Below are 57,671 nucleotides of genomic sequence, written 5' to 3'. Positions count from 1 at the left end.
GAAACAGGCACGAAGAAAACGACCTATGATGGTTTTAAAGAACAAGATGACGGGATATTACTAGTTAATATGATAAATTGGTTGTCTGAGAAAGAAAGCTACACCAGCCTTGAACAAGTGAGTAATCTTCAACTTGATCAGGCGACGGTCTTACTTCCAATAGAAACCCCAGAAACATCAACAGAACCTCAAGCGGAACCTTGGTCTGCACCAGCAGCGGGTTATAAATGGTGGGATCGTTCTACTTTCAAGGCAGGTTCGTATGGTGGACAAACAGCTAGCGCAAATGCGACGTACAGCTTTGTACATCAAGCAGCACTTCCTAATGCACAGAATTTCCAAATTCGAGTCGTAGCTGATCATTTGCCTGCGAATTCGACAGTTACTGGATTCGGTGCAGGTATATATTTGACGGGTGGAACGCAAGTAGCTAAGGTTCAGAATGAGGATGGCACTTGGCCTACTTCGTATGGTTATAGTACGACATTTAGCTTGACCTCCAATAGCATGGGCAAAGCTTATAAAGATTTAACGGTCCAATTAAAACCTGGAACATCGGGATCTGCTAATCTTAGACTTAGACAAAATGGAAACAATCTAATCACATCAGCAGTTCAAATTGCGAATGTTCCGGCAGAGCCATTACCAGAAGAAGGGAATCCGGTTCCCGATCAAATTACGGTAGCGGAAGCCCGTAGCAAAGAAATAGGCACAGTGGTGTCAATTGAAGGTGTTATCACAACTGAACCAGGAGCATTTGGAGGCCAGGCATTCTATATTCAGGATGAAACAGCAGGCATCTATGTGTATCAAAGTATAAGCGGATTTCATCAAGGCGATATGGTGAGAATAACAGCACCTCTCACCGTATTTAACACGGAACTCGAACTTATTGATCCCATTTCAATTGAAAGGAAAGGGACAGCTACTCTTCCAATTCCCGCACTAGTGTCGAACGTGAATGACGCGAACCAAGGGCAACTTGTCGAACTTCAAGACGTGACCATTCGTAATATTACCACGGCAGCTCCAACAGGATCTTTTGAATTCGATGCAGTCAAAGGGTCTGTAAGTACCCATGTAAGAGTGGACACACGCACAGGTATGAACTTAGCGGATTTCCCCTATCAAGAGGGACAAGTTATTGATGTACAAGGTGTATCGGCAATATTCAAAGGTGTATACCAATTAAAGCCAAGAGGTATTGGTGATTTTGCAAGTTCTGCTGAACCGGTTATCCCTGTCACAACAGCTTCCACATCCCCATCACCGAATGTGAATGATTGGTATAATAATGATGTAACACTTACATTTGTAGCATCAGGGAATGTGGATGAAATCATTTCAACGAAATATAGCATGAATGATGAGGAAGAAGTCATTTACACAGCACCACGTATCATTCAAACCGAAGGTATTCATACCATTCAATATTATTCCTCATCATCTACTGGCATGACTGAGCCTGGACGATCCATCCAAGTGAATATAGACAAAACAGTTCCTTCAGTAAATGTGACTCAATCAGGTCAAGCTGTTTCAAATGTGAAGTTAGGTGAAGTGTTGAAATTTGATCTCCATAGTACGGATTCATTATCTGGCATATCAACGCAAAAGCTTCTATTAGATGGCAAAGAGATCAATAGCGGTGAATTAGTGAAATCGGAAGATCTCGGTGCTGGCGTGCATACAATACAATACATCGTTCTTGATTTAGCTGGCAATCAAGCGGAGGACAGCATTCATTTTACAGTAAATCAGTCATTAGCAACTGGTGTCCCTGGTAAGCCTTTTATATCCGATAATAGCGGACATCTTACAGGACTTAAGGGGGGAAGTTACACTGTAACTATGAATTTATGGTGGGGAAACAATGGAACTGAATTCAAATTATATGAGAATGGGGTTCTGATCAACACACAAATTCTAAGCGATGCTTCGCCAGGCGCACAAACTGTAAAGACGGATATCACAGGTAAAACCAACGGGATATACACATATACTGCTGAATTGATTAATGAGAACGGAACTTCCACAAGTAACCAACTGAACGTGACTGTATCCAATGCTTCTCCCGATAAAGCTGTATTGTCGCATGATAATTGGGATGGAGATGGAAATTACAAACTGACTATGAATTTGTGGTGGGGAACGAACGGTTCGGAGTATAGACTGTACGAGAATGATCTATTAGTGGATACGAAGAATCTTCTGGAGAATACACCTACTGCCCAGTATGCTATGACGGAATTATCCAGTAGAGCACCAGGTAAATATGAATACCGTAGCGAACTCATTAATGCTTCGGGAATAACTTCGAGTGAAGTTATCACTATTCATGTTATGAAATAAGATTAAACTAATAAGCCTCGGTGGTCATGATTCATGACTACTGGGGCTTTATTGGTGTCTAAACGTGCAGACTGGTTTAACTCTGTAACCATTTCTAGTTATAATAGAAAGGTATCGTAATGACGGAGATAAATGATCTATACATTAATCATCGATCCCGAATTGGGGAGAAACGGGCATAATCTATAGGAGGTCCGCATGTTATGAGACTATTTCGTCGGGGGTTGAAGATCTTAGCAGGGGCTGTGGTAGTAACCTTATTCATAACTTCCTCAAGTTTGGAACAGCTAATAAGCGCTCAGTCGCACACAGTTGAACAGAACAAGATCGTGAAGAAGAACGCTTTATCGAAAGGCTTCGTCTATTTAGATGAAATGATTCCTACTGCACGATATGACCTAAGGTATTATAGTAATAATAATTTTATAGGTGAGCGAATAGATGGCTACAAAGCACCCCATGCTATTATGTCGCTTAAAGGGGCAACAGCTTTAAAGAAAGTGAGCGATGAGCTTGGTAAGAAGGGTTATGAACTTCTCATTCTTGATACTTATCGACCACAGAAAGCGGTCAATCATTTCGTGAGATGGTCACAGGATTCCAAGGATATAAAGATGAAGAAACAATATTATCCGCTACTGGATAAGCGTAATTTATTTAAGCTTGGCTTCATCTCTACGAAATCAGGGCATACGAGAGGTAGCACTGTAGATTTAACGTTAGTGCACAAGTCAACGGGCAAAGTAGTGGATATGGGAAGTACCTATGATTTCTTCGGAGATATATCGATGCATGGTACGAAGCTTATAAACAAGCAGCAGACAGCTAACCGAAATTTACTTAAGAACACGATGATCAAATATGGCTTTAAGGCTTATAGTAAGGAATGGTGGCATTATACATTGATTAATGAGCCTTTTCCGAAACAATATTTCGATTTCGATGTGGAATGATACAGGAGAGTGAAATGATGAGAAAGCTATTAGTCGCAGATGATGATCCGAATATTCGCACGTTATTGAGACATGTTCTGACACGAGAAGGATATCAAGTGATAGAAGTAAGCGATGGTAGAGAAGCGATAGAGAAGATGAAGGAAACAACGGTAGATCTGGCGATCGTAGATGTCATGATGCCGTATGTGGATGGTCTAGAACTGTGTGAGTACATACGTGAAACCTATGATATCCCGATTATATTACTGACAGCGCTCCAACAGTTGAGTGACAAGGAACAAGGTTATTTAAAAGGTACAGATGATTATGTGACGAAACCGTTTGAACCAGAAGAGTTACTTTTTCGGATTACTGCGTTATTTCGTCGGTATTCAGTAGCTTCACAAGACATGATTCGTTTGAATCGACTGATGATTGACCGAAAAAATTATGAAATTACATTTGGAGAAGACACATTACTGTTACCAGTGAAAGAATTCGAGTTACTAGCACAATTAGCTCAATATCCGGGACGCTTATTCTCTCGTAGTGAATTGATTGAGCTTGTGTGGGGGACGGATTATGAAGGAGACGAACGGACCGTAGATGTTCATATTAAGCGACTACGCGAGAGATTTCTGGATTATCAGAATGACTTTATGATTCGAACAGTTCGAGGAATAGGTTATAAGTTGGAGGTTATCACCTCATGAAGTCATTGTATGTACGAATGTGTCTCATTTTTTGTTCGGTTATTATCGTGAGTAGTGTTCTCGGATTTCTGGCAACGAATATGTATTATCAAATTAAACTCAAGTCTTTAAATGATGCGAAGTTAACAGAAATGGCTCTTCAAATACAACAATTTAATGAATCTCATCCAGAGACGCTTGATGATTATCTAGAGAGCGTAGCTTCATTAGGATACAAAGTATATTTGAGAGATGATGAGGGGGAAGAGAAGCTGTATGGCAGATCCTTCAAAAAAATGGATTTAAAAGAGGAAGATTTGCAATGGGTTCTGAACGGTGAAGTTTATCATGGCGTTGCTGAATTTCCGAGTGAGCTGTTTGTTACCGGTTTTTTTGATAATGAATTACGTAATAGTATCGGTGTGCCTCTTGAAATAAATGATCAACATTATGCCTTGTTTCTTCGCCCAGATGCACAGATTCAATTTGGTGAATTTCGTATCTTCATTGGTGTTTTCATTGGGGTTACGCTGTTGTTATGCTTGGGGTTTGTCTTCATTACGTCACTTCATATTGTTAGACCTATATCGCGACTTACGATAGCCACCAAAAGTATTGTAAAAGGTCAGTTTGATATTAAACTGAATACGTGGCGTCGGGACGAAATCGGTCAATTAGCGACACACTTCATGACGATGAGTCAAGAATTAGAGCGGACGAATCGCTCGAGACAGGAATTTGTCGCCAATGTATCTCATGAAATTGAATCCCCGCTGACCTCAATACAGGGGTTTGCACATACGCTTAAGGAAACTTCGCTCTCTGATGAGCAACGTAATCATTATCTTTCCATCATAGAAGAGGAAAGCCAGCGTCTGTCCATGCTCAGTATACAATTACTTACTTTATCAACGTTAGATTATGACGATCATGCGCTACAAATGAAATCGATTAATCTTCGCTCACAACTTCGGCAAGTCATTCAAATGATGGAGTGGAAGCTGACGGATAAACAATTGGCACTTCGTTTAACCTTACCGGATATGATTATTCATGGTGATGCGAACATGCTATATCAAGTGTGGATGAATCTAATATCAAATGCTATTAAATATACAGCTGAAGGTGGAACGGTGACTATTTCTGTAAAAGTGGAAGGTGACTATTGCATCATCAGTGTATCTGATACAGGTGAAGGAATTGCTGCCGAGGAACTCCCAATGATATTTGATAGGTTCTATAAAGTGGATCGTGCACGGACTCGGGAAACGCATAGTACGGGTCTAGGGCTTTCGATTGTCCAGAAGATTATTCATTCACATAAAGGAACGATTGAGGTCTCAAGTAGAATAGGGCAAGGAACGACATTCACGGTCACTCTTCCTTACTTGTAATTTGTTATTCATTCTCCGTTCATATTCATCTTCTAAACTGAGTCTATACAGATTAGAAGGAGTGATACCATGTTTTTAGCACTAAGAGAGTTACGACATTCGAAAGCTAGATACGCACTGATTGTCGTTATTATGTTATTGGTCTCTTTTTTGGTCCTGTTCGTAACAGGCCTAGCAAAGGGATTGGCATATGCGAACATATCAGCGATTGAAAATATGCCGACGAATTACTATGTCGTTCAGGATGATGCTGAACATAAATTTAGACGTTCCCAGCTGGATGAATCACATTTGCAAGATGTTCGTTCCGTTGTAGGAAATGATAATGCAACGCCATTGAGTATTCAGATGAGTACGATTACGGCGATAGACCTTGATATGAAGGCTGATATAACATTCTTCGCAGTCGATATGGCAGGCCCAATAGCGCCTTCGATTGTTCAAGGAGAAGCGATTACCAATGATACGAAAGGTCAAGTCATTGTAGATCGGAAGCTCGGAGAGTCTGGAATAAAGATCGGAAGTGAAATTCGCGATCAACAGACAGGGATGACGTGGAGCGTAGCGGGATTTGTTGAAGATAACTCGTACAGCCACACTCCCGTCATCTATGTGAATCAGCAGGAATGGAATGAGATGAACTTAGGTGCTGGGTCAGCAGGTGACGCTGTGGATGTGGAAGCTCAACTATTCAACGTGATTGCCCTTCATGCAACAGCAGATCAAGCGAGTAGTTTACAAGATAAACTTGTAGACGCAGATGTCATTACGCAAAAAGAAGCGATTGCGAGCATTCCTGGTTATGCAGAGGAACAAGGATCGCTAATGATGATGATTGTTTTCTTATTCGCGATTGCTGCAGTCGTACTAGCTGTCTTCTTTTATGTGATTACGATTCAAAAGACGAGTCAGTTCGGAATCCTCAAGGCAATGGGAACGAAGACGACTTACCTAGCACGGAGTGTTCTTGGACAGGTGTTAATGTTATCTGTTGTAAGTCTTGGCATCAGTCTTATTCTGATAAGCGGAATGAAGATGGTTCTACCCGAATCTATGCCCTTCCGATTAAGTATGCCTACGATGGTTCTGACCAGTTGTTTATTTGTAGGAATGTCGTTGATAGGATCACTTATTTCAGTATTGAAGGTAGCTAAAGTTGATGCTTTAGAAGCGATTGGGAGGGTTGGAGCATGACGGAAAAATTAGTAATGACACAAGTAACGAAAACCTATGGTGACGGAGATTCAACGCTGTCCGTATTAAATAATTTAAATCTTCAAGTGAATGAAGGAGAATTCGTTGCTGTTCTAGGACCATCCGGTTCTGGCAAAAGTACATTTCTGTCAACAGCAGGAGCTCTTTTGAGTCCGACTAGTGGAGAAATAGTCATTGATGGGGAATCTCTTGCATCGAAAGATAAAGCGCAACTCACACAGTTCAGATTGGATAAAATAGGGTTTATGTTTCAAAATGCGCAGCTCATTCCTTACATGAAGGTGGAGGAACAGTTACTATACGTGGGTAAAATTGCGAAACTAGGCTCAAGTGAGGCAAAGAAGCGTTCATCCTATTTACTGAAACGGCTAGGCATATGGGAACGTAGAAGTCATTATCCTGAGAAGCTATCTGGTGGTGAGAAGCAACGTGTAGCGATTGCACGAGCATGGATGAACAATCCGGCCATTATCTTCGCAGATGAGCCTACGGCAAGCCTTGATTTCAATCGAGGTAAGGAAGTCGTCCAAATGTTGGCGGAAGAAGTAAAGAGAGATGGCAAAGCGGCTGTTATGGTTACGCATGATGAGCGAATGCTAGAATGGTGCGATCGTGTACTCTTTTTGCAAGATGGAATTCTTGTGGAGAAATAAAGTATGGTTTATAGTTAGGAGAAGAAAGCCTCAAATGTTGAGGCTTTTTTTGAAATATAAGAAAGTATAAGTTTCACATGAATCAATTTCATAATCGCCGATGCAACTAAAGTTATTGTTAAAGGGGATTGACCAAATCTAAGTGTACTTTTTGCACCTAATAGTGAATGGTGGAGGCGGAAGGTGATTAATGGTGATGCAGCTCATACCTGCTAGCGATACAATGTATCACTGGCATCAGAAACGTATACTTCTTCACTTGATGAACCCTTCCACAAAAGAGCGATGTAAGGCGTTTATCTGAAGTAGAACATAGGTAATAGTAAAGGGGTGTAAGGAAGGAGTGGTTAAGATGAAACTTCCCATAATTAACGAAGGATTATCCTCAAGATTACAACAATCTGAGATCGATTTCTTTACATCTAGAATTAAATCTATTGGCGAACGAGAGGGTAATCCGGAAGGCGTTGAAATCAAGAGATTTGGTCAGGCCACAGTATCCTATATTAGGACAATGCCGTGGGGATTATTTAATGCAGTTAAAGGAATAACAGCAGTGGATATCGACTACTTGGAAGAAATCATTGAATTCTATCGTGTCAGAGGGAGGAACTTTCAACTAGAAGTGGATCCACTTCACTGCAGTCCGCAGTTATTACATAAATGTGCGGAGCTTGGTTTATATCAAAGGGGATTTCATTCCGTTCTTTATGGGTTGCCCAGTAGTGATTTGCCCACTCTTCCTTCGGATATTAGGATCATTGAGGTTGTTAATGAACAGGAATTCGATCAGTATGCTGAGATACATTGTATTGGCTCAGGCATGTCTATTGCTGACAAACCTTATTTTGTGAATAATAATATAGGTTTGTTGAATAGACCGGGATGGAAAATGTATATGGCCTATTTGAATGACATACCAGCAGCCGTAGCGGTCATGCACCTGAATAATGAGACGGCTTCCTTGACTTTGGCAACAACGGTTCCTCAATATAGACAACAAGGATTACACACAGCGCTATTACATAAACGGATGTACGTAGCTAATCAAGGGAACTGTGACCTCGTTGTGGCACAAGCAAGCTTCGGGAGTACTAGTCAACATAATATGGAACGCGTCGGGTTGCAAATGGCATGGACAAGAGCAATCTGGGTACCTTACAATAATACTATTTACAAGGAGATGACTAATAAATATGATAACTATTCAACAGCGTATAGCGCAGATGGAGAAAGAAGAACAGGAACTCCAATTCACGACATTTACGAATGATACGGCATTACAATTAGGACTTATGATCGTGGAAGAAGCGAGGCAAACAGGGAAGCGTATAACCGTTGATATTACACGGGCGGGACAACGCTTGTTCTTGCACGCAATGGAAGGAACGGTTGCTGAGAATGAGGATTGGATAAGGAGGAAGAATAACGTGGTGAACCATTTCGGCTCCAGTTCATGGCATGTTGCTCTTCAACTACAGAACGAGGGTACCACGTTAGAGAAACGTGATGAGTTACCTTTTGCTGATTATGTCGGGGCTGGGGGAGGTTTTCCGCTATTAGTCATAGGAGAAGGTCAGGTGGGTACGATTACCGTCTCTGGATTACCAGACCAAGAAGATCATGATCTCTTGATCTCTGCATTACGTCGTCACTTGTCTCAGATTGGAGAGTAAAGAATTGAATGAAACCACGTTAGCATGTTACGCTAGGTAAGCATGGTGATCTTTTCCTATCGTTATGTTCAATGATCACAAACTAATAAGAAGCTGAGGTGACTTGTACAATGAAAGACGGATTAGTGGAAGCTCTAAATAAACAGATGAATTTTGAATTTTATTCGGCTCATGTCTATCTCGCTATGGCTGCATATTGTTCGGGTAAAAGTCTGGATGGTTTTGCAAATTTCTATACGGTTCAGGCCGAAGAAGAACGGTTTCATGGAATGAAAATATATAAATTTCTCAATGATCGCGGACAACGTGCGACATTGGAAGCATTACCAGAACCGAAGAATGAGTATGACTCCATGCTTGATGTTTTTGAACATGGCTATGCACACGAGAAACAGAACACGGGTCGGTTCTATGACTTGGCTGATTTAGCTACGGATGAACGTGAACATGCAACGATTTACTTTCTGAAGTGGTTCATTGACGAACAGGTTGAAGAAGAGGCTCTATTTGATAACATTATTCAGAAGCTTAAACGTATCGAAAGAGACAGTAACGCATTCTACATGCTAGACGCTGAGTTCGCAACGCGTTCATTCACGCCTCCTGCGGAATAACAGATGAGTTGAGACTATCGAAACAGTCCGTGTGAAAAAAGAAAGTCTCCTATCCCTAATGTAATTGAGGATAGGAGGCTATTTTTGTCGGAATCTTTAAATATATTGACTGGTTTATCCATTTTTTTAACATTATAGTAATTTAGAACAAGACTATACCAATATATTTATGCTAGAATATTCTAGTAGCTACAAGAAAAGGAGAGTCGAATATGTCGAAACCGCTATACGGTAAAAATACGGTACCGTCGAAAAATGCTGAAAAGATATCCGGCCCGGTATGGGCGTTGGTTTTTGTAATTATTTTATTTTTAGGCTGGACTCCATTTCAGGCGGGATTGTTTAATGGCCAATCGCTAGATTTCGAGAAGCCATTGTATATTGCAACTCTGCTTAGTGGTCTGATGTTGTTAGTTTGGATCGGACTAGATTTCAACAAGTTTAAATTGACTGAACAACGGGATCTGGTGACTGTGACGGCAGTGTTGCTTCCAATCACTTATATCCTGTCGGTGTTTGTCGCCGCATCGCATTATATGGCGATGAATATGATGTTCATCCAGAGCATGTATGCGACAATATTCATTGTAGCGTTATATCTGCTGAAGCAAAAACAACTAAATATGGTCATGCAGAATGCTATTCTTGCTATTGCCTATTTCATTGTATCCTTCGGATTGCTGAATTGGCTTGGAAGTTGGAATTTTGCAGGTTCGCTCGTAGGGTGGTTCTCTGAGACTGTGCGTGAAGGTAAATATATAGAAGCGGTGATGATCGACTCCAACGGACTGCGGCTAACTTCGATCTTCCAATATGCGAATACATATGCAGCCTTCCTGATGGCTTTTCTATTCGTAGCCCTGTTCGCGCTAGTTCGTTCTCAGAAATGGATTGGCCAGTTGATGCACGGGTTCATGTTAGTCCCGATCATTGTATCAATCTTGCTGACACTATCGCGCGGCGGTCTAGTCATGCTACCAGTTGTATTCATTTTATTGCTCTTATTCCTGAAGCCTGTGCAGCAGATACTATGGATCGTACAGCTCGGAATTGCTGGAGTCGTTTCGTTACTCATTTCAGCACCTGTGACCAATTTGGGCATTGAACTGAACACCACTTACACATCATCCGCCGCATTGAAGGGCTGGGGGTATTTACTTGGAGGCTCTTTGATTGTAGCCGGACTAAGCTGGGTCATCCAGCGTTTTGCGACACCATGGCTACACAAGAAGCTGGGTCAGCTTGCATCAGGCAAGCTAACTGGACTATGGATTCCACTTGGCTCGGTAGCTCTGGTCGGCGTGATAGCTTTCCTGTTTATCGGAACAAGCATGAGAAACATATTGCCTGCGAACATGGGAACACGTCTGGAGAACATTAACTTCCAACAGCATAGCGTGTTGGAGCGGATTACTTTTTATAAGGATGCATTAAAAGTAGTTAAGGATTATCCGATCCTTGGTGTTGGAGGAGGAGGGTGGGCCTCACTGTATGAGCAATATCAGAATAACCCATATACTAGCCGGCAGGTACATAATTTCTTCTTACAATACTTGATTGAGGTAGGGATTCTAGGATTTATCATATTTATGAGTTTTATCATTTATATTTTTTATAAATATATTCGTGGATATGTAAAAAGAGATAAGGATGATTTCGGTAATGGTTTCTTTTATCTGATTATAGCCTTGTCTATTCTGATTCATAGCCTACTGGACTTCAATATGAGCTATGCTTTCATGGGAATACTGGTCTTTATCGGATTGGCAGGGATGGCAGTGGTTATGGACAGTAAGCCACTGCGTTGGAACTGGAATAAGACGGGGCTACGCCTTGGATATTTCGCAGTGTTAGGAATCGGCACTGTATCTCTGTTGTTCATCTTGATCGGTTATATCACGTCGAATAATGCCGCTGTGAAAGCAAATAACCTAATTAATGTTAGTCAATCCTACGAAGAGTTGAAGGCACCAATGGTTAAAGCTTTGGATAAGCGCCCGAGCCATCCGGAGTCCGCGATATATCTGTCCTCGCTTGATCAGGAGGTGTTTAGGCAGACTCAAAACGAGCAGTTCCTTGAAGAGTCCTTTCATGTGCTGATGCGCGCCCTTAAGGACGAGCCTTACAACAAGCAGTTGCTGACGCAGTTAGCAGCTTACTATGATCTTAAAGGGCAAAGTGACCTTGCTCAGGCGGTCTATCGTGACAATGCCAACAAGTTCGTCTGGGATATTGATTGGTATGATGCACTGATTAGACACTCATTTGCGATGGGAGACCAGGCACATACCCTCAAGGATGATGTTCTGAAACAGGAGTATTTCAATACAGGGCTCGAGACATACGAACAGGTTGTGGTCGGTGTGGAGTATTTGAAGACACTCCCTCCGGAGCAGATGCAGGGACGTCCGTTCTCCATCACTCCGACCATCGCTCTGAATACGGGTAAAATACAGCTGATGTTAGGAGAACCTGTAGTGGCCGCTACTACATTGAAGCGTGGCTTCAATGAGAATTACGCAGATATCATAAACAGGGAGAATCTCTGGGAGATGGACTGGTACAGCGCTCTCATCAGTCGCTCTTATGATCTGGGGCAGGTGGCTCACACACAGAAAGACAGTGTTAACAAGCAAGCTAATTTCAACATTGGGCTTGAGGCCTACAGCCACGTACTGGCGGATTTGGAATATTTGAAGACTCTATCTTCTGAAGAACTGCAAGGAAGGTCGCTTACGGTTGCTCCGGCTGTAGCACTGAATACAGGCAAAATACAATTTATGTCTGAACAATTGGAAGCGGCTATAGCTACGCTACAGATTGGTTTGAGCGAAGATTATACCAATGCAACAAACCGTGAAATTGCTCGTTGGTATTTGGCTGCACTAAAGAAGAATAACAGTGTCCCAGATCAGGTCGTTTATGACCGTCTGATTGCGGCTGATCCTGCGGAAGCCGCACAGATTGATGAAATCGCGGATTTACAGCTTAAACTTTAAAAGGTTGTTGAATGTATCTAGATGGTCATTTGGGAATTTAGTATTGCTTTATCTTGTTACTTCGTTATACATTAACTAACAATTACATCGTAACGGGAGCTTGGTGTGCCAGGCTGAGAGGATAGTGATCAACTATCGACCGTCAAACCTGATCTGGGTAATGCCAGCGGAGGAAATGGAGTTCTATTTGTCTATTTAAGACTGCCTCTTTCTCTGAGGCGGTCTTTTTTCTGCTTGTTGAATAGAATTTGCTCCGCTTGATCAAATCACCTTACTTATAGGAGGAAATGAAATGACAAGCGAAATGAAGAAAGAATCTGTTAATCTATCAGCTTTTCCAGGAAGTAAAAAAGTGTATGTAATGGGGTCTCGTCCAGATATTCGTGTTGGATTGCATCCCAATCGATTATCGTGGATTAAAGAAGCTGCTGATTTAGCTAAAGGGCATAAGGGAGCACAGGACCGTGATAATGCACTATCTAAAGCTCGGTTCGAATTCCGCTGGCGTGATCAGTTCCATCTGTGGACCGAAGTTCTGTAGCATGCGAATTTCTCATGATATTCGAGATTCAACTAGACAGAAGGAACAAGAGGAACAGGCTACCATAAGAAATGGCCTATTGAATAAAGCGAACGAATTAAAAGAGGGTGGAAGCGTCATTTATAAATGAAACTATTCAAATATTTGATCTGACGAATGTTGTACGTATACGAAACGGGCTGAATGTTCTAGAATGGAATAACACTGCGGCGAATGCAGCCAGAGATCATAGCCAAGACATGGCGTTGCGTAACTATTTCAGCAGGCTATAATAAAGTGATATATGCGTACTCTGGTTGGCTAAATTCTTCGGGACATCGAAGCAATTTACTTTAGTCCTCTTTTGAAACGTTGGGTGTAGGTGTTGCACTTGGTATTAGTTCCAGTGATTATCATATATATTACACACAGAATTTCTTTACACCGCTATGATATTAAATCATGATCTATTATAAATAGGCACAGAAGGGGAATATCATCTTGACAGAAGAACGAGCTCAAAATGCAGTGGTTGTCGTAACAGGAATCCCTACCGATTTACTTGCGGTAGATGCTCAAAGCCATGAAGATTGTTATATTGTTGTATCAAACTTATCAGGAAAGACATATCACGTTGAAACAACTGAAAAAGTGCAAAGCTATACGGCAGAAGAAGCAAGTGATATGAAGGTTATTGGAGAACACGATGGGTTATGTGTATATGAAATGATACCTTGGTGGAATAAGCTTGTTTAATTAGAGATAGATTGTTCCGGTTGAATTTCATCCATTACTTCATGAACCAATGATAGCCTACAGGCTATCATTGGTTTATTTCTTGACCGTATAGAAAATATCATTGGTGAATGAAGAAGTGAGGGTGGATAGGAATCGGAGAATGATAATATGGATAATATGGAATCCCAAATCCCCCAACCGAAAACATATGGTCCGCTAGGTAATCTTCCGCTTTTAAACATTGAAGAGCCAATTCAGTCATTACTCAAACTTTCATATGAGTTCGGCCCCATTCCGTGGTTTCCCGCAGACACGTAGAATACTAATGCAAGAAGGAAAGATACTGGGAGAAGCGCATCTCTATTTCGGATGTAGAGAGTTCATTAGAAAAAGCTTATCTTGTTCTTAGATTACAGTGATGATAACCATGACCCAGCCAATCAAGAAGGCTACACCACCAAGTGGTGTAATCGCCCCTAACTTTTTTATTCCGCTGAGACTTAAGGCGTACAGACTACCCGAGAATAGGATAACTCCAGCGAAGAGGAACCATCCTGCCAGGACAATAAGAGAAGAGTTAGCAGAACTATCCGCAAGTAGACCAAGTACCAATAACCCCAGTGCGTGAGCTATATGGTATTGTATCCCTGTCTCGTAGACCTTCATTTGATCTGGAGATAACTTCTTCTTTAATGCATGTGCCCCAAAGGCCCCTAAGGCTACAGCCAAAAACATTAGTATACTGCCGAGTAATAGTAATACATTCATACAAACGACCTCTTTTCCAATTGATTCTGCTAATTGTTAGCATATCACTCTTTAATGATAAATGATAAATTGATTCTCTCTAATGCGAAAGATATAATAAGGTATGACAGTGTATTGCAGTTAAATGTTAGGAAATCATAATTGAGGTTATAAGGAGCGTAATTATTGTTATGCCGATCAAGATTATTACAGATAGCGGTTCTGACTTACCGGTAGAGTATATTAAGCGGTTTAATATTTCCATCGTCAATTTATCAGTACATTTCCAGAATGAGTGTATGCCTGGGGATATGGATGCAGAAACATTTTACACTAAAATGAAAGAATCTCGGGAATTGCCGACTACGGCTAGTCCCAGTCCACAAGATTTTCTTGAAAAGTTCAAAGAAGTGAAAGAGGGAACGGATATTTTGGTCATTTGCATGTCCTCTAATATCAGTAGTACTTACCAGGCTGCGATGATTGCTAAAGAAATGTATGTTGAAGAAGGGCATAGTAATAGCATTGAGGTGTTAGACTCTAAAACCTTCTCGGGTGGGTTATCGCTAGTTGTTGGCTTGGCAGCAAAATGGTCTGAATCTGCTACAAGTTTACACGATCTAAAAGAGAAAGTGGTTCATCAAATACAGGAGGTCAAGGCTTATTTTACTTTGGAGACCTTGGAGAACGTCATCAAAGGGGGACGACTAAATCGATTGTCCGGTGCGGTCGCATCCATGCTTAATATCAAGCTTTTACTCAAAATCAGCGAAGAGGGTACAGTGGAAGTAGTGGAAAAAACACGTGGTATTCAAAAAGCAATTACGAGTCTGTTATCGCGATTAGATGAGAAGCAACATGATTATGAGAATGCCGTTATAGCCATCGTGCACAGTAATTGTGAGAGTCGAGCACTTGAAATTAAAGAACGGATTCTTGAGAAATATCCTTTTAAAGAAGTATTATTCTCGAATATGGGTCCAATAATGGGTACATATGCAGGAGAAGGCGGGATAGGGTTAGCATTTTAGTAGATTAATTTGGAGGAGACCATTTGACGAAATTGAATAAATTCATTAAATTATGTATCGGAATAATCTTAGTGCTGCTTATTATTTATTTGGTTTCACTTGTTGATTTTGTCTTCCAACCGATACTATCATTATTTAGTATGATGATTATTGTACCTTTTTTAATGGCAGGCTTTTTTTATTATTTGCTTCGTCCATTGGTAGATCTAATGGAACGCAAGAAAATTGTTCGTCCGCTAGCCATCCTGATCATATATGTTGTTATTGCCATTTGCATTGTAGGATTTATAATCGGTGTATGGCCATCATTGGTTACTCAATTGACGAACTTAGTTGTTAACGCACCAAGCCTATTTAATTCTCTAGGTCATCAACTAGGAAAGCTTGAACAGAATGGTTTTCTAGCTGCCATTATTCCAGAGAATGCCGACCTTATGTCACAAGTAACAGACTATCTTAATAAAGGATTCACATTCTTAACCAATTACATTACAGGTTTGTTCTCGTTCTTCTCTAATTTCGCTATTATCCTCTTCACGTTTCCGATCTTTCTGTTCTATATGCTGAAAGAAGGTGAGAAATTCGGAAAGAAAATGGTTAGTTTCTTACCTATACGGTTTCGGGAAGATGGTCACGAAGTCATGGGTGAGATTGACCATGCGCTAAGTGGATTTATCGTAGGAAGAGTCACTGTCAATGTAGCTCTAGGTGTTCTAATGTACATCGGATTTCTCATTATTGGTCTACCTTATGCGCTTTTACTGACTGTCATCGCGGTGATCTTGAACTTCATTCCTTTTGTAGGAGCGATACTCTCTTCTGTACCTATCGTCATTATCGGACTAGTGCAATCGCCTGCTATAGCCATATGGTCGCTTATTATCATTTTGGTAGCGCAACAAGTTCAGGACAATATTATTGCACCTTATATTTTTGGCAAACAGCTTGATATTCATCCATTGACGACAATCATACTCATATTAGCAGGTGCTGATTTATTCGGAATGGTAGGTGTCATCGTTATTATTCCAATGTATGTCGTTATCAAAATTGTAGTTTCTAAAGTGTACTTGAGGTTTTTCAAGAAAGCTTGGGAAGAGGTGTAGTGATCATGGACGTTCTTACAGCCATTAACAAACGGAGAGAGATTACACGCTTTAAAGATACTCCTTTACCAGAGGAATTACTGGAAAAGCTTACAAAAGCTCTTTATTTGTCTCCAACTGGTAATAACCTACCTTCTAGAGAATTTGTTCTATTGACCAACAAAGATACACTTACACAATTGAGTACAGCGACACCTTATGTAAAATGGCTTGAACAGGCTACTGCAGCTGTTGTCATCATTGGGAATCCAGACGTAAGCAAATACTGGTTGCAAGATGCTTCGATTGCAGGAGGTTATCTTTGGTTAGCTTCGGTATCATCGGACTTGGGAGCTGCTTGGGGTGCTATTTATCATTCGGAGGATCATGAAGAATCTACTAAGCGGGAAGATTATGTTCGTCAAATCTTAGGAATCCCGGAACAACATCGTGTTGTAGCTATTATTGGCTTAGGCTATCCAGATATAGAACCTGCTCCGAAAGAAATGTATCCACTTGATTTAGTATTACATTTGGAAAAGTATTAGGATGAATATAGCATCAACAATGGACCTTCAGGAAACTCTGAAGGTCCATTGTTGTAATATGCATCAGAGATTTAAGTATTGACATGGAAGTATTTTCACATTAACATAGATACCAACGGTCGGTATCTAAATGGAGGGGGATTTTATGGCTAGAAATAAATATCCAGAGCGGACATTGGAGCACATATTATCAGTATCAGCAATATTGTTCAAAGAAAGGGGATTTGAGAAGACGAGTATCCAAGACATCATTAATGAACTTGGGATGTCCAAGGGTGCGATTTATCATCACTTCAAATCTAAGGAAGATATTCTGGATGCGGTGATGGAGAAGCAGTTTACATATGCAGCAGAAATACTTCATGATCTGATTCAAAATACGCAAGCACCAAACGCTAAAGAGAAGCTGATCATTATTCTGGAAAGTATTGTGGCAGATATCGATGTGCATTCGATCGACAGCGTCTTAAGTACACAAATTAAAAATCCTCAATTTGTCGTAACAGGCATTAAAAACGGAGTGATGAATGATGCTTCAATTATTGCTCGAATTTTGATGGATGGAAAACAAGATGGGTCCATTTCGACAGACTATCCAATAGAATGTGCGGAAGTGTTTATGCTTCTTGTGAATATATGGATCAACCCAATTCTGTTCGAGCGAAATTTTGACGAAACGATCACTCGTTTAAAGTTTCTTCAAAAAATGATGGGATTATTAGGTGCTGATATTGTAAGTGATCAACTGATTCAGAAAATTACAGACCGTCATTCTGATATTGGAGGATTTAAAATTAATAAGATGGAAATCGAATAGGGGTGAATATTAGTGTTTACGAATAGTGAAATGATATTTCGTAGTAGACAGAATATTGAAGAAGTTGTTTCTTCCATATCTCTAGATTGGTTAAATGGGGAAGTACGGATTCTACAAGGTGAGACGGACGATGTCCATATCATTCAATACACGAATACTAACTTTCCTGACAAGAAGCTTGCTCACATTGAGTTCAATTCCGGATTTCTAAGCATAATCGATGGTAGAAAGAAGAATACTCTGATCGGTTTTAATTTTAATAATACCGCCCTCGAAATTTACCTTCCGAAGAAAAAAATACACTCGCTCAGCATTAATAGTGTGGGCTGTCGTTTATTTATCCAGGATGTGGACACGACTTCATCGAAGTTAATGCTCACTTCCAGTCATGCGACAATATCATCCGGAAATTACGATGAATGTGAACTGAATGTAATAGGTTCACAAATTACGAGCGAAGATATAAAAATAAGGAGATTAAATCTGCACTCCACCGCATCGAAGGTAGAACTATCTGGTGAATTTTCAGAAGTATACGCTAAAACAACTGGAAAACGAACAGCTATACGCTCGGTAGTGGTTCCACGCGTAATACAGTCCATATCAACTGGTACTAATGTTTCGGTAACCATTCCTGATAATGAAGGATTTACTTTGAAGTTTAAAAAGGTGTCAGGTAGTTTTAAAAGTGATTTTCCGCTTACTTCCAAGGGTCATATCTACACCTATAAGAATGGAAGGAGTGCTTATAGCGTTGAAGTAAGAGGTGGACAATTTTATCTACGTAAAAATGAAGAGAGATGAGGAGTGCAAATGAATATCGCAGGTTGGATCGTAGGAACAAGCGTGTCTATTCTAGTATTACTGACAGGAATTTATGGTTTGCTAGTTAGTAAGAAAAAACATACCAGAAACAAATGGGCTTGGTGGTTCATCCTATTTGGAATTTGCGCTATCGTGAGCGCGTTTATTAACGCCAGCTTCAAATAGTAGCTTAAGATCAAATATAAAAGAGTTATACCCTTAGATATACATCAGGGTATAACTCTACGTGGGTCCGATCTTTCACCATGTATTATTATTCTTCATTCTGCGATTTGTTATGAGAGGAGCATTGTTCCTCAAACACATCTGCAGCTTCTTCAGCAGAAAATTCCGGTTCAAATTTACCTAGAAGAGGTAATTTGTTTAATTTCGTTGTTTGAACTTCTGATTTACTTGGTTTATTACTATTTGAATCGCTCATATGGACACCTCCTTTGGAAAGAAAACAACATTGTTCAGTTTGCCGAAAAGATGTTGTTATTATTCAATAGAAATTCATTCGTTTGAAAGTGTATTGTTATTCTTTATACGACTCTGCGATGGCATTTGCCGCAACAATGGCATTATACACAGCCTCTATATTACTGTTGTTGTTTGTCGACTTAAGTTGCTACATATCTCTTGTAGTGATTCATGTTTTCTTTTGGTGGAAATAGGTTACCCTAAATAGTGGAGCCTTACCAACTACAGGAGGTCGATAAACGAATGAAAAGAAATATGGTATTTGTCCATCTTAGTGTGCTTAGTATTCTATTAGTGGTCGCCACCATCGTGATCCCGGCAGCATTCGCCAACGAGAAAGAGACACAGGTAAAAGCGAACATCATGAATACGAAGGGAGAGGGGATAGGAACTGTTGTAATAACACAAAAGGCTGACGGCGTACAGCTACATATCGAAGCGAAGAATCTTGCACCAGGCGAACATGGCGTTCATTTTCATGAAATAGGAAAATGCGAAGCGCCTGACTTTAAATCAGCAGGGGCACATTTGAACCCTGAACTTAAGCAACATGGATTTAACAATCCAAAGGGTTATCATGCGGGTGATTTAAAAAATATTCAAGTGAAAGAAGACGGAACCGTATCAGCTGATTTGGAGAGCACATCCGTCACGCTAACAAAGGGAGTATCTAACTCATTGTTGAGGCCTGGTGGAACATCGCTTATTATTCATGAGAAGGCGGACGATTATGTAACGGATCCATCAGGTAATTCTGGGAATCGGATAGCTTGTGCTGTCATTCAAGAATAATGCTGTCCAATTGATTAGAAGTTCCCCAATAAGATAGTAAAAAGTAGACCTGCAGATGGGAGAATGTCTGTAGGTCTACTTTCAAAATGGGCTATTAATCTAAACTTTATCCCAAATAATATGTCCTTCTTCAAGATGGATCTCATGGAAACCTGCCATATTCCGTGCTTGAAATTGAATAGGTTCGTGGCTGCCAACGATAATAATATTCTGTATGTCTGTCACATCATCTGCTGGTAAGTTGAAAGCTCGTGAATAATTAAACACCTCTCTAAGCGTCGAATGGATAGCGTTCATATGGTTGTCATTGTCCGCCCTGCCCATTAGATTTAGGATGATAGACCCATGGGAGTGAAGTTTGTCTCCTGTTATTTGAAAAAACTCCTTAGAAACGAATTGACTAGGAGTACCTTTATCCGTAAAAGCATCCAAGATGATATAATCATAGACGTCCCTTTCTTCACACTCCAGAATATAGCGTCCATCCCCTACGATCACATTATCCTTACTGTATCCAAAGTATGTCTTACTTAGCTCTACTACTTTCTCATCTAGTTCTGCTACCTTAAAGTTCTTCCCAGAGAAATAGCTCGCAATCGTCCCAATGCCGTGACCAATGAGAAATACATCTTTGAATGATGGATCATTGAACTCCATAAGATGTATGATGGCCCTAGGGTATTCGAACATGATACGTTCTGGATGATTTAAATCCATCGCACCTTGAATGGCTTCATTTGAGAATTGTAGGACTCGAAAACTTCCTTTTTCACCATATAATTCGGTAGTATCATAAACTATTAATTCATGGTTGTCAGTATAACTTTGGTATAGCGTCTGCAATTGGTCGATCTCCTTTCTGTTCCAGTTTCCTCTGTTTTTCATTTCGTTATCTTGCTATTATAATATAAAATACGTACATACGTTCATGAATGTGGTTATAATGAAGACAGAGGAGGTGAAGGATCATGAAGGACAAATCTAATCCAATCATGTATTGGACTCTATTAACTCATAAGAATTGGAATATATATATTGCAGCAACAACGATGGGGTTATGTTATGTCGGATCGCAAGATAAACCTTTTGAAGAACTAGCTTCTTGGGCGAATAAGAAATTTCCAGGTAGCGACTTGATTCGCAATGATGAGGAGTTACGAGTATATGCAGCTGAACTCATCGAGTATTTCGAGGGCAAACTTCAACGCTTTACAGTCCCCTTTGATTTCCGTGGCACGCCATTTCAATTAGCTGTATGGAATGCACTTTGTGAAATTCCTTATGGACAGACCCAATCCTACTTAGATATTGCGAATATGATTCAAAAGCCATCCGCTGTACGTGCAGTAGGTACCGCAATCGGAGCGAATCCAGTACTTGTTACTATTCCTTGTCATCGAGTCGTTGGAAAAGATGGCTCACTAACCGGATATCGTGGCGGATTGGATATGAAAACCAAACTACTACAGCTTGAACGTAGTTGCGTTACGCTCGAAGGGAGAGCGAACTAGCATATACTTAACTTAATGGGGACAAGGAGTTATCCAATGGAAACAACGATTAGGGAACAATTATTAGAACTAGCTGAAGAGAAATATCGGAAATTCTCATCAGCACTTATTCCACATATCAGTAATGTGATGGGTGTGCGTATTCCGGAGCTTCGAAAGCTAGCTCAAAACATAGCTAAAGGAGATTGGCGTGCTTATCTGGAACATGCCGAAAATGAATATTTCGAGGAAATCATGCTTCAAGGTATGGTGATCGGCTATGTAGAAATAGATATAGATATAGAAGAAAAACTGTCTTATGTCGCAGCTTTTGTCCCTAAAATTGATAATTGGTCAGTATGTGATAGTTTCTGTGCAGGACTTAAGTTCACGAAAACGAACAAGGACAAAGTGTGGGAGTTTCTACAATCTTATCTATCATCTACTGAAGAGTACGAGATACGCTTTGGTGTAGTGATGCTTCTTGATTATTATATCGAAGAAGATTATATTATCCGTGTGTTGAAACGGTTGGATAATCCAAAGCATGAAGGTTATTATGTGAAAATGGCTGTGGCATGGGCGATTTCCATGTGTTATGTGAAGCTGCCTGAACCTACGATGGCATACTTGAGAAATAATACACTAGATAACTTCACATACAATAAAGCTCTGCAAAAGATTACAGAGTCACTTCGAGTAGATCAAGAAACTAAACAGATGATTCGTAGTATGAAACGTAAATAATGATATGGTATAACTCCTCCCATAGCTAGACAGGCGGAGTAGTTTCTATTAGTATGGAGATATCATTAGCAAGCTAAGTAATTGTTTGTGGAAGGAGTAAAAAGATGGTAGACGAAGAAATTCGCATATTATTAAGTAAGTTAGGTGCTAAGTCGAGAAAAAGTTATTCCGATTCACTCGGAAATCTACATATCCACGTTGGACAGGAACATGCCTTATATCAATTATGGCAGGAAGATGGTCTTGCTCAGTCCCAGTTGAGTGAGAGGATGGGGTGTGAGCCGCCGACATTAAGTAATATGTTGAAAAAGTTAGAAGAATACGGTCTAGTTACTAGAATGCAAGATACAAATGATGCTCGTATTAGCCGTGTATACTTAACCCAGCAAGGTAGGGAGCTTGAACAACCTCTACAGGAAATATGGCACAGACATCAAGAAAAATTGTTGAATGGCGTATACCCAGAGGAGAAATTATTGTTAAGACGTCTACTACAACAAATGATTGATAACTTGAATGAATGATTTCTGAACGACCTATAGATTAGCATGCTAATCTAATTTATCATTTATTTAGCAAAAAATAACGCAAAGCAGAATAAGGAGACCATTATGTCAATTCAGCAAGTGAATAAGTTTAGAACAGGCCCTATCTTAACCGTACTTTTAATAGGTGCCATTGCAGCAGTTTTAAATCAAACGGTACTTAATGTGGCATTGCCAACGTTATCGAAGGAATTTGGTGTAGAGACTTCGACATCACAGTGGTTAATTACGTTATATATGCTCGTAAGTGGTGTTTTCATTCCCGTTACAGCGTTTCTAATGGATCGTTTTTCGACGCGTCAGTTATTTTTTACTTCGATGATTACTTTTTCATTGGGAACGGTACTTTGTGGAGCAGCACCAACCTTCGTTATCCTTTTAATAGGACGTGTAGTACAAGCGATCGGGGCAGGTATCGTGATGCCTTTGTTGATTAATGTCGTTTTCCGACTATTTCCAAAGGATAAGCGCGGGGCTGCAATGGGAATTGTCGGTGTAGCCATTATGTTCGCGCCGGCAGTAGGTCCTACTTTGTCTGGATTATTGATTACTCAATTGTCGTGGCGATATGTATTTTTTGCCGTGTTACCATTTTCACTCATTGCTTTAATATCTTCTTTCTTTATTCTGAAAAATGTCTCTGAACCGAGACCGGCGAAACTTGATATTGTAAGTGTCATTACATCGACATTTGGGTTCGGTGGAATATTATATGGTTTTGGTGTAGCAGGTAAACTGGGATGGGGAAGCATACCTGTCATGAGTGCTTTATTGGTAGGCATGATCTCACTTACATTATTTGTATTTCGTCAACTCACGGGGGAAACACCTATGATTGATTTGAAAATATTCAAGTCTTTAGAGTACACATTATCAATTATAATAAGTTTCTTCGTAAATGGTGTTATTTACTCGACCATGATTCTATTACCAATCTATCTGCAAAGTAGTCGTGGGATGACGGCATTAGAATCTGGGTTATTTCTCCTGCCAGGTAGTATTGTTATGGCCATCATGTCACCCATTGCAGGGAAGTTATATGATCGTCATGGAATGAAGTGGATTGGAATTATGGGTGTGAGTTTACTTGTTATATCAACCGCATTATATACTAATCTAACGTATACGACTGGGATTGTATTGATGTGCGTCATCTATATGGTGCGTTCCTTTGGGGTAACTTTTCTAACGATGCCACTGATGACCGCTGGATTAAATTCATTACGACCTGAATTACAAGGCCATGGTACGGCTATGCAGAATACACTCCAATCGATTGCTGGTGCAATAGGAACTGCCGTTATGACAACAATTATGACAACTCAAACAAATCTGTTTATAACGAAAGAAATAGCGATAACCGATCAAGTTAATCCTACATCGGAACAGTTGAATGTAATTTCAGCCAATGGATTACTTTATGGTATTAATACTTCGTTCGTGACAGCAACTATCTTTGCAGTTATTGGACTTCTTAGTATGATCGTATTGGCGGTTGCGCTTGATAAGAGAAGGAAAAATGAGAAATTAGTAGAATCTCTGTAAGGAATAGTTTTGATATCCAATGCGTTTTGTATCCCCACTAGCTCGAGTAGCTTTGCTATTACTAGATATGTGGGGGGCAGGACAATATTATGTTTGTGCAAGTCGTAGAGACGGGTATACAATAGGAAGCGGATGAACGTACTTACAACCTTAGAAATGGAGTGTTCAAATGAGTAAAGGCAGTGTGTGGAACAAAGGGAAACATAATGGTGGGGCATCGAGAGTAGACAGAAGTAAAGTGTTGGCGAAACCGGTACAACCGGTGTCACTTGAAGATAGTGATGGATTTTCTAAAGAACCATTAAATAGTGTACGACGAATGGACCGCAAAAATTGGGTGGAAAGACCCGTTCGAGTAGACCCGAAAAAGTCGAATTAAACTTACTTGCTTGCAAAGGGATGATATGGTCATGCAGATCAAAATTGGAATTATTGGAACTCGAACGGTTGTCGAAAAAATAGCTAGTGTCATTCAATCCTTTCCGACATTCGTTCCGGTTATGTCAATCGTAAATGACGAGGAAGAAACTGTACTTATTGCTGAGCAACTTAGCGAGGACGTAGAACTCCTCCTCCTATCGGGTCCTCTATCACATCGGAAGGTGAAAGAGATAGTGCCCTTGTCGGTTCCTGTACATTATGTTCCACTAACAGGAGCGGGTTTATTTAAGGCGCTATTTCATTCTGTTCAATCGGGTAAACTAGATGGAGGTATATCCGTGGATACCCTTACTGAGACAATCGTTATGCGAACATTACATGATCTCGAGCTAGATGGGATAAAAGTGGTTGTTTATGATGGTCCGGCATATTCTTCACCTGATAATCTTGTCGCTTTTCATCAAAAACAAGCTGAATCAGGAAATTGCTCTATAGCCTTAACTGGGGTAGAACAAGTAGCACAACAATTGACGAATCTACAAGTCTCGAATGAATGGTTAGTACCTTCCGAACAAGATATTATTGTATCTCTGGAACGGGCGCTTCTATCTTCGGAATCACGACGAGGGAAGGAATCACAGATTGTTGTCGGCATGATTAATGTGGATGACTTCGGTAAACTGGTCATGAAACGAAATAGTGAGCATGAGGTACAGAAGTTGAAGCTTGACATCCATCGGACGGTGCTAGGATATGTGGAATCGTTAGATGGTTATTTGACGTCATTGGGTGGAGATGAGTATCTCTTTTTTACAACCCGTGGGATCTTCGAGCGGGAAACAGGGGGATATAAGACGATTCCTCTTGCCAAGGATGTGAATAAATCATTCGGAATATCGTTAAGTATGGGAATGGGATTCGGAATATCGGCGAATGTCGCAGGTATGAATGCCAGAGTAGCGCTGCGTAAGTCTAAGGAAGCTGGCGGTAATACTTGTTTTATCGTTAGGGAAGACCAAACACTAATTGGACCGTTAGAGATGGCTGACCCTGTTCAGACCGTTCTATCGCCTATGGATTCAGAGCTCGTTAAGAGAGCAGAGGATGCAGGAATGACGAGTGCTTACCTTAGCAAGCTTCTAAGCCAAATGGCTCGTTTCGGTAAAAATGAATATAAAGTTCATGATTTAGCCGCTCTTCTAGAAGTGACAGTGAGAAGTGCGCATCGGTTACTATTACTTTGGATAGATAATGGTTTAGTAGAGATCGCTGGTTTGGAGAAGATGCCTAAAGGCAGACCTAGACAAATCTTTCGGTTTTCTTTTTTGAATGATAAATCACTCTAAGTAAGGCGGAAAACTCCTCTTATAACTGATTATTTACAGACAACTTAAAGTCGTGTCTTTATATAGGAATATTCAGTATGCTATAGATATAAACATACAAGGAGGAGAACACAAGCATGAAAACAGTTGCGGATTTAGAGGCAAAATTAGCTGAACCATCAGAAGCGTTGATTAAAGATCTATCGAAGGTTGATGGTGATATTGTCTTACTAGGAGTAGGGGGCAAGATGGGACCTAGCTTAGCGAGATTGGCAGTGAATGCGATCCGTGAGGGTGGTCTATCCAAGCGTGTTATCGGTGTCTCACGTTTCTCGAATGAGGACGCAAGACACGAGTTGGAGGAAGCAGGTGTCGAGACGATATCTTGTGATCTTCTGAATGATGATGAATTGAAGGCGTTACCGAACGCGGAGAATGTGATTTATATGGCGGGTAATAAGTTTGGTACGACTGGCAAAGAGCACTTCACTTGGGCGATGAATACTTATTTACCAGGAAGAGTTGCCGAGAAGTACAAGGATTCCCGTATCGTTGTATTCTCTTCAGGAAACATCTATCCGTTCTCTCCTGTTAGTAGTGGAGGTTCAGATGAGACTGTGGCGCCAGAACCAATTGGTGAGTATGCGCAATCCTGTCTTGGTCGGGAACGAATCTTCGAATACCATTCGCATAAGAATGGAACTCCTATGGCGATGTATCGCTTGAATTATGCGAATGATATGCGTTATGGCGTACTTTTGGAACTGGCTAAAGCCATTAATGAAGGTCGTTCGATTGATCTATCAACAGGCTATGCTAACGTGATTTGGCAAGGGGATGCTAACTCAATGGCTCTACGGTGCTTAACGGAATGTACCAGCCCTCCAACGATTGTAAACATTACGGGACCTGAAACGATGTCTATTCGCTGGGCTGCAACAGAATTTGCGAAACGTCTTGGCAAAGAAGCGGTATTCGAAGGGACAGAGTCAGCAACGGCACTATTAAATAATGCATCACGTTCGCATCAGTTATTCGGCTATCCAACAGTGCCTTTACTTCAAATTATGGATTGGATGTCTGAGTGGGTACAGCTTGGTGGAGCGACTTGGAATAAACCGACTCATTTCCAAGAACGGAAGGGGAAATTCTAATGACAATGAAATCAACCTTATCATCTGAGTTAATGCAAGCGCTTCATAACGGTCTTGTTATTCCTGCACATCCATTAGCATTGGACGAGAACCGTAAGTTAGACGCACGTCATCAGCGAGCTTTAACTCGTTATTACATGGCTTCAGGCGCTGGAGGAATTGCTGTTGGTGTCCATTCAACACAATTCGAAATTCGCGAAGAGCAATATAACCTCTTCGAACCCGTTCTTAGAATGGCGGCGGAAGAAATCGCCAAGGCGAATCTTGATTATCCGTTTATTAAAGTAGCGGGGATATGCGGCAAGACGGAGCAAGCATTAGCAGAGACACGTATCGCGCTTGATCTCGGATATGATGCAGCCCTACTAAGTATGGGAGGACTCGTCGGATGGAGTGAACAAGAAATTCTCAAACGTACGGAAGAAGTTGCAGCATTGATGCCCGTCATCGGCTTTTATTTGCAACCATCTGTAGGAGGAAGAATCTTTACCTATGATTTCTGGCTGAAGTTCGCGGAAATCCCGAATGTTGTAGCTATTAAGATGGCTCCGTTCAATCGGTATCAGTCGATTGACGTCGCACGTGCGGTTTGTTACTCCAGTAGACGTGATGAAATTGCCCTATATACCGGCAATGACGATAACATCGTGAATGATCTGCTCACGACATTCCGCTTTAAAATAGAGGGAGTACCTGTGGAAAAGAGTATCGTTGGAGGTTTACTTGGTCACTGGGCGGTATGGACAAACAAGGCAGTAGAGTTACTCGAAGAAATTAAAGGAATTCGCAATAATGATGACATTTCACGTGAATGGTTGACACGAAACATCCAAGTGACAGATTCGAATGCGGCATTCTTTGACCCTGCACACCATTTCGAAGGCTGTATTCCCGGAATTCATGAAGTGCTTCGTAGACAAGGTCTATTGAAAGGCATTTGGTGCCTGAATCCTAACGAAACGTTATCTCCTGGGCAATCAGAAGAGATCGATCGTGTCTACGACCAATACCCACACCTTCATGATGATGAATTTGTTGCTGCACATCTTAAGGAATGGCTTTCTTAACTAGGTTAAATAGGAGGGTACAGTCGTGAGATTTAAAGATGTGTTCTCTATTATCGGTCCGAGCATGATCGGACCTTCCAGTTCCCATACAGCAGGTGCTGTTCGACTAGGAAGAACCGCACGGCAAATTGCAGGGAGCTTGCCTGAGAAAGCGGACATTCATTTCTACGGATCATTCGCCGATACGTATCGTGGTCATGGTACAGATCTGGCCATTGTGGCGGGGCTGTTAGATTACGATACGGATGATTATAGAATCAAAGATGCCATTACGCTAGCCGAGGAATCTCGAGTAGTCGTGAACTTCCACACGGGGGAAAAGCCCAAACCAGGGGTTCACCCTAATACAGCAATGTTAGTTCTACAGTGTGGGAACCAAGTGACACGAGTAACAGGCTGCTCCATTGGTGGGGGCAGTGTCGAAATTGTAAACGTCAACCATTTCGATGTGAAATTTACGGCGATATACCCTACATTATTAATATTTCACGACGATAAGCCCGGTATGATTGCAAAGATGACAGATATTCTCAAGCTTTCAAATACAAACATAGGATTTATGGAAGTGGATCGCAAATCGAGGAGCGGAGATGTGTTGACCGTGATTGAGAGTGATGAGACGATACAGCCTGAAGTAATTGCTGAAATAAGGAGCTTACTAAATGTTAACCAAGTTTGTGTTATCGATCTCACAAGTAAAGGAGCTGAAATATGAGATTCTCCAATCTAGCGCAACTGATTGAATGTTGTCGGGTAGAGTCATTGTCGATTGGACAACTAATGATTATCGAACAAGCTCAGGAATCGGGGAAAAGCGAATCGTTCGTAATAGCTCAAATGGCTGACTACTATCAGATCATGAAAGAAGCTGTACGCAAAGGATTAGAAGAGAATACGAAATCACGCAGCGGTCTTACTGGTGGGGATGCACAGCGTGTACAAACTTATATGCACAATAATGTTTCTGCCCTAGGTACAGAAGCGTGTACAGCTCTAGCCTATGCGTTAGCCGTATCCGAAGTTAACGCCTCAATGGGTCGAATTATCGCTACACCAACTGCAGGATCCTGTGGAATTATTCCAGGTGTATTCGTTAGTTCACAGGAAAGATTCGGTTGGGAAGACGATGTCTTAGTGAAAGGGTTATTCACTGCTGGAGCGATAGGTTATGTCATTGCCAACAATTCGTTCGTGTCTGGTGCAGAAGGTGGATGTCAGGCAGAGGTAGGATCAGCGATAGGAATGGCCGCTGGAGCCTTAACTGAACTTCGTGGCGGAACACCAGAGCAAGCCGTACATGCAGTTGGGCTTGCGCTTAAAAATTCGCTAGGCCTCATTTGCGATCCGGTAGCAGGGTTGGTGGAAATACCTTGTATCGTAAGGAATGGCTTCGGAGCTGTGACGGCATTAACGGCTTCGGATATGGCACTTGCAGGTATTCGAAGCGTTATTCCATCCGACGAGGTCATTGGCGTCATGTTGGAAGTAGGCACGAATATGCCTGCGAAGTACAGGGAAACTGCGAAAGGTGGCTTAGCTCAGACACCTACAGGTCGTAAAATTATGAAAGAACTCTATGGGAAGGGAGATGTAAAGCCATCATGAGTTTTCTTGAATCGGTATTGAGATGGCAGATGACTATTGAACTGCATCCAAATGTAAATGAATAAGGTGTGTGGTGGAATGAAGGAATTAAGGATTGGTATCGTAGGAACAGATACATCGCATGTCGTTGCCTTCACTCAATTATTGAATGATATGAACGATATGTATCATATCCCTGGGGGGAAAGTAGTTGCTGCATTCCCTGGAGGGTCTCCCGACTTCCCGTTAAGCATTTCACGTGTGGAAGGATTTATGGAGACGTTGAACAAAAAGTATAGTGTTCAGAGAATGGAAACACCAGAAGAAGTTGCGGCTAGTTGTGATGTTATAATGTTAGAATCTGCTGATGGTAGAATTCATCTTGAACAATTTCGACGTCTTGTTTCTTACGGTAAGCCGATATTTATTGACAAGCCACTTGCATTAACTTCAAAGGAAGCACGTGAGATTATGAATATCGCTGAGAAATTGCGAATTCCGGTCATGAGTTGCTCATCCTTACGATATGCGGAACAATTGACACGTGATTTAGATCGTAAGGATCAATCAAACATTACCGGAGTAGAAGTATATGGTCCGTTAAATGTGGAGCCTACACAATCTTATTATTTCTGGTATGGCATTCATTCCGTCGAAATGTTATATGCAATAATGGGACCGGGATGTAATCATGTAAGCGTCAACACTTATGAACAATACGATTTGATTACCGGTCACTGGAAAGACGGACGTGTGGGTACGGTTCGGTGCAATCGTGATGGAGATGGCAACTTTGGTGCGAGTATCTATAGGGAACAGGAAATATCCACTGTAGATATTCAAGCAGGAGGTAAGCCATTCTATGCCAGCTTATTAGAGCAGGTTATGATCTTTTTCCAAACGGGGGAATCTCCAATTGAATGTTCTGAGACAGTTGAAATTATTCGTTTTTTGGAAGCTGCGGAAGAAAGTAAGCGACAACGAAGGATTATCAATTTGGATGAACAAGGTCCGTTGATGATTACTGAAAATAGCCGAGGTGACAGCTAAATGTATAACATACACAAATTAAGAGATCATGATGTACTCGATTTCGCCTACGAAGAATTATGTGGAATTGCAGCATCTCAGAGTACGAATAACGATAGTGAGATAGAAGGGAAACCTGAACATTGGGTGATCGGTACATGGAGTGACTGCGAAGAACAATTATCCTTAGATAAATCTGTAAATATGTGGCCATGGACAACGTTAGGTTCCAGTACTTATGATCCCGATACTTATTCTATTATTCGAAATGGGCAGCAATGGATATTGACAGGGAAAAGCGAAAGATCCACTTTATATGCAGTCTACGAGTATTGTAAGAAACATTGGCAAATGGAATGGATTTATCCTGGAGAATCTTCCGTTTTCGTTCCAAGATCGTCGTCTCAGAGCGCGGAAGTTAACATTGATCAGCCTGCATTCGAACGTAGAGGATTTGTGTATGAGAATCTGAAAGATGAAGGCTACTTAATAGATGTAGTGGATTGGTTAGCTAAAAATAAGATCAACGAATTGTTTTTAACTTTTTCATTGTGGCAGCATTTGAGGCATGTACTACAACCAGAGTTACAAAAAAGAGGTATTAACTTAACTCTCGGAGGTCACAGCATGAAGTTCTTCACCGAAGGATTGCATGCAATTGGGATGAATCATGACGGTTCTGCACCCGCATTTACTGGATATAAGCAGCTTAACTATGAGGATGAGAGTTGGCAACAAGTGGTTATCTCAGATATATTAACGTATTGCCAAAGTATTCCTATGCTCACTAGAATTTCGTTATGGCCTGAGGATACGGCAGTTTCCGATGAGCAAATAAAGGGAGACCCTTTCATGGCTCTATATTTACGATTTACGGAACGTTTACAAGAGGCTTTCACTCAGGCTGGATCTGAAGTGAAAGTGGAACATATTGCTTATAATGCAGGTCTTTCTTGGGATATGCTTGAGTTGCAGGAAGGGATGGACACTTCTTCAGAAGTGGATACGCTATTCGCCTATTGGGGCAGAGATTATAGTCAAGGCTTCCCCGAGTGTAAACGTAAAGAAGAGCAGCGGGCATATCAGGCGTTAGAAAGCTGGGTAGAAGGAACGAAGAAGAGGAATAAGAACTTAGCTATTTTCGAATATTACAGTGATCATTATATGTTAAGCCATCTTTTTCCTAGTATGCCTGAGAGAATATATGATGATCTGACTCAATATCGATTCTTAGGGATCAAATCCATCGTGAATCTGGTCGTTCCTTATCCGCAAGCTGACGATACGTACTCGTGGAAATGGGCACAAGGATATAATAGCTATGTCTTCGCAAGGTCTGCTTGGGGAGATCCATTGACAACAATGATGGAGGACTATTGGTGTTATTGCCCTGAAGTAGAACGTGCCTACATCAGACAATGTATGGAAAAAGCAGGAGAGATACTTGCACGAATTTCTTATTTCAACAGTCCTCTTTTCCCTGCGAGAGTAGTTGATGTCCATGTAGCCAGGTTGGATGAAACGGAGTCCGTTATACCGATTCTTGAAGAGTTAAATATTTATTTACAATCGGTTGTTCCTGATATGAAATCCTTGAAATTTAAAGAGAAATTTTCCTTTGAGCAATACTTCACCCATCTTCTGATGGTTTCAGGAAAGTTGGCTGATGAATGGAAAGGGAAGTTGGATAGAATTCTTTAGTGTTTTCTATGAACTATTTATGAATTTCCTCCACTTTAGCAAATTCCACCCTAGTTAAAACCTTGGTACGATTGGTTCTTGAGAAAATTAAAGTGTTACCAGATGTGATACTAGATCTTAAATGAAAACGCTTTATTTACGAAAATGATAATCATCCTTACAATATGAATTGTCAGGAACACACCTGATAACAACAAAAGGGGAGGAAATAAAATGTCTAAAAAAATGCTTAGTATGACACTCGTATTAGCACTAATGATTTCCGTATTAGCTGCTTGCGGAGGGGGCAACAGTAAGAACGCTGGCACAAATAACACGCCAGCCAACACGACTCCGCCACCAGCAGCAGAAGAAACCATAGTAGCTCCAGATTACGGTGACACTGGAGGCTTGAGTCTTCCATTAGTAGATAAGCCAACAACGGTAACCTGGATGATCGCAAGTGAGAATCCAGTGAATGACAAATTGATTGCTAAAGAAATTGAAAAGCGTACAGGGATTACCGTTGATTTCCAAACTCATTCTTCCTCGAACTTCCAAGACAAGCTAAGAGTAACGGTTGCTTCGGGTAAACTTCCAGATATTTTCAGTGGTCTGAAAGCTTCTGAACTTAAGAAAATGGGTCAACAAAATGCAGTAGTTGCTATTAATGATTATGTGGATCAACTACCTAACTTCAAAAGATTGTATGTAGAAGAAAATGATTGGGTTATTAAATCTTACGGTAATGAGGAAGGAAAGATGTACACTTGGCCTATCTATAACATGAATCGTGATGTAAACCACGGTTTCATGTATAGAAAAGATATCTTCGATAAAAATGGTATCGAAGAGTGGACAGATACAGAAAGTTTCTATCAAGCACTTAAGAAGTTGAAAGAAGTTTACCCTGATTCGTATCCTTTTGCTTCTAAAAATACTGTAAACGTTTTCAAGGACTTGGCTTATGGATGGGGAATTGGTGGAACGAACTACCCCATTTATTATGATGAGAATACAAAGGATTGGAAATTTGCTTCTACACAACCAGAGAATAAAGAGATGTTAGATTTCATGAAGAAACTGTACAGCGAAGGATTAATCGATCCTGAGTTTATTACAGATACGTCAGATTCATGGACGGTTAAGATGACAACGGATAAGTCTTTCGTTACTTACGACTGGATTGGCCGCTTAGATTTATTCTATAACCAAATCAGCTCTGTAAATCCTGAATATAACTTACGTTACGGAAATCCTGTAGGTCCAACGGGTAACATTAGAACTTTGCCGAAGATTGATACGAACTTTGGGATCGCAGTAGCAAACAAAGATAATAAAGAAGCAGCATTGAAATTGCTTGATTACCTCACAAGCCCATCTGGTGCTGCCTTAATGACATTAGGTGTAGAGGGAGAAACATTTAATTTCGATGAGAAGGGTAAACCAGTGTATCCAGAATTGGCTGATCTTCCATTAGTTGATATTGGAGTATTAGAAGATAAATATGGTTTATGGCTTGAAGCCGCTTACCTTGCTCCGGACAGAAGAAGTGTTTATTTCAACTACACTGAGAAAGAACAAGAAGCTCAAGACAAGATGGTATCAGCTAATAAATTCGAACCGTTAGATCCAGTTCTGAATTTCACAGATGAGGAAACGTCTACGATTGCTGAAATGCAAACGACACTTCAAAAAGCCGCTGAAGAATTCAATACGAAATATGTACTAGATAAGTCTTATGGAGAGTCTCAGTGGGAAGCATGGAAGGTTAACGCTGATAAATTAGGTGCATCCGAACTCGCCATAATCTTCAATGATGCTCAAAAGCGCCTTGATGCAGCACAGTAAACAAAAGTCACAATAACATCGTTGTGACGGCACTCGGATGGTTGTAGTCCGGGTGCCATTCATAATAGATAGGAGGGAAAGACTGGTGCAAAGCCCCATTGTAGAAGTGACGCCAAAAAAAGAGAAAAAAGCAATTCAGGCATATTTCAGTGGAGTCATAAAACATATTGTTCGAGATAGACAACTATTATTACTATTTATACCTTGTATTATTTTCTATGCACTTTTTCGCTACGGTCCATTGTACGGTTTGATTATTGCCTTTAAAGATTACAATGTATTCGCAGGTATCATGGCAAGTGAATGGGTTGGACTGAAGCATTTTGTGAAATTTTTTGAAAGTCCTGATTTTTGGATGTTATTCAAGAACACACTATTCCTTGGATTCTTTTCTTTAATATTCAGTTTTCCATTCCCGATTATATTAGCTGTTTTACTTAATGAAGTTAGAATGCTCAGATTGAAGAAAGCAATACAAACGGCCAGTTATCTTCCGACTTTCTTATCTGTCGTCATTATCAGTAGTATGATCATTGATTTCCTCTCTCCCAATAATGGATTAATCAATCAAGCTATTACTTTCCTTGGATTTGAGAGTAAATACTTCCTTATTGATTCCAATTGGTTCAGACCCATTTATATAATATCCGAAATATGGACAAATACAGGTTATGAAGCAATCATATTCTTAGCAGCAATTGCAGGAATTAGCCCGACGTTATATGAAGCAGCGAGAGTAGATGGAGCAAGCCGGTTCCGAATGATGTGGCATATTACGCTTCCAGGACTTCTACCTACGATCCTTATCATGTTCATCTTGAAAACAGGATCCATGATGCGTATAGGATATGAAAAGGTATTACTACTTTATAACTCGATGACTTACGATGTAGCCGATGTATTCTCAACTTTCGTATATCGTAAAGGTTTACTTGAATCAAATTTCAGTTATGGGGCCGCAGTTGGATTGTTCGAAGCGTTGGTCGCTATGGTGATGTTATTATCGGCTAACCAAATTAGTAAAAAGTTAGGGGGTAAAGGACTATGGTAGGAGAACGTAAAATATCCCTTTTTGGAATATTTAACACCGTAATACTCATTTGTGTAGCCATAGCAACCCTATACCCTATTATTTACATTACTGCAGTATCTTTGAGTGATACAGCTAGTGTTATACAGGGGAAAGTGTTTTTATGGCCAAAGGGGATAAACTTCGATGCTTATAGAGACGTTCTAATAGATAAGAAAATTCCAAGAGCTTATTTTAACACGGTCTATTATACGGCTTTGGGAACTTGTATTAACTTGTTTTTCACTTCAATAGCTGCATATCCATTGTCCCGACCTAACTTCTTTGGTCGTAAGTTTTGGATGTTCGCAATTGTTATCACAATGTTCCTGCAACCGGGTATCATTCCGAACTTTCTAATTGTACAACAGCTTGGATTAATTGATTCTGTATGGGCGTTGGTACTCCCGAATGCAATATGGACATTTGAACTTATTATTCTAAAGAGTTTCTACGAGAATATGTCTGATCAAATTCGAGAAGCAGCAGTGATTGATGGTGCATCCGAATTTAGGATTCTATTCAATATTGTGTTACCGCTTTCTAAACCAGCATTGGCATCCATTGGACTATTCTACTTTATTGGACACTGGAACAGTTTCTTCATTCCGATGATCTATTTGAACGATCAAACGATGTATCCATTGCAGGTCGTATTGAGGGGGATGTTGATATTCAGTGACGGCAGTGGTTCTGGTCTTGTCGATGCGGCGGCGTTGGCTCCGCAAGCGAAGAAGAACGCTACCATTGTTCTAGCTATGATTCCCGTATTAATGATATATCCATTTGCTCAGAAGTATTTCGCTAAAGGGGTTATGTTAGGATCCGAGAAAGGTTGAGGATTTAAGTAGTTAGACGTAAAATATGTGGATACACATTATGAACAGTAGGAGATGACTACTTATGAAACGACTCATTACGAACTTGGGCGTATTGCAAATTTTTTTCTCGTTATTGTTTGTCATTTCTATTATGTTTGTATCCACTTATTTCGTCTATCGTAACTCTATTTCTGGCATTTATGAGAAGGTTAGTGAGAACAATACTTTAGTGGTGAAATCCGTTGTTCAATCGTTTGATAATAACTTTACTACTATTAATAATATTATTACTTCTATTGATAATATGCAGCCTTTTAACAACTTGGGATCATCGGCAGACGGTGGTTTGGATATGAGTAAGGTGTACACAATGGTAGATAATATTTCGGGGCTTGTTTCATCGATCGATTTCATTGAGGAAGTTATCGTATATTACGAGGGTTCGGACTTGGCTATCACGTCTAAGGGAACTATTAATTTTGATTTATTGTTTGAGAACAAGTATAAACATGAGATATACAACGCCAATTATTGGAGAACATATTCACTTACTAAGCATACTTTAAAAGTATTTCCTGCAGAAAACTATTTGATTCCATCAGGAGATTCCAAGAAACCAAGGAGCAAAAATCTATTGGTTTTAATAGGCGGAAATAAGTTCCAAATGTCTAAAAAAAACGTGATGGTCATTATCGATGTAGCAACATTAATGAGCCACGCGAACCAAAAATCAATGATACCCGGTGCATCTCTAATCGTATTAGACCAAAATAAGAATGTTATCCTTAGCACGGAACCGAATTGGGATCTTGTTGAAGTGTTGAATGATGTCTATTTCAATTCCAATCAAGAAACTTCCTTAACTCGTGGGAATTATGAGTACAATTTCCATAAGTCTGAATATAACGATTATATTTATATTGATAAGGTTCCATATCAATTTCAGAATTTAGATTCAGTTGCAGAAGCCAACTCTTTGATTATGCTATCCGCTATTATCTCTGCGATTATATTATCTTTTTTTCTAAGTATCTATTTAAATCGACCTGTAAAAAATATTCTTCGCTTGCTTGGTGGTGGAACGAGTAAGGGGAATGACTTTCGTAAAATTTATAGTGGTGTGGTGAAGATCCAATCGGAGAATGAGTCGTATAGAAATCAGCTTGCGTATGCGGAAGCAGAATTGCGTAGAGGGGTATTCTTGCAATCTTTAGATGAATATACACACTCTAAGGAGCATGATATTTTACTGCAAAAATATGATCTTGATTTCTTTCGAGATAAGCATTTTATTATGGTAATGATTCAAGTCAGCGAAAAGGAACGCGATCACGGATTTTCTTTACCTGTAGAAATAATCGCTGAGAACCTACAAAGCAGTATGAAGCGAGAGTCGCTTGATGGACATGTATTTTATGTTGCTAATGCGCAGTTTATTGCAGTGATCGGTGAAAATGATCCGAGACAGCGAGGTCAGTTAATAAGGCGTTTGAATGCTTTCGTTATGCGTGCTGAGAAGGAAGAGTTTATGGGTTATATGTTATGGACTTGCGTGAGCAAGATGTATACCTCAGAGATTAAGAATTTCAGACGTGCTAATCGAGATGTCATCAACGGATCGATTTACCGCAATGTGAACGACAAAGTTAAAGTGATGGATGCAGAAGAAATACGTTACGTGTGGAGTATCCATTTACCTTTCGAGGATATGGAGAAGATATCCAATTATGTGCTGGGTGGGAAAGAAACGGAATGTATTCAAATGATTAAAGAAATCATGAAGGAAAATATGGATCGGAATATTCATCATCATCAGTTCGTGCATATTGCCAAAACGATTTTTTTGTACTTACTAAAATATGTGGGTGGTTCTGGGAATACACTCCATGCGTTGTATGAACTTGAAAGCGATTTCTATCAAAAAGTTGATCATGCACAAAATCATCAGAATGTAGAGACTGCTTTAGTTGAAGTGGTGAGACACTTTGCGATACAAAGTAAACAAGAACAAATGAGTAAATTAAACCCTGTGTTTATTTCTCAATATATTGAAATTCATTACATGGAGAATATGTACTTAGATTACATAGCTGAAGTGATGGAAACTTCTCCGAAGTATTTCTCTAGTTATTTCAAAAAGACATTTGGCGTAAATTACGTTGAATATGTCAATAAAGTAAGATTGTCACACGCACGAGAATTACTGAAAGATACGAACCTCACGATCGCTGAAATAGGAGAGAAGATAGGGTATCTGAATGCCTCCACCTTCACGACCACTTTTAAGAAGTATTTGGGTGTATCCCCAAGTGTCTATAGAAATACAGAACGATAATTAGAATTGTTGGGAGGAATTAAGGATGCGATACATCGCAACACAATCAGGAGAAATCATGATAGCGGAAAAGGATAAACCGCAACTTCCATCTGGACATGTACTTATTCGCACGGAATATTCGGCAATCAGTCCCGGAACAGAAATGATTTATGTTAGACAGGCGTCTGAAAAAGCTGTCACCATTGGATACAGCGCGGTTGGAATTGTAGAAGAAGTTGGTGAGGGCGTTGATGACCTATTAATAGGTCAACGCGTGGCTTGTTATGGTGTTCCATATGTACATCATGCGGAATGGTTAGCTGTACCAACCAATTTGACTGCTATCGTTCCTGATCATGTCGCTCCAGAAGAAGCAGCATTCGCTGGCTTGGGTGCGATTGCAATTCATGCGCTACGGGTTGCGGATCTTAGATTTGGCGAATCTGCGATCATTGTAGGCTTAGGCATATTAGGTAATATAATAGCTCAGATTTCGAATGCCTCAGCGTATAGAACGTCGGGTATAGATCTGAATAGCGAGCGTACTTCTATGTTAAGAAAACAAGGATTGAATCATATGTATGATGAGACGTCACAGTTAGTAGAACGATTGGACGAAGTGACAGGCAGTGTTGGAGCTGATGCCGTTATCCTCTGTGCGAGTGGTCCAGGCGAACAGTTGATTAATCCAGCATTAGAATGGATTAGGCTGCGTGGGAAAGTTGTTATCGTGGGCGATATCACGATGGAGTATTCCAGAGGACTTATGTTTGGAAAAGAAGCTCAAATGCTTATCTCCCGTGCGGGTGGTCCAGGCAGGTATGATAAAGGGTACGAGCAAGAGAATCATGATTATCCAATTGGTTATGTACGCTGGACGGAAGGTAGAAATATTGGAGAATATATTCGTCTGTTAGCGGAAGGACGTATTTCTGTCAAACCACTGATTACAAATATATATCCACTAGAGCAAGCGGCAGAAGCCTATGCCAATTACGAGAACCCTACGACAACGATAGCAACACTCATTAAATACTAGGGAGTGATCAAAGTTGGAAATCGCTGTATTTACAGTACATTCGATGTCATACTCTCCTGCAACGAATGCGAAGATATTCTCAATGACGGAGCTTGAACAGTGTGAAATGAATCAATGGGATGCCATTGTTATAATAGGTTCTAATCTAATTGATGAAGAAACGGGTCTTTCTTCACATACACTAATAAAATTATGGGATTTTGTTAATTGCGGTGGTGTATTATATACAGAGCTTATTGAAGCTTTCGACTTTACTAGCTCGCGCCTACTGGGTTGGAAGCAAGATTTCGCTAAGACACGGCGTACGGTAGAGAAGCTACGCGTAAGCCTTGAAGGCGAACAACTCATCCAGGGGGCATTGTTGGAATGGTCTGGTGCTGTTGCTCACGGATTCTCAATAAATACGGAAGCGATTTTAGATTTCGGATTATTTCAAGATACACATATAAGTTTGGATGAACAAGCCATCGTGTACCCTGGATTACATTTCCATCGGATTGGTGCTGGCAGGGTAGCCTGCGCGGCTTTTTCCCTATTCTCTAATGAGAAGCCTGAGACGTTAAGACCTTACTTTCTTTGGGAAAATGTCATATTGACTTTAAGTCAAAAAACAGGCGTACCTTTTGTGATCTGGCCGAAGGTCGTTGAGACTTCTGGTTCCACAACGCCTCGGCAGGCTGTAATTAATAATATGGGTTGGTTCCTGAATTCCGGCATCCTTCCTGCTCTCGATGGTGGCGAAGGCGTGTATGAGAATATTCATTCGATCACAACGAAGATTTCTAAAGATCTAAGACCGGATTGCCATGCGCACACTGCATTGATGCTGTATCTATACGGGAAATGGCAACAAGATGACCATTATTTGGAGTCATCCGATATAATACTCCAGTATTTATTCGATCATGGCTATCAGGATATGGAATTGGAATCTCCTTCGTACGGTTTCTTTAAGTGGTATGACTATCCTGGAGAGTACCCAGATCAGATGTTCACGGATGATAATGCTTGGGTTTGTTTCGTTCTATTGTATTTGTATAGACAAACGAATAATGAATCCTATCTAGAACGTGCACTACCATTAGCGGATGCTCTGTTAGCAACCCAAAATGAACATGGTTTGCGACCGGAAGTACTGAAGCGTGAACAATTGATTGAATTAGGTCGTGAAGGGGTTACCAATCTTCTAGAGAATAAAAATCCGCATTTCCAGAGTATTACTCATGCGGCATTTATTCAGGCGTATCTCGTTACGCAGCGGCAGGAATTTTTGGATGTAGCCATGAAAGGTTCGTTATATTTACTGAAGCAGTGGGACGAACTCGAATTCATGTATAGTCGAACATCAGGACTTAGTCGATTCCTACTTCCATTAGGCTTCCTAAGCCGATATGACGATTCAGGTGAAATTGATAACGGTATTGAAGTGATCGTCGAATATTTACTTGCTTGCCAAAGTCCGCTTGGCGGTATCGAGGAGACGGATAACCCAGATCCTGAACGTTTCGGTAAAGAGGATGCAGGCGTATTCATCCATAATGGAGAGGGCATTGCCGATCAATTATATACGAATAATTTTCTACTTATGAATGTATGGGAGCTATGGAAATCTAATGGTGATTACGTTCACCGTGAACTTTATGAATCTCTGTCGGACTATATGTGTCGGATCCAAATGATCAGTGAAGAAAGTCGATATAACGGTGGTTGGATGAGGGCATACGATCTTCGTAACGGTGAATATTTCGGGAATAACGGAGACACGGGTTGGGGGCCGTATTGCATGGAAAGTGGATGGACGAATGCTATAACGACATCGGGATTGCTATTAGGTTTATTAAATGAATCTATATTTGATTAGGAAGGGGATCAATTCATGATCAGACATCTACATGCAGATATTGTCGTGATTGGAGGAAGTACAGGAGGCGTTGCAGCGGCCTTAGCTTCAGCCAAGGCGGGTAAACGCGTCATATTGACGGAAGAAACAGATTGGATTGGCGGACAATTAACAAGTCAGGCTGTTCCGCCTGATGAACATCCTTGGATAGAACAGTTTGGCTGTACAGCTAGCTATCGAGAGTTCCGTGATAGGGTGAGGGAATATTATAAGCAGCATTTCCCTGTACTCCCAGCTGCACGTTCAAAGGTCCATTTCAATCCTGGCAACTCGCTCGTTAGTAACATTGCTCATGAACCGAGAGCGGCACTTGCGGTTCTACGTGACATGATCGCTCCATACATTCATAACGGATACCTCACGTTACTCGAGAAGGTTATACCTGTGAGTGCAGAGACGGATGGAGATCAAATATGTTCAGTTACGGTTCGTAATATAGATACAGGAGAGTCCCTAGTTCTAACCGGAGATTATTTCCTCGATGCGACAGAAGAAGGCGATCTTCTACCGCTAGCGAAGGTGGAATATGTGACGGGCTCCGAATCTATTTCGCAGACAGGAGAACCGAATGCGTTGCAAGGATCTCCTGATCCTTCAGATATGCAAGCGATTACTTGGTGTTTCGCTATTGATCATATAGAAGGAGAGGACTTCACGATCCAGAAGCCTGATCAGTATGAATTCTGGAGGGATTATCAAGCGGATTTCTGGCCGGATAAGCAGCTCAGTTGGATGGGGCTCGTTCCTCACACGTTGGAACCTGTGCGCTATAGCTTTTTTCCAGACGGTAAATCCTTCTCTCTGTGGAAATATAGAAGATTGATTGATCATACGCAGTTCATTGAAGGTACTTTTGACAGTGACATCACGGTCGTGAATTGGCCGCAAAATGATTATTGGTTAGGCTCAATTATCGACGTATCTGCGGAGGAACGTGCTAAGCATCTTGAGAATGCCCGTCAGCTGAGTTTGTCTTTACTATATTGGATGCAGACGGAAGCACCTCGTCCAGACGGTCAAGTGGGATACCCGGGTATTCGATTGAGATCAGATGTGACCGGCACTTTGGATGGATTGGCGAAGAAACCGTATATCAGAGAATCACGCCGAATCAAGGCGGAGTTCACCGTGTTGGAGCAGCATATAAGCCCAAGTTGCCGCCCAGATGGAACACCAGAGCGTTATGAGGATTCGGTTGGTGTTGGCTGTTATCGAATTGATCTTCATCCGAGTACAGCGTTACGTACCTACGTTGACGTATCTAGCATGCCTTTTCAGATTCCTATGGGTAGCTTGATCCCGATTAGAATGAACAATTTACTAGCAGCTTGCAAAAATATTGGCACAACTCATATCACGAACGGCTGTTATCGTCTTCATCCTGTGGAATGGAATATTGGAGAAGCTGCTGGTTATTTGGCCGCCTATTGTGTGGATCAACAGCTTACTCCGAGGGATGTACGTAACGATCAGGAGAAGTTAAAGGAATTTCAAAATTATCTGGTAGCTGAAGGTATCGAATTAGAATGGCCACAGATTCATGCGGTATAAGAGGTCGTTCAAAAAAGTCATCTTTTGAACACACCATATAAGAAAGTAGGGAGAGTCGTCTGTGAATAGTCTAATCGAGAAGAAAGGTCTTGTTGTATCTTGCCAAGCATTATCTCATGAGCCGTTACATGGTTCTCATCATATGGTAGCCATGGCTAGAGCAGCCCAAGAAGGCGGGGCGGTAGGAATTAGGGCTAATAGTCCGGAAGATATCGCTGCTATTCGAAGTGAGATAAATCTTCCAATTATCGGTTTATGGAAAAAGGATTATGACGATTTTGATGTATACATTACGCCTACAGTAGAAGATGCTATCGCTGTATATCATGCCGGGGCCAGTATCGTTGCGATCGATGCAACAAATCGTGCTCGTCCAGATGGAGTGGATCTGCAACAGACGATTACTGCTCTCAAAAATCTAGGCATCCCGGTTATGGCAGATATATCAACCTATGAAGAAGGATTGATGGCTGCGGAATGGGGAGCGGACTACATCTCCACAACATTATCCGGCTACACCCCTTATAGTTTAACTAGGCTCCCGAATCTAGAGCTCGTAAGTCGACTTTCACAGGTCCTTACTGTACCGACAGTTGCAGAAGGTGGGATTAGCACACCAGAAGAAGCTGGAGAAGCATTACAATCTGGAGCGCATTTCGTTGTAGTTGGATCTGCCATCACGCGTCCGCAGTTCATTACAGCGCAATATGTATCAGCTCTACAGGATGCAAAGTGAGGTAATGTGCTAATGAACAATCAACAAGCGGGTGTGTTCATAGGGTTAGATATAGGCGGTACGGAAATAAAAGGGGGGCTTGTCTCCCCTGAGGGTATACTCCTTAGCGAGTCAAGAATAAGAACGCCGATTGAAGAGGGAAGTGTAGGCCTTTTGCGTGATGTAAAAGGCTTGGTTTCTTCCTTCATCAATCAGACTGATGTACCTGTGCTCGGGATAGGTGTCGGTTCCGCAGGAAGAATTGATCCTGTCTCCGGTAAGGTGATCTATGCGACTGATAATTTACCAGGCTGGACCGGAATCATGTTGGCTGATGAAATTGCAGAGTCTGCAAATATTCCCGTCTATGCAGAGAATGATGTGAATGTAGCGGCTATTGGTGAAGCATGGGTTGGCGCTGCGCAGCAATGTGATACATTTGCTTTAATTGCACTTGGCACAGGTGTTGGAGGAGCGATCGTTAATGAAGGGCGTATGTTACACGGTGTTCTTGGAGGGGCCGGAGAGATCGGACATACCATTCTAGTGCCTGGTGGGCTCCCATGTAATTGCGGACAACGTGGCTGCTTGGAGCAATATGTCTCGGGAACAGCTCTAGGTCGAATAGCGAAGGAAATCGATCCACATTGGAATAGCCATATGCTCATGAAAAGATACGAACAAGGGGATTCCCGTGCAATGGATGCAATTCATCTGTTTGTTACACACTTGGCGAATGGAATCATTACCTTGTGGAATATGTTTGATCCAGCCAAGATTGTAATTGGCGGAGGACTTATTACGTCCAAAGATATATGGTGGTCTCGTCTGGAAACAGCTCTGCTAGATTTGTCTCCTCACAAATCCATCGCTATCACCCCAGCTATTCTAGGTAATCAAGCAGGTATCATTGGAGCAGCTAGACTTCCATTGTTGCGTTATTAATAAACTAGAGATGAATCGATATGAGATGTATTGATTCATCTCTAGTTTTATTTGATACTGGGTTGGGATGAAACTCACTTGAACATACATATTACAAGGATTACTTGCGCTTATGTTTCTGGAGGAGAGTAGGCATCTATGTTTAATATGCCGTCCAGCCGCCATCAGCAGTGATTACTGTGCCGTTGATGAAGCTGGCGTCTTCAGAAGCTAAGAACAAGGCAATCGTCGCAATTTTTTGAGGATCTGCCGCTTCTCCACGTTGCAATGACAAGCCAACCATTGCTTGCTCTATTCCATATGGATCGGCTTGTGTCATTCCCTCGCCAATATTTGTAGCGACAGCGCCCGGGGCAATGGCATTACAGCGAATGCCAAATGTACCATACTGGAATCCTACGTTCTTGGTGAGACCGACGACAGCATGTTTCGATGCAGTGTAAGCAATGCCTGCCCGGGATCCGAAGAGTCCACCAATAGAGGCAGTATTAATAATTACGCCGTGACCTTGTTCTTTCATCAACGGAATCACTTTACGGATTGCTCTCATCGGACCGGTAACATTAATGTCCATCACTCGGTTCCACATCTCATCCGTAACAGACTCAGCTGTTAACATCTGATCCATTATGCCGGCATTATTTACTAGTATATCGAGTTTTCCGTAGCCCTGAACTGCAGTATCAATCATACGTGCTACTTCTTCTTCCTTAGTGACGTTCGTAACGACAGCTTTGGCTTGCCCTCCAGCTGCAGTGATTTCTTCAACCACTAATTTTATTGCTGTTTCATTGATATCTGCGACGACAACTTGGGCTCCTTCTCTGGCAAATAGGACTGCCATCTCTTTACCCATTCCAGATGCTGCACCTGTTATTACGGCAGTTTTTCCTTGTAATTTCATATTTATCATCCTTTCTAGTCTCAAATGGCTCTCCCGTTGTATGGCGACATGATGTCGTTTATAACTATAAGAACAGACCACGTTGTTAGTGCAGTTTATCGTAATATGTAGTCTAAGCAACAAATTGATTTCATATACAGGCGAACCGGATATGATCCAGAGAGGGTATAATGTATGATGGCTAAAGTAGTCGAGCTGAACCGGCTGACCTATTGTTGTGTTAAATGATTATTTTTTGTCAGATTAATGTCACGATCTGAATGCTACTCATGCTAAATCGCTATGCTATAATATACTCAATTGTATTGAAACAGAAATTAACTACGAAGGCAGGTGTCATTGCTTTGAAAACAGTCGTCGTGATCGGCGGGGGAATAACAGGATTGTCCACTGCTTACTATTTACAGAAAACGATAAAGAATAACAACATGGATGTTAACATCGTACTGATTGAAGCAAATGATCGACTAGGTGGCAAGATCAGAACATTACAAGAGGGAGAATTCATAATGGAGTCGGGTGCTGATTCTATTGTAACTCGTAAGACGAATGTCGCTCCCCTGATTGAAGAACTAGGTCTTCAGGACAAAGTCGTATATAACGCAACAGGTACATCTTATATCTATACCGAAGGTGAACTGAAACAAATTCCGAGTGACTGTGTCTTTGGAATACCTCTAAGTATCGAGTCTCTCGCCAAGACAGAACTAATCTCTGCCGAAGGAAAGGTAAGAGCACTGAAAGATTTGTACACTCCGAATGACAGGTTCACGAAGGATGACTCTATCGGTGAATTTCTAGAAGCTTTTCTAGGTAAAGAACTTGTGGAGAAGCAAATATCTCCGGTCCTCTCAGGAGTCTACTCTGGCAAATTGGAAGATCTTACGATTGCATCAACGCTTCCTTATTTAATCGATTATAAGAATGAATATGGAAGTATTATTAAGGGTTTATCAGCTAATAAGGCGACATTCCAAGGAAAAGGCGATAAGAAGTTTATGTCTTTCAAGGATGGAGTATCTACTTTGATTGATTCAATGGAACAGCATTTATCTGATACAGAGATTATTAAGGGGATTGGAGCGGAACGGGTTGAAAAGAACGACGATCGATACCGTGTAACTCTTGCTAATGGACGTATTATCGATGCTGATACGGTCGTGCTAGGAACGATGCATTCTACAGCGCAAGCACTTCTTCAAGATGAGCATCTAAATGAAGATTTCGATGAGTTACTTAATAGCTCTCTTATTAGTGTGTATCTAGGATTTGATATCCCTGACAGTCAACTTCCAGCAGATGGAACAGGATTTATTACTGCTAACAGTGATGATGTGAAATGCCATGCCTGTACGTGGACAAGCCGCAAGTGGGAGCATACATCAGAACATCAACGATTGCTCGTTAGACTCTTTTATAAGAGTTCAGGGCCTTATTATGATACGCTGATCAATCTTTCAGAGGAAGAACTGCAGCAGGTGGCTCTACAAGACATTCAGATTAGCCTTGGTATTACGGGAGAACCTATTACGTACGATGTGATGAAATGGCACAACACCATGCCGAATTATCACATTCGACATCATCAGATTGTAGAGTCTCTTGAGAACAAGATGGCTGAGAGCTATCCTAATGTCATCCTCGCTGGATGTTCTTACTACGGTGTAGGTATTCCAGATTGTATTGCGAATGGAGAGAAGACGGCAGAACTTATCATTGAGAAGATTCACTTGAATTCGGGGATTGATCACTAGATTTTATAGTCGAGGATCTATGATTAGAGCTGGCAGAAGCCGGCTTTTTTACGTGCTTGGATGGATTGAATTGTAACAGACAAGTAAGCGTTAAATACATTCCACCTTCATCACAAGAATGGAATAAGCGTATCGCAGACTACAAAGCTAGCGGTCTTACCATGGCTGAAATACGCACAAGGTAAATCGATTGAAGTTGTAATTGATTGTTAAGTGGACTGAATCGGCAAGAAAAAGATAGTGAAATTTACAAGCGACTCTTCGGAATCGTTCTTTTATATTAGCCCATATCCATAACGAAGAATATTCTGACTTTAATATAAAGGTAAGGTGAAGCAACGACCGTCTCCCAGCACTTTACTAGGAGATGGTCGTTGCTTTGTTAATGAGTTGGTGTGACGATGCACCTGTTTCTACTTGTTTTAACTCATTCAAGCATTCGTTTACTTTTGTAAAAACATATTGTACTATATAAAGAAGATAATGATTATCCATGTTAGAAATGAATTGTGTCATTATGTCTTAAAAGTGAGGTGACCTTCATGCATATGAAAACAGGCGTTGAACAATCCGTGTATGCCATTCTTCTGTTAAACATGCTACCAGATAAAGCAGTATTACCTGGAGAAGCAATCAGTCAACAATTGGGAGCTTCTGCAACATATTTTCAGAAACTGTTAAGAAAGTTAGTTAGTGCGGACTTGATTACTTCCGTTCCAGGTGTAAAAGGTGGGTTCAAATTAAAGAAGAAACCTGAAGAAATTCGAATATACGATATATACGTTGCTATTGAAGGACAGCAGACGCTTTATTCTGCAAGTGGTATTTTTAACGATATGCTTGAACTTCAAGATGAAGATCAATGTTGCTTATTAACTGAATTAATGGAAGAAGCTGAAACTTCTTGGAAATCCGTACTGAAAAGAGAAACGGTTGCATCGATGTTCGATGATAGTTACAAGGACCGTTTTAAAACAAAGATGGAATCTTTACAATCATGGGTTAACGATAAAATGGTCTTGTGAAAAGAAATAATAACGCCAGGATGAATTAGTTAGAGAAGGGAAGTTAACCATATGAGATTAAGTGTATTGGATCAAGCTCCTATTACTATCGGAAATACGGCAGAGGGCGCTTTGAAAAAAGCGGAAGAACTGGCTATATTGGCAGATGAGTTGGGATACACTCGGATGTGGATGGCAGAGCACCATGGTACAAATTCATTTGCAAGTTCAGCTCCTGAAGTGACAGCCGCTCATTTGGCAGCCAAGACTAGAAATATTCGTATCGGTACTGGGGGCGTTATGATGATGCATTATTCCCCATTGAAACTTGCCGAAGTGTTCAAAACACTCAGCGCTTTTTCCCCTGGTCGGATTGATTTCGGTGTGGGTCGAGCTCCGGGTGGAGATACCAATGCGATGTATGCTTTATCTGAAGGACGACAACTCATGTTGAACGACATGTATACTAAATTTGATACTGCATTAAAGTTAATCAATGATGAAGTACCACAAGATAACTTGTACAATAAAACGATCGCGATACCGTCCCAAATTGTTCTGCCAGAGGCTTGGCTATTAGGTTCAAGCGGTAGTAGTGCGCTGAAAGCAGCAGAGATGGGCGTGGGGTATTCATTTGCACAGTTCTTCAATGGTGCTATGACCAAAGAGATTCTAGATACTTATAGAAATAACTTTCAACCTTCAGCATTTATGGATAAACCTGAAATTAATGTGACTTACATGGTGACAACAGCTGAGACGAAAGAAGAAGCTGAGTTCGAAGCGCTACCGCAGGAGCTTTTTCGCTTAATGATGATGAAGGGACAGTTCAAACAATTGTTAACCCCAGAAGAAGCCCAGATGTATCCGTTGACCGAAATGGATCGCATGCAAATGAAAGAAGGTCGAAAACTGCATCTTGTCGGATCAGTGAAAGAAATAGCAACGAAGTTACAAGAAGAACAAGAGCAGTATGGATTTGGTGAAGCTATGATTTGTAGCATTCCACATTCACAAGAGAAACGATTGGAAGTTTATCGTTTATTGGCGCGTGAACTATTATAATAAGTGATGATAATGAAATAGAGTAAATCATATATAAGAATGAGGGATTAAGATGATTAAAAGTTTAGATCGAATTAATGAATTAGCAAGAAAACAGCGTGGAGAAGGTCTGACTCTTAGTGAGCGAGTGGAGCAACAGACATTACGTGAAGACTATTTACGTGAAATTCGCGGACAAGTTCTCAATACGATTACAGGACTAACTGTAGTCGATCCACTTGGAAATGATGTTACACCGGATAAAGTTCGTATAGAGAAAGAAAAGGCAACGGATCATAGCAAGCTGATATAATTAACTACTATCCACAGATATGGATAAACAAAGGGTCTCTCTTCATAGGGAGACCCTTTTTTTGCATGGCACGGACTCTTATAAGGACTGTTGACGAATCTAGTATATTGCGTCGCATGTAGGTAATGACGGTAGCTATCCTATGCCCCAATCGTGGACCAGTGCGTCGGACGAGTGAGTGAAGGTGGTAATTTGGTGGCGTTATCGCCCTTCGCTGCGTTGAGCTGGGATTGGGTGAGAAAGATACTTGTAGTAAGATCGGCACCTCTGAGATCAGCATCTCGGAAATCAGCCCCAATAAGATCAGCAACTCTTAGGTCGGCGTTTCTGAGGTCAGCGGCAATAAGGTAGGCACCTCTCAAGCTGGCACCTCTTAGATCGGTACCTTTAAGTTTGGCCCCGATGAGATCGGAACCTCGTCCTTGGAACTTCTTACGTCCAGGCAGATTCTTCTGTTCGGAGCGCACGAGTTCGCTGGTCCTTAACAGCAGCGCATTGATATCTGCCCGATGTGCTGTGACGTCCAGTTCCATGATAGCATCGGGGCTGAGGTAAGTGAGGCGTTCCGTCTCATCGAGCGCGAAGCTAAGCGCATCATGGATGGAATGAGCTGGTTGCAACGTTAACGCTTCGGTCAGATACCAGAGAAGCTCGTGGAGTTGCCGCATAATCGGAAACACTTCGAACATTTGCTTGGCGGATTCTGGAGCTTGCTGCCAGTCGTGTCCGCTGAAGGTGTTATGGGAAACCTTTTGTCCCGCTCCGAAGCATTCATAAACAGTGCAACCTCGAAAACCTATCTGCCTAAGGTTTTGATGAACGCCGCAGCGGAAGTCTGATTTCAGATTGATGCAGGGCTGTCCAGCGTCTTTGTCGATCGCGAAGTCTACTGAAGCTGCAAACGGAAGTGCGGCACAGCACAAGCCGAAGCAGTTCTCGCATTCAGATCGTAGACTAGAGCGATTCCTATCGGAGGGGGATTCTGGATATTTGTGAGTCTCAGACAATGGGGGAACCTCCTTTATTTCAATATATACATATGTACTAAGAGTAGATTTACCTATAACTTTAATATACTAGTACTGAATATTTTCTCTGTCAATGAAACTATAACTTTTATACCATACAAACGTCTTATTAGATAAGGAAGAGGTGGTGAGATCTATGGAGAAAAGCTTAGTGAAGAAAAAGAACCTATTAAAAATTTATATTCTTTTGGTTGGATGCGTAATTATGATTATACTGGGTATGAATGCTAATGATTCTTCAGAGAAGTTCCATGTGGTAGATGGATTAACGATTGAAGAAGGTGCTCAGCTTAAAATAAGCAAGAACGCAGATTTGTTTGGTTCCATGAAGGAAGTGACAATTGCACTTATTAATTTAGCTCGTATACCTGAACAAGATTATACAGGATATGTAGGTATATGGGATTCTAGCGGCAAGTTGGTCCAAAAGTTTGTTGTTAATGGCTATCATATTATGAATCCAGTTCAAATTCATGTCGAGGATATAACGGGAGATGGGAAGCAAGATATTGTTGTGGAGACGGATGAGCATGTCAATGGAGGTTTAGGAGTTCATGCTCTGCATGTATATGTAGAAGACAACGGACAGTATGTTGAGGCACCACTATCAGAGGAGATAAATTTAGATTATACAGTAGCATTCCGTTCATCTAGCAATGAATTCATGATGATCTCTATTCAGGACAATCGAAGATGGACTGTACAATTAGTTGCAGATCAATTGAAACATTTGAATTCAAATGTATTAAACCAGTCGAATCCTGTGAATGTTGATCCAGTATCATCTATTGATTTACATAACAATACTTTTACAACGAAAAGATTAATCTGGTTTGGAGACTTGCAACTGAATTCTCTTGCTGTATTGGAATCCAATTATCATTTCAAAGAAAATAAGTGGGAATTGCAAAGCTATAGTTTGGGAAATATTGACAACAGCACGATAGTAACTGAATTAAGAATTGTTCGTAAACCTCCTGAATTGATATCTATCGAATTAAATGATGATCATCTTGATTGGTCACTATAGAGTGTCTTAAGTGCGTTTAAATTTATAGTACAATACTTATAGAAAAGGATTGGGGGAACGAATGATGACAACAAATACAAGAAAGAACGAGTATATAGTAACAACGGCAATTATCCTAATGTATTCTTTAATAGGTCACTTATTTAATATTGATATCTTAAAAATTATGACCATTCAAAAAAATGAATTTAGTATTAGTATTGCAGGAAGTGTTATATGTATCATCACGCTTATTTTAGTGCGTTATATTGTTCGGAAATTAAAAAATACTAATTAACGACTCTCTATATCGGATCCGCTTTTTATGCACTTTTAAACATTTCAAAAGTTGCTTTGTTCGATTTTCTACACGCCGAAATAAGCATCCGTTCTACTCTATTTTCAAATGCTAAGTTCTTGCTAAGTTCAAGCCAACGGAACCAGTAAAGGTAGTTATCCAAATATACAGTTGCACCCCCTTGAAATCGCTCCATCCAAACGATATTCAATTGCTGGGGGAAGTGAAAGAACAAGGTAATACCTCGAGTGTCCTTATGGATGATGTTCAAAGCTTTACGAAACATATTGAAGATATGATTGAGCGATATCCGAAGATTCATTCGATAGCAATCGGTGTACCTGGTTCAGTTAATAATGGTCCGGGTGCAGGCATTATGATCAACGGAAACGTCGTCAGGGGAAGTACGTTCTTCTCAGGAGAAGTTTCATTCGTCCCTCAATATGATGATAAGAATTTCCTGCAAGCTTTAAACAGTAGTAGCTGAACAGAAAGGGAAGAAGAGGTTGATGCTGTTAGTCGGTTGGTAGTTTCGTTTACAGCGATCATAAACCCACACACAGTTATTTTTTGTAACGATGAAGTAAATCCATCCATGATCAACCGAATAGCAATCAAGAATATGATATGAAACAATAGGAGTTGTTGAGAAATGAAAACAGAAAAAGAGAAAATGCTGAATGGCGAACTATATAATGCAGGCGATGAGGTGTTAGTGAATGATAGACTAAATGCTCGCAGACTGGTCAGATTATACAATCAAACACTTGAAACGGATGATAGTCAAAGAACTGAACTACTCAAAGAATTGTTCGGTTCGACTGGAGAAAATCTATACATCGAACCCACAGTTCGTTGTGATTATGGCTACAATATTTATGTTGGCGAGAACTTCTATGCTAATTTTGATTGTGTGTTTTTGGATGTTTGTGAAATTCGAATTGGTGATAATTGTTTCCTTGCACCAGGTGTACATATTTATACAGCAACTCATCCATTGAATGCGCAAGAGAGAATATCGGGTGCAGAGTACGGGAAACCGGTAACGATTGGTCATAACGTCTGGATTGGCGGGAGAGCTGTCATCAACCCTGGAGTTACAATAGGTAATAATGTCGTGATTGCTTCCGGTGCCGTCGTTACAAAAGATGTCCCAGATAACGTTGTAGTAGGTGGGAACCCTGCAAGGGTCATCAAACAGATTGATTAATCGTTACTACCGATTTAACTCGACCACTTTGCATAACTCTATTAATTGATGAACGCCATAAAGTTGCTGACGATTACGCTGATGGATACTTAACAGCGCTTCTTCAGTAACTTTTTTGGCTTGTTGAATGCTCTGATGTTCTACGGCCTGAACAATATCTTTCATATTCTCTAAAAAATAGACCGTCCTACGCAATGTGCGAATGAGTAAAATTTGTCGTATATGTAGTGGAGTGAAGATACGGTATCCATTCTCAGGATTTCGTTGTGGTGATAGTAATCCTTCTTTTTCCCAATGTCGAATGGCTGACTCTTGTACATCCGTTATCTGAGCGACTTCACCGATGGTCATATGGTTGTTCATCTTTTTATTTGAAATGAGTGGAAGTTCAGTATGCTGTAGCAATTCAAGGGTCTGATCGACAACCCCTTTTTCTTGTTGTAGATTGGATTGTTCTTTGTTGATGAGCCAGAAGGCGGTATCCAAATCACCGTTCTGAATGTGGCGAAGTACGTCACAAGTGATCGCGACACCAAATCCAGGAAACATTGTTCGGAGGCAACGAAAGTAAGCTAAGTGCAGATCTGTATACAGACGATAACCATTCGCAGCGCGAGCAGGTGCTGGAACGACTCCCCATGATTCATAATGTCGCAAAGCACTTGTGCTAATGCCAAGCTCTCTAGCAATCTCAATCGGCTTGTAATATTCCATTTCCAGTTCCCCCTTAAGTAGATTTCCACTATACCAAACAGGCTTGTGTTAAACAAACATTAAATAAAAAGATTAAAGTACTGTGATAGACTTTTTGCTTCTCACCCGCGGGGATTCTCAAAAAACCTTATCATTTGCACGAATGTTGTAGGATTAATTCAGTAAAAGAATAACCTCCACGAGAAAGGGTAATGTTATAAAGAACATACCCAAGGAATCGGATAAGGAGTGAGTTTGGATGCAGAAGTCGATAGGAATATACTTGTTCGATTGCCCAAAGCAAGAGGGGATTACAGAAATCTTTGGTGTGCCTGGTGATTATAATTTCACTTTACTTGATAGACTTGAGAGATATACCGGCATTCGAAAGATTTGATTATTAAAGGAAATCTAATATAAAACACAGCAACATATAATACACTTAGGTTATCTAAATTCACGATATAAATGTTGTTTCTTATTTAACTAACGGGCAGGATAGTTGAAGATCAAACAGGGGGAACCGCATCAGAAATAGGGGAAAACATTCACTTTTTAATATTTTTTCAACTATTATTATCCACTAAAACTTCATTAGTCTTAGTGGATAATTTTATAGGTGAAAGTGACAATATAGTACAACATATTCCAGAATATGCTATGATAAATGGAAGTGCGAGTAAATATTATTCCGAGGTTAAATGATCATGATATTGAATTTATAAAAGGAGGGTTCTAGTTGATAAAGAAAATAAAATTCATTAAAAATATGGCTGTTTACAAAGATTTTGATTGGGATAAGCGCGTTCGAGAAAAGGATGGTAGACCTGCACAATTTCAAAGAGTAAATATTCTGTACGGGAGAAATTATTCTGGAAAAACTACGATTTCAAGAATAGTCCGTTCTCTCGAAATAGGGCACTTATCCGATAAATATATTAATCCTGAGTTTAGTATCCAGATGAAAGATGAGACGAATATAACACAAAGCACATTAATGAATCATCAACAGACTATTCGAGTGTTTAATGAAGATTTTGTAAGAGACAATCTTAAGTTTATTTCTAATCCTGATGAAAGTATTAAATCATTTGCTATTCTTGGAGACAATAACAACAGGCTTGAAATCGATATTAAAGAGAAAGAAAGGGAAATGGGCACGGAGGAATCTGACGAAGGGCTGTTAGGACAATTAAAGAGGAAAAGATTAGGGTCAAATAATGCTTCAAAAGTAGCTCAACAAGCTCAATCTATGTTAGATAACAAACTGTTTGATAAGGCAAATAAGGCGAATACAGGAATAAAACATAATAAACAATATGGCGATGCAAATTATAATGTTAAAAAGCTAAACGCGGATATAGCTAAAGTAACAATTACTAACTTCACAGCTACTGTGGAAGAAAACGTTGAGGGTTTTAAACAGTTATTAAAGTAAGAACCGAAGCCAGAAATAACTAATCCGAAATTATTAAATTTAAAATTCATACAATTTGTTCAGGAAACACAAAAACTTATAGAGAAGAAAATTGCTATTTCCGAGCCAATCCAAGAGCTTCTGGAAGACGTGTTACTTCAAGAGTGGGTTCGATCAGGAAGAGATTATCACGAAGGGAAACGAACCTCGTGTGGTTTTTGTGGTAACCCATTGCCAATAGAACTTATGGAAAAATTAAACAAGCATTTCAATGAGGAATCGGAAGACTTAAGATTAGAAATTACATCTCTAATTGCTCAGATTGAACAAGAGAGAAACGGAGTAAATTCGCTCATAGTATTTAATAGTATTGATTTTTATTCTACATATAAAACAGAAGTTGAGTTTCTGAGTGACGAGTTTGAAGCGATTTCAGATAAATACCTTGATGGCTTGTCACATTTAATAGGTATGTTGAGAGAAAGACTTACTAATATTCTTAGACCTATTACATTCATAGTAACCGAAGATGTGTCTAAGCAGCTTGAAAACATTCGATTTAGATTTGAAAATCTTGGCATACAGTGCAACAACTACACAAAAACGTTAAGTCAAAAGCAACAGGAAGCCAAGACTGCATTAAGACTTCATGAAGTATCAAGTTTTATTAGTGACATTAAGCATGCAGTTGAAATTAAAAAAATTGAAGAATTAAAATCGCTAGAATCCAATGCCAGAAATGAGCAAATCAATACCCAGTCAAAAGTTACAAATTTAAAAAAAGAAATCGAATCACTAAAAGCTCAACTTAAAGACGAGAGCAAGGGTGCCGATCAAGTAAACTATTATCTTAACAACTTTTTTGGTCATGAATCCTTATCATTATTAGCTAAAGAAGGTGAAATGGGATATCGTTTTGAAATAACTCGTAATGGCCAAAAAGCTCATCATTTAAGCGAAGGTGAATGTAGCCTAGTTGCTTTTTGCTATTTCATGGCTAAGTTAGAGGATCTAGAAACGAAGAATAATAATCCGATAATATGGATAGATGATCCAATATCCAGTTTAGATGGGAATCATATTTTCTTTGTATTTGGTTTAATAAACAGTGAAATAATAAAGAGTGGAAAATTCAAGCAGCTTTTTATCTCCACACATAATCTTGACTTCTTAAAATATTTAAAACGTCTCTTATCAAAGGATGAACAAGGGATTGATTTACAACGTCGGTACTTTGTAGTGGAAAGGTCCAGTAATGGAAGCAGAATTAACTTAATGCGTTAATGCGATTTTTTGGAAATGATACTCTTTCAACTGTGATAACTGATAGAATTAATAACGAGTATTCACACCTTGCTGGAGTATTTGAAAGAAGTATAAATCCTATTGATATTCCTGAGATGAAAAAGTCCGCACAGTTTATTTTGAGTAAAATAAAAGTTAAAGATCCTGATCAATACAATGCCTTACTTGAAAGCATTGGAATACCCAGTTAATATATCTGGATTTCTTAGACAGAGTTAATTTTATTTTTTAAAAGGTACTTTCGACAGCTAATTTCTCCCGGAATAGTATAGTATTAAATCTATATATATATATATTGTAGATAGATTTAAGGGCACACAATCGTGTGCCCTTAAATTTCGCCCTATAGATGTTACGGTGATGCGTATCGCGCATGCTGGTACAGCGGAAAATTGAGTTAAGAGTGGAAGCAGGAATGTTAAAAGTGACGGTAGGTACGTAGGTCATTGGACTCCATACATGTGGAGTGTCTAATATTGATGATTCGAAATCAATAGATGAGATGTGACAATATCCCTCAAGAATATTAGATGATAGGCGTACCAAGAACATAATGTATTTTTAGATGAGGTTTACCGCTATCTGGCTCATTTGAAATGTGTGGATATCAAATAATAGTAGTTAATGAGTAAATTGAATAGCAATAGAAATAATATATACTTTACCGAATTTAGTCTCTAGAAGAGTTAATACTTTAAAGTAAATGGATTGAATTATTGAAAGGAATTGCGAACTCTAGTTGCAAATCCATGAAGATGCACCTCGCATATGGTATTTTTGGTTGTTTAGTCACTTCCATTTCACCATTTTTTGCGGAGGCATTTTTACTTTTTTATCAAATT

At 40.4% G+C, this 57,671-nt stretch carries 57 protein-coding genes, 4 pseudogenes and 1 riboswitch (1 of these 62 only partly in view); of the genes and pseudogenes, 54 read left to right on the top strand and 7 right to left on the bottom strand.

The genetic code is table 11. The features are described from left to right. From AC1TO9_RS04625 to AC1TO9_RS04555, 15 genes and pseudogenes are all read left to right on the top strand, one after another. A protein-coding gene (locus tag AC1TO9_RS04625; RefSeq protein ID WP_482058820.1) for an endonuclease crosses the window boundary here: on the top strand, window positions 1–2,352 show its 3' portion. The gene continues 939 nt to the left of window position 1, outside the view; 2,352 of the gene's 3,291 nt are visible here — the last part of the coding sequence; the start codon falls outside the window, past its left edge; the stop codon is at window positions 2,350–2,352. Between the two features lie 203 nt (window positions 2,353–2,555). Next, window positions 2,556–3,305, top strand: a complete 750-nt coding sequence (locus tag AC1TO9_RS04620; protein WP_482053651.1) for a M15 family metallopeptidase — start codon at window positions 2,556–2,558, stop codon at window positions 3,303–3,305. A 17-nt stretch (window positions 3,306–3,322) separates the two neighbouring features. Beyond that, a complete protein-coding gene (locus AC1TO9_RS04615) occupies window positions 3,323–4,000 on the top strand; it encodes a response regulator transcription factor (RefSeq protein WP_482058819.1) in 678 nt (225 codons plus the stop codon). Continuing rightward, window positions 3,997–5,373 carry a sensor histidine kinase gene (locus tag AC1TO9_RS04610; protein ID WP_482058504.1) on the top strand — a complete coding sequence of 459 codons (1,377 nt, stop codon included), beginning with the start codon at window positions 3,997–3,999 and terminating at the stop codon, window positions 5,371–5,373. Before AC1TO9_RS04615 ends, AC1TO9_RS04610 begins: the two co-directional genes overlap by 4 nt. A 69-nt stretch (window positions 5,374–5,442) precedes the next feature. After that, window positions 5,443–6,567: an ABC transporter permease gene (locus tag AC1TO9_RS04605; RefSeq protein ID WP_482058503.1), complete on the top strand. Its 1,125-nt coding sequence runs from the start codon at window positions 5,443–5,445 to the stop codon at window positions 6,565–6,567. Further along, window positions 6,564–7,241, top strand: coding sequence for an ABC transporter ATP-binding protein (locus tag AC1TO9_RS04600; RefSeq protein ID WP_482058502.1), 678 nt, complete (start codon window positions 6,564–6,566; stop codon window positions 7,239–7,241). The genes AC1TO9_RS04605 and AC1TO9_RS04600 overlap by 4 nt, the downstream gene beginning before the upstream one ends. A 352-nt stretch (window positions 7,242–7,593) precedes the next feature. Next, entirely contained in the window at window positions 7,594–8,514 is a 921-nt protein-coding gene (locus AC1TO9_RS04595) for a GNAT family N-acetyltransferase (protein ID WP_482058501.1), read from the top strand. Next, on the top strand, window positions 8,438–8,917 hold the full coding sequence (locus AC1TO9_RS04590) for a heme-degrading domain-containing protein (RefSeq protein WP_482058500.1): 480 nt from the start codon (window positions 8,438–8,440) through the stop codon (window positions 8,915–8,917). The genes AC1TO9_RS04595 and AC1TO9_RS04590 overlap by 77 nt, the downstream gene beginning before the upstream one ends. Before the next feature lie 110 nt (window positions 8,918–9,027). Beyond that, window positions 9,028–9,531, top strand: a complete 504-nt coding sequence (locus AC1TO9_RS04585) for a ferritin (protein WP_482058499.1) — start codon at window positions 9,028–9,030, stop codon at window positions 9,529–9,531. Between the two features lie 212 nt (window positions 9,532–9,743). Beyond that, window positions 9,744–12,530, top strand: a complete 2,787-nt coding sequence (locus tag AC1TO9_RS04580; RefSeq protein ID WP_482058498.1) for an O-antigen ligase family protein — start codon at window positions 9,744–9,746, stop codon at window positions 12,528–12,530. Between the two features lie 82 nt (window positions 12,531–12,612). Next, window positions 12,613–12,722: riboswitch (TPP riboswitch) on the top strand. Between the two features lie 100 nt (window positions 12,723–12,822). Continuing rightward, complete coding sequence (locus AC1TO9_RS04575) at window positions 12,823–13,071, top strand: phosphomethylpyrimidine synthase ThiC (protein ID WP_482058497.1); 249 nt, start codon at window positions 12,823–12,825, stop codon at window positions 13,069–13,071. Window position 13,072: 1 nt separating this feature from the next. Continuing rightward, complete coding sequence (locus AC1TO9_RS04570) at window positions 13,073–13,201, top strand: hypothetical protein (protein ID WP_482058496.1); 129 nt, start codon at window positions 13,073–13,075, stop codon at window positions 13,199–13,201. Continuing rightward, window positions 13,179–13,343 (top strand): CAP domain-containing protein, encoded by a 165-nt coding sequence (locus AC1TO9_RS04565; RefSeq protein ID WP_482058495.1) that lies wholly within the window; start codon window positions 13,179–13,181, stop codon window positions 13,341–13,343. Before AC1TO9_RS04570 ends, AC1TO9_RS04565 begins: the two co-directional genes overlap by 23 nt. A gap of 208 nt (window positions 13,344–13,551) precedes the next feature. Beyond that, the gene (locus tag AC1TO9_RS04560) at window positions 13,552–13,806 is read left to right on the top strand and encodes a hypothetical protein (protein ID WP_482053643.1); all 255 of its coding nucleotides are present in this window, start codon (window positions 13,552–13,554) and stop codon (window positions 13,804–13,806) included. A 268-nt stretch (window positions 13,807–14,074) separates the two neighbouring features. Then, window positions 14,075–14,164, top strand: a pseudogene (locus tag AC1TO9_RS04555) (hypothetical protein); the annotation flags it as partial. A 29-nt stretch (window positions 14,165–14,193) separates the two neighbouring features. On the opposite strand, the gene AC1TO9_RS04550 reads toward AC1TO9_RS04555, so the two are convergent. Beyond that, the gene (locus tag AC1TO9_RS04550) at window positions 14,194–14,556 is read right to left on the bottom strand and encodes a DUF423 domain-containing protein (protein WP_482053642.1); all 363 of its coding nucleotides are present in this window, start codon (window positions 14,554–14,556) and stop codon (window positions 14,194–14,196) included. A 170-nt stretch (window positions 14,557–14,726) separates the two neighbouring features. On the opposite strand from AC1TO9_RS04550, the gene AC1TO9_RS04545 reads away from it, so the two are divergent. From AC1TO9_RS04545 to AC1TO9_RS04520, 6 genes are all read left to right on the top strand, one after another. Then, the gene (locus AC1TO9_RS04545; RefSeq protein ID WP_482053641.1) at window positions 14,727–15,566 is read left to right on the top strand and encodes a DegV family protein; all 840 of its coding nucleotides are present in this window, start codon (window positions 14,727–14,729) and stop codon (window positions 15,564–15,566) included. A 23-nt stretch (window positions 15,567–15,589) separates the two neighbouring features. Continuing rightward, window positions 15,590–16,672, top strand: a complete 1,083-nt coding sequence (locus AC1TO9_RS04540) for an AI-2E family transporter (RefSeq protein WP_482053640.1) — start codon at window positions 15,590–15,592, stop codon at window positions 16,670–16,672. Window positions 16,673–16,677: 5 nt separating this feature from the next. Continuing rightward, window positions 16,678–17,199 carry a nitroreductase family protein gene (locus AC1TO9_RS04535; protein ID WP_482058494.1) on the top strand — a complete coding sequence of 174 codons (522 nt, stop codon included), beginning with the start codon at window positions 16,678–16,680 and terminating at the stop codon, window positions 17,197–17,199. Window positions 17,200–17,344: 145 nt separating this feature from the next. Next, window positions 17,345–18,016, top strand: coding sequence for a TetR/AcrR family transcriptional regulator (locus tag AC1TO9_RS04530; protein WP_482053638.1), 672 nt, complete (start codon window positions 17,345–17,347; stop codon window positions 18,014–18,016). Window positions 18,017–18,028: 12 nt separating this feature from the next. Then, complete coding sequence (locus AC1TO9_RS04525; protein WP_482058493.1) at window positions 18,029–18,820, top strand: DUF4097 family beta strand repeat-containing protein; 792 nt, start codon at window positions 18,029–18,031, stop codon at window positions 18,818–18,820. Window positions 18,821–18,823: 3 nt separating this feature from the next. Next, window positions 18,824–19,006, top strand: a complete 183-nt coding sequence (locus AC1TO9_RS04520; protein WP_482058841.1) for a hypothetical protein — start codon at window positions 18,824–18,826, stop codon at window positions 19,004–19,006. 88 nt (window positions 19,007–19,094) lie between these two features. On the opposite strand, the gene AC1TO9_RS04515 is transcribed toward AC1TO9_RS04520, so the two are convergent. After that, entirely contained in the window at window positions 19,095–19,262 is a 168-nt protein-coding gene (locus AC1TO9_RS04515; protein WP_482053635.1) for a hypothetical protein, read from the bottom strand. 284 nt (window positions 19,263–19,546) lie between these two features. On the opposite strand from AC1TO9_RS04515, the gene AC1TO9_RS04510 reads away from it, so the two are divergent. Continuing rightward, window positions 19,547–20,095 (top strand): superoxide dismutase family protein, encoded by a 549-nt coding sequence (locus AC1TO9_RS04510; protein WP_482058492.1) that lies wholly within the window; start codon window positions 19,547–19,549, stop codon window positions 20,093–20,095. 99 nt (window positions 20,096–20,194) lie between these two features. Here AC1TO9_RS04510 and AC1TO9_RS04505 read toward each other — a convergent pair whose 3' ends face one another. Next, window positions 20,195–20,980 (bottom strand): spermidine synthase, encoded by a 786-nt coding sequence (locus AC1TO9_RS04505; protein WP_482058491.1) that lies wholly within the window; start codon window positions 20,978–20,980, stop codon window positions 20,195–20,197. Between the two features lie 83 nt (window positions 20,981–21,063). Here AC1TO9_RS04505 and AC1TO9_RS04500 point away from each other — a divergent pair, with 83 nt between their 5' ends. The 21 genes from AC1TO9_RS04500 (at window position 21,064) to AC1TO9_RS04400 (ending at window position 44,850) form a co-directional block, all read left to right on the top strand. Further along, window positions 21,064–21,606: a methylated-DNA--[protein]-cysteine S-methyltransferase gene (locus tag AC1TO9_RS04500; RefSeq protein ID WP_482058490.1), complete on the top strand. Its 543-nt coding sequence runs from the start codon at window positions 21,064–21,066 to the stop codon at window positions 21,604–21,606. Between the two features lie 36 nt (window positions 21,607–21,642). Next, the gene (locus AC1TO9_RS04495) at window positions 21,643–22,332 is read left to right on the top strand and encodes a DNA alkylation repair protein (protein WP_482058489.1); all 690 of its coding nucleotides are present in this window, start codon (window positions 21,643–21,645) and stop codon (window positions 22,330–22,332) included. A 104-nt stretch (window positions 22,333–22,436) separates the two neighbouring features. Then, window positions 22,437–22,856: a MarR family winged helix-turn-helix transcriptional regulator gene (locus AC1TO9_RS04490; protein ID WP_482053630.1), complete on the top strand. Its 420-nt coding sequence runs from the start codon at window positions 22,437–22,439 to the stop codon at window positions 22,854–22,856. A gap of 87 nt (window positions 22,857–22,943) precedes the next feature. After that, window positions 22,944–24,422, top strand: coding sequence for a DHA2 family efflux MFS transporter permease subunit (locus tag AC1TO9_RS04485; protein WP_482058488.1), 1,479 nt, complete (start codon window positions 22,944–22,946; stop codon window positions 24,420–24,422). 169 nt (window positions 24,423–24,591) lie between these two features. Beyond that, window positions 24,592–24,801: a hypothetical protein gene (locus tag AC1TO9_RS04480; protein ID WP_482053628.1), complete on the top strand. Its 210-nt coding sequence runs from the start codon at window positions 24,592–24,594 to the stop codon at window positions 24,799–24,801. Between the two features lie 31 nt (window positions 24,802–24,832). Beyond that, the gene (locus AC1TO9_RS04475; protein WP_482058487.1) at window positions 24,833–26,149 is read left to right on the top strand and encodes a hypothetical protein; all 1,317 of its coding nucleotides are present in this window, start codon (window positions 24,833–24,835) and stop codon (window positions 26,147–26,149) included. Between the two features lie 116 nt (window positions 26,150–26,265). Next, window positions 26,266–27,282 carry an NAD-dependent epimerase/dehydratase family protein gene (locus tag AC1TO9_RS04470; protein WP_482058486.1) on the top strand — a complete coding sequence of 339 codons (1,017 nt, stop codon included), beginning with the start codon at window positions 26,266–26,268 and terminating at the stop codon, window positions 27,280–27,282. After that, window positions 27,282–28,349, top strand: a complete 1,068-nt coding sequence (locus tag AC1TO9_RS04465; protein WP_482058485.1) for a dihydrodipicolinate synthase family protein — start codon at window positions 27,282–27,284, stop codon at window positions 28,347–28,349. Before AC1TO9_RS04470 ends, AC1TO9_RS04465 begins: the two co-directional genes overlap by 1 nt. A gap of 25 nt (window positions 28,350–28,374) precedes the next feature. Beyond that, window positions 28,375–29,064 (top strand): L-serine ammonia-lyase, iron-sulfur-dependent subunit beta, encoded by a 690-nt coding sequence (gene sdaAB, locus AC1TO9_RS04460; protein WP_482053624.1) that lies wholly within the window; start codon window positions 28,375–28,377, stop codon window positions 29,062–29,064. Beyond that, the gene (gene sdaAA, locus AC1TO9_RS04455; protein ID WP_482058484.1) at window positions 29,061–29,954 is read left to right on the top strand and encodes an L-serine ammonia-lyase, iron-sulfur-dependent, subunit alpha; all 894 of its coding nucleotides are present in this window, start codon (window positions 29,061–29,063) and stop codon (window positions 29,952–29,954) included. The genes sdaAB and sdaAA overlap by 4 nt, the downstream gene beginning before the upstream one ends. Window positions 29,955–30,032: 78 nt before the next feature. Then, a complete protein-coding gene (locus AC1TO9_RS04450; RefSeq protein ID WP_482058483.1) occupies window positions 30,033–30,983 on the top strand; it encodes a Gfo/Idh/MocA family protein in 951 nt (316 codons plus the stop codon). After that, the gene (locus AC1TO9_RS04445) at window positions 30,984–32,663 is read left to right on the top strand and encodes a hypothetical protein (protein WP_482058482.1); all 1,680 of its coding nucleotides are present in this window, start codon (window positions 30,984–30,986) and stop codon (window positions 32,661–32,663) included. Window positions 32,664–32,876: 213 nt separating this feature from the next. Then, window positions 32,877–34,493 (top strand): extracellular solute-binding protein, encoded by a 1,617-nt coding sequence (locus AC1TO9_RS04440; protein WP_482058481.1) that lies wholly within the window; start codon window positions 32,877–32,879, stop codon window positions 34,491–34,493. 106 nt (window positions 34,494–34,599) lie between these two features. Beyond that, complete coding sequence (locus AC1TO9_RS04435; protein ID WP_482054453.1) at window positions 34,600–35,544, top strand: ABC transporter permease; 945 nt, start codon at window positions 34,600–34,602, stop codon at window positions 35,542–35,544. Further along, window positions 35,538–36,401: a carbohydrate ABC transporter permease gene (locus AC1TO9_RS04430; RefSeq protein WP_482053619.1), complete on the top strand. Its 864-nt coding sequence runs from the start codon at window positions 35,538–35,540 to the stop codon at window positions 36,399–36,401. The genes AC1TO9_RS04435 and AC1TO9_RS04430 overlap by 7 nt, the downstream gene beginning before the upstream one ends. Before the next feature lie 64 nt (window positions 36,402–36,465). Beyond that, window positions 36,466–38,718 (top strand): helix-turn-helix domain-containing protein, encoded by a 2,253-nt coding sequence (locus AC1TO9_RS04425; protein WP_482058480.1) that lies wholly within the window; start codon window positions 36,466–36,468, stop codon window positions 38,716–38,718. A gap of 25 nt (window positions 38,719–38,743) precedes the next feature. Next, window positions 38,744–39,739 (top strand): zinc-dependent alcohol dehydrogenase, encoded by a 996-nt coding sequence (locus AC1TO9_RS04420; protein ID WP_482058479.1) that lies wholly within the window; start codon window positions 38,744–38,746, stop codon window positions 39,737–39,739. A 13-nt stretch (window positions 39,740–39,752) separates the two neighbouring features. Beyond that, window positions 39,753–41,600, top strand: a complete 1,848-nt coding sequence (locus AC1TO9_RS04415) for a hypothetical protein (RefSeq protein WP_482058478.1) — start codon at window positions 39,753–39,755, stop codon at window positions 41,598–41,600. 15 nt (window positions 41,601–41,615) lie between these two features. Then, window positions 41,616–43,190 carry an FAD-dependent oxidoreductase gene (locus AC1TO9_RS04410; RefSeq protein WP_482058477.1) on the top strand — a complete coding sequence of 525 codons (1,575 nt, stop codon included), beginning with the start codon at window positions 41,616–41,618 and terminating at the stop codon, window positions 43,188–43,190. A 61-nt stretch (window positions 43,191–43,251) separates the two neighbouring features. Further along, window positions 43,252–43,926 (top strand): N-acetylmannosamine-6-phosphate 2-epimerase, encoded by a 675-nt coding sequence (locus AC1TO9_RS04405; protein WP_482058476.1) that lies wholly within the window; start codon window positions 43,252–43,254, stop codon window positions 43,924–43,926. Between the two features lie 12 nt (window positions 43,927–43,938). Then, on the top strand, window positions 43,939–44,850 hold the full coding sequence (locus tag AC1TO9_RS04400) for an ROK family protein (RefSeq protein WP_482058475.1): 912 nt from the start codon (window positions 43,939–43,941) through the stop codon (window positions 44,848–44,850). Window positions 44,851–44,992: 142 nt separating this feature from the next. On the opposite strand, the gene AC1TO9_RS04395 is transcribed toward AC1TO9_RS04400, so the two are convergent. Next, on the bottom strand, window positions 44,993–45,754 hold the full coding sequence (locus tag AC1TO9_RS04395) for a glucose 1-dehydrogenase (RefSeq protein ID WP_482058474.1): 762 nt from the start codon (window positions 45,752–45,754) through the stop codon (window positions 44,993–44,995). A 344-nt stretch (window positions 45,755–46,098) separates the two neighbouring features. Here AC1TO9_RS04395 and AC1TO9_RS04390 point away from each other — a divergent pair, with 344 nt between their 5' ends. From AC1TO9_RS04390 to AC1TO9_RS04375, 4 genes are all read left to right on the top strand, one after another. Then, window positions 46,099–47,508, top strand: coding sequence for a protoporphyrinogen oxidase (locus tag AC1TO9_RS04390; RefSeq protein ID WP_482058818.1), 1,410 nt, complete (start codon window positions 46,099–46,101; stop codon window positions 47,506–47,508). 542 nt (window positions 47,509–48,050) lie between these two features. Next, complete coding sequence (locus AC1TO9_RS04385; protein ID WP_482053611.1) at window positions 48,051–48,533, top strand: RrF2 family transcriptional regulator; 483 nt, start codon at window positions 48,051–48,053, stop codon at window positions 48,531–48,533. 51 nt (window positions 48,534–48,584) lie between these two features. Further along, a complete protein-coding gene (locus AC1TO9_RS04380; RefSeq protein WP_482053610.1) occupies window positions 48,585–49,577 on the top strand; it encodes an LLM class flavin-dependent oxidoreductase in 993 nt (330 codons plus the stop codon). Window positions 49,578–49,629: 52 nt separating this feature from the next. Then, entirely contained in the window at window positions 49,630–49,869 is a 240-nt protein-coding gene (locus AC1TO9_RS04375; protein WP_482058473.1) for a DUF896 domain-containing protein, read from the top strand. Between the two features lie 140 nt (window positions 49,870–50,009). Here the strand turns inward: AC1TO9_RS04375 and AC1TO9_RS04370 are convergent, their stop codons facing one another. Beyond that, window positions 50,010–50,876, bottom strand: coding sequence for a pentapeptide repeat-containing protein (locus AC1TO9_RS04370; protein ID WP_482053608.1), 867 nt, complete (start codon window positions 50,874–50,876; stop codon window positions 50,010–50,012). Window positions 50,877–51,033: 157 nt separating this feature from the next. Here AC1TO9_RS04370 and AC1TO9_RS04365 point away from each other — a divergent pair, with 157 nt between their 5' ends. Continuing rightward, window positions 51,034–51,927 carry a hypothetical protein gene (locus tag AC1TO9_RS04365; protein WP_482058472.1) on the top strand — a complete coding sequence of 298 codons (894 nt, stop codon included), beginning with the start codon at window positions 51,034–51,036 and terminating at the stop codon, window positions 51,925–51,927. A 61-nt stretch (window positions 51,928–51,988) separates the two neighbouring features. Beyond that, on the top strand, window positions 51,989–52,204 hold the full coding sequence (locus AC1TO9_RS04360) for a hypothetical protein (RefSeq protein ID WP_482058471.1): 216 nt from the start codon (window positions 51,989–51,991) through the stop codon (window positions 52,202–52,204). Between the two features lie 25 nt (window positions 52,205–52,229). Here the strand turns inward: AC1TO9_RS04360 and AC1TO9_RS04355 are convergent. Then, window positions 52,230–52,403, bottom strand: a pseudogene (locus tag AC1TO9_RS04355) (IS1595 family transposase); the annotation flags it as partial. Here AC1TO9_RS04355 and AC1TO9_RS04350 point away from each other — a divergent pair. Together AC1TO9_RS04350 and maa are read left to right on the top strand one after the other, a co-directional pair. After that, window positions 52,390–52,814 (top strand): annotated as a pseudogene (locus AC1TO9_RS04350) (ROK family transcriptional regulator); the annotation flags it as partial. The pseudogenes AC1TO9_RS04355 and AC1TO9_RS04350 sit on opposite strands and share 14 nt — an antisense overlap. A gap of 42 nt (window positions 52,815–52,856) precedes the next feature. Continuing rightward, a complete protein-coding gene (gene maa, locus AC1TO9_RS04345; RefSeq protein WP_482058470.1) occupies window positions 52,857–53,414 on the top strand; it encodes a maltose O-acetyltransferase in 558 nt (185 codons plus the stop codon). 6 nt (window positions 53,415–53,420) lie between these two features. Here the strand turns inward: maa and AC1TO9_RS04340 are convergent, their stop codons facing one another. Beyond that, on the bottom strand, window positions 53,421–54,128 hold the full coding sequence (locus AC1TO9_RS04340) for a MerR family transcriptional regulator (protein WP_482058469.1): 708 nt from the start codon (window positions 54,126–54,128) through the stop codon (window positions 53,421–53,423). Window positions 54,129–54,366: 238 nt separating this feature from the next. On the opposite strand from AC1TO9_RS04340, the gene AC1TO9_RS04335 reads away from it, so the two are divergent. The 3 genes and pseudogenes from AC1TO9_RS04335 (at window position 54,367) to AC1TO9_RS04325 (ending at window position 57,020) form a co-directional block, all read left to right on the top strand. Then, window positions 54,367–54,504 carry a hypothetical protein gene (locus AC1TO9_RS04335; RefSeq protein WP_482058840.1) on the top strand — a complete coding sequence of 46 codons (138 nt, stop codon included), beginning with the start codon at window positions 54,367–54,369 and terminating at the stop codon, window positions 54,502–54,504. A 372-nt stretch (window positions 54,505–54,876) separates the two neighbouring features. After that, window positions 54,877–56,808, top strand: a pseudogene (locus AC1TO9_RS04330) (AAA family ATPase). After that, on the top strand, window positions 56,808–57,020 hold the full coding sequence (locus tag AC1TO9_RS04325; protein WP_482058468.1) for a hypothetical protein: 213 nt from the start codon (window positions 56,808–56,810) through the stop codon (window positions 57,018–57,020). The pseudogene AC1TO9_RS04330 and the gene AC1TO9_RS04325 overlap by 1 nt, the downstream one beginning before the upstream one ends. The last annotated feature ends 651 nt before the right edge of the window (window positions 57,021–57,671 follow it).

This window comes from Paenibacillus sp. Y916, assembly GCF_056786435.1.
Note: the sequence above shows the minus strand (reverse complement) of the source record. Positions and strands in the feature narration are given on the sequence as shown.

Bases quoted from the DNA above. Each gene is read 5' to 3' on its own strand.
- AC1TO9_RS04620 (WP_482053651.1), top strand. From the start codon at position 2,556: ATGAGACTATTTCGTCGGGGGTTGAAGATCTTAGCAGGGGCTGTGGTA.
- AC1TO9_RS04615 (WP_482058819.1), top strand. From the start codon at position 3,323: ATGAGAAAGCTATTAGTCGCAGATGATGATCCGAATATTCGCACGTTA.
- AC1TO9_RS04610 (WP_482058504.1), top strand. From the start codon at position 3,997: ATGAAGTCATTGTATGTACGAATGTGTCTCATTTTTTGTTCGGTTATT.
- AC1TO9_RS04605 (WP_482058503.1), top strand. From the start codon at position 5,443: ATGTTTTTAGCACTAAGAGAGTTACGACATTCGAAAGCTAGATACGCA.
- AC1TO9_RS04600 (WP_482058502.1), top strand. From the start codon at position 6,564: ATGACGGAAAAATTAGTAATGACACAAGTAACGAAAACCTATGGTGAC.
- AC1TO9_RS04595 (WP_482058501.1), top strand. From the start codon at position 7,594: ATGAAACTTCCCATAATTAACGAAGGATTATCCTCAAGATTACAACAA.
- AC1TO9_RS04590 (WP_482058500.1), top strand. From the start codon at position 8,438: ATGATAACTATTCAACAGCGTATAGCGCAGATGGAGAAAGAAGAACAG.
- AC1TO9_RS04585 (WP_482058499.1), top strand. From the start codon at position 9,028: ATGAAAGACGGATTAGTGGAAGCTCTAAATAAACAGATGAATTTTGAA.
- AC1TO9_RS04580 (WP_482058498.1), top strand. From the start codon at position 9,744: ATGTCGAAACCGCTATACGGTAAAAATACGGTACCGTCGAAAAATGCT.
- AC1TO9_RS04575 (WP_482058497.1), top strand. From the start codon at position 12,823: ATGACAAGCGAAATGAAGAAAGAATCTGTTAATCTATCAGCTTTTCCA.
- AC1TO9_RS04570 (WP_482058496.1), top strand. From the start codon at position 13,073: ATGCGAATTTCTCATGATATTCGAGATTCAACTAGACAGAAGGAACAA.
- AC1TO9_RS04550 (WP_482053642.1), bottom strand. From the start codon at position 14,556: ATGAATGTATTACTATTACTCGGCAGTATACTAATGTTTTTGGCTGTA.
- AC1TO9_RS04545 (WP_482053641.1), top strand. From the start codon at position 14,727: ATGCCGATCAAGATTATTACAGATAGCGGTTCTGACTTACCGGTAGAG.
- AC1TO9_RS04535 (WP_482058494.1), top strand. From the start codon at position 16,678: ATGGACGTTCTTACAGCCATTAACAAACGGAGAGAGATTACACGCTTT.
- AC1TO9_RS04530 (WP_482053638.1), top strand. From the start codon at position 17,345: ATGGCTAGAAATAAATATCCAGAGCGGACATTGGAGCACATATTATCA.
- AC1TO9_RS04515 (WP_482053635.1), bottom strand. From the start codon at position 19,262: ATGAGCGATTCAAATAGTAATAAACCAAGTAAATCAGAAGTTCAAACA.
- AC1TO9_RS04510 (WP_482058492.1), top strand. From the start codon at position 19,547: ATGAAAAGAAATATGGTATTTGTCCATCTTAGTGTGCTTAGTATTCTA.
- AC1TO9_RS04505 (WP_482058491.1), bottom strand. From the start codon at position 20,980: ATGAAAAACAGAGGAAACTGGAACAGAAAGGAGATCGACCAATTGCAG.
- AC1TO9_RS04500 (WP_482058490.1), top strand. From the start codon at position 21,064: ATGAAGGACAAATCTAATCCAATCATGTATTGGACTCTATTAACTCAT.
- AC1TO9_RS04495 (WP_482058489.1), top strand. From the start codon at position 21,643: ATGGAAACAACGATTAGGGAACAATTATTAGAACTAGCTGAAGAGAAA.
- AC1TO9_RS04490 (WP_482053630.1), top strand. From the start codon at position 22,437: ATGGTAGACGAAGAAATTCGCATATTATTAAGTAAGTTAGGTGCTAAG.
- AC1TO9_RS04485 (WP_482058488.1), top strand. From the start codon at position 22,944: ATGTCAATTCAGCAAGTGAATAAGTTTAGAACAGGCCCTATCTTAACC.
- AC1TO9_RS04480 (WP_482053628.1), top strand. From the start codon at position 24,592: ATGAGTAAAGGCAGTGTGTGGAACAAAGGGAAACATAATGGTGGGGCA.
- AC1TO9_RS04475 (WP_482058487.1), top strand. From the start codon at position 24,833: ATGCAGATCAAAATTGGAATTATTGGAACTCGAACGGTTGTCGAAAAA.
- AC1TO9_RS04470 (WP_482058486.1), top strand. From the start codon at position 26,266: ATGAAAACAGTTGCGGATTTAGAGGCAAAATTAGCTGAACCATCAGAA.
- AC1TO9_RS04465 (WP_482058485.1), top strand. From the start codon at position 27,282: ATGACAATGAAATCAACCTTATCATCTGAGTTAATGCAAGCGCTTCAT.
- sdaAA (WP_482058484.1), top strand. From the start codon at position 29,061: ATGAGATTCTCCAATCTAGCGCAACTGATTGAATGTTGTCGGGTAGAG.
- AC1TO9_RS04450 (WP_482058483.1), top strand. From the start codon at position 30,033: ATGAAGGAATTAAGGATTGGTATCGTAGGAACAGATACATCGCATGTC.
- AC1TO9_RS04445 (WP_482058482.1), top strand. From the start codon at position 30,984: ATGTATAACATACACAAATTAAGAGATCATGATGTACTCGATTTCGCC.
- AC1TO9_RS04440 (WP_482058481.1), top strand. From the start codon at position 32,877: ATGTCTAAAAAAATGCTTAGTATGACACTCGTATTAGCACTAATGATT.
- AC1TO9_RS04430 (WP_482053619.1), top strand. From the start codon at position 35,538: ATGGTAGGAGAACGTAAAATATCCCTTTTTGGAATATTTAACACCGTA.
- AC1TO9_RS04425 (WP_482058480.1), top strand. From the start codon at position 36,466: ATGAAACGACTCATTACGAACTTGGGCGTATTGCAAATTTTTTTCTCG.
- AC1TO9_RS04420 (WP_482058479.1), top strand. From the start codon at position 38,744: ATGCGATACATCGCAACACAATCAGGAGAAATCATGATAGCGGAAAAG.
- AC1TO9_RS04410 (WP_482058477.1), top strand. From the start codon at position 41,616: ATGATCAGACATCTACATGCAGATATTGTCGTGATTGGAGGAAGTACA.
- AC1TO9_RS04400 (WP_482058475.1), top strand. From the start codon at position 43,939: ATGAACAATCAACAAGCGGGTGTGTTCATAGGGTTAGATATAGGCGGT.
- AC1TO9_RS04395 (WP_482058474.1), bottom strand. From the start codon at position 45,754: ATGAAATTACAAGGAAAAACTGCCGTAATAACAGGTGCAGCATCTGGA.
- AC1TO9_RS04385 (WP_482053611.1), top strand. From the start codon at position 48,051: ATGCATATGAAAACAGGCGTTGAACAATCCGTGTATGCCATTCTTCTG.
- AC1TO9_RS04380 (WP_482053610.1), top strand. From the start codon at position 48,585: ATGAGATTAAGTGTATTGGATCAAGCTCCTATTACTATCGGAAATACG.
- AC1TO9_RS04375 (WP_482058473.1), top strand. From the start codon at position 49,630: ATGATTAAAAGTTTAGATCGAATTAATGAATTAGCAAGAAAACAGCGT.
- AC1TO9_RS04365 (WP_482058472.1), top strand. From the start codon at position 51,034: ATGGAGAAAAGCTTAGTGAAGAAAAAGAACCTATTAAAAATTTATATT.
- AC1TO9_RS04360 (WP_482058471.1), top strand. From the start codon at position 51,989: ATGATGACAACAAATACAAGAAAGAACGAGTATATAGTAACAACGGCA.
- maa (WP_482058470.1), top strand. From the start codon at position 52,857: ATGAAAACAGAAAAAGAGAAAATGCTGAATGGCGAACTATATAATGCA.
- AC1TO9_RS04340 (WP_482058469.1), bottom strand. From the start codon at position 54,128: ATGGAATATTACAAGCCGATTGAGATTGCTAGAGAGCTTGGCATTAGC.
- AC1TO9_RS04335 (WP_482058840.1), top strand. From the start codon at position 54,367: ATGCAGAAGTCGATAGGAATATACTTGTTCGATTGCCCAAAGCAAGAG.
- AC1TO9_RS04325 (WP_482058468.1), top strand. From the start codon at position 56,808: ATGCGATTTTTTGGAAATGATACTCTTTCAACTGTGATAACTGATAGA.